The organism is Chryseobacterium sp. PMSZPI (assembly GCF_002835665.1).
In the GTDB taxonomy this organism is placed as follows: Bacteria; Bacteroidota; Bacteroidia; order Flavobacteriales; family Weeksellaceae; genus Chryseobacterium.
In genome coordinates this window covers 1-53,060 of record NZ_PIZV01000059.1, presented here as the reverse complement: position 1 = coordinate 53,060, position 53,060 = coordinate 1, and the positions used below count along the sequence as shown (strand labels likewise).

Below are 53,060 nucleotides of genomic sequence, written 5' to 3'. Positions count from 1 at the left end.
TCATTGTAATATCACAAGGAAGAGTATATTTGTTCAAACAGTTATAATTTTATAATTCGAAAAAAATTATTTCTCTCATTGATTTTATTTGTAAAAATGGTAATACCCTAAAAATACTTGTTCAACAATCACTTGTATTATAGTCCTTTACAACTAAAATTAAATAAAGAGGATACAAATAAAATCTGCACTATCTAAAAGATTAAGACCCATTAAACAAACAGCACCATTGAAAATCAATGGTGCTGTTTGTTTTTTATAAATAGATATTCATATCAATTTAAAGCCAAATTACTTTTCTCAACAAAGCTATTCCACTCCTTATTCAAATAATCAACCGCTTGCTTTTTCTCACTTTCATTCATCGAAGAATAATCAATCGAGTTGAAGACTAATTTTTTCAAGGATTTTACATTAAGTTCCCAATACACAAAAGCGACCCAGAAATCATAGCTCAAACCTTCATATCCGTACACACTCGGATCGTCACTATTAATAGAACACTGTATACCGTTGCTTAATAAAACTCTTGCAGGATGATTTCGTAAATCGCTTACATATCCCAAAATCTGGTTACTGATTGGGCTTACTTCAACCAATCTCCCCTGTTTTCTAACAAGCTCCATCGTTTTTGGAAAATAAATCAGATTCAGGCCATGTCCGATTCTTTCATTGTTCAGTAATGCAATATCCAGAATATTTTTATTAAAAATGGAATTACTTTCTCCTGCGTGAAGGAACAAAGGTAGCTCTACTCCATATTTCTTCTTAAGTTCGTTCAATGTTGCCCAGTTTTTCTGGAAAGAATTAACACTGTTTCCTGCCGCCTCATCTGCCACAAGGTCGAAGCCCGAGATCATGTCCGGGAATTCTTTCTTAAGCTGAAAAGCCATTTCAAGTTGTTTTTCAATAGCATCCGGATCTAAAAATTTAAAACTGGAATAGATTAACTTTAAGCTGAATTGAGGATCCGATTTACGGATTTCTTTAACAATATCCTGCAAATCGGTGATCGAAGTTTTTACAGGATATTTTCCATGCTGAAAATCGTAAAGTTCATCAAAAACATACCTGATTTCTACGTGCTGCACTTTATCTTTAATCAAATCCTGAAACCCTTTCAAATAATATTCTTTAAAAAATGGACGATAAGGCAATAACAAACTGATTCGTTTAAAACGTTTTTCGAATTCAATCCAATAATCGTTATAACTGCAAAGATTATCCCTTTTCAGGGTGAGGGATTCTAACAGCTCTTTTTCAAAATGAGCATCTGAAGCCAATTTCTTATCAAGATTGGCAAAGCCTTTCGGAACTTTTCCCTTTTCAAAAAAAGCTAACTGTCCAAAAATAAAATCCTTATTGTCTTTTTGATCAAAAACATAACATTCTTTATATTTTCTTGCTGTGGCAACCACCCATTTCATATCTGTTACTCCTCCACTATGCGTATGCAACAAACCTCCTTTGGGCATAGTCCGGATAATTTTAAACAATTTGCTGCTTTCTATCAATGGCTTTATTTCATTAAAAGAAAGATTATATACAGGAGTTTTTTGTTTCTCTGCTTCGTCAAGGAATTGTTTTCGTATCTGAAATAGTTTTTTATCTAATCTAAGCTCAGCATCAGACAATTGGATATCGGCATCAAATGCCAATGCTTCATTTTCCTTTTCTAACGACATCCAGTTTTGCTGGTAAGCGGAGGTTTCGCCTACTTTATTTTGAGCTGCCAACAGAGGAGAGCCCAAAAGCGCAACATACATAAAATATTTTCTCATCATAAATAAGGTTTCGTTTAGCATAATCAATTATGCTGTATCATTAAAAAAAACCTTATTTGTACATTTTCTGTTCAAATAAGGATATTCAAAAGTATAATTAATTTTTCTGCTAAAAGAACTTTTGTCTGAAAAACAACAACAAAAACAATAAAAACATTCAGAATCAAATGATAAAATTAAAAATTCATTACATCATCCAAAAGAAAAACTTACCCGGAAACAGCACTTTTTTAATTTTTATCGGTAGCACTGGCTTTGAACTTTAATTACCTTTGTCTTCGGAATGCAGAAAAGATTTTATCACTACCATTTTTTTCTATCACTCCCGTTCTATATTCACTAGGAATTTGTCATCCTGGTAAGGGATCTAAACAGTTAAAAAATAAACATAACTGTGGCTGGATGCCAAAATGGACAAGATTCAACGTTTATTCGAAAGCGAAATAATTACTTATAATTTCCCACAGAATAAACAGATTTGCACAGTTACTTGAGGCATTATAAACTATAACATCAGATAAATTTCTCTATCACTACCATGCTATATCCACTGCAAAATTGTCATCCTGTAAGGATCTAAACGGTTAAAAAAATAAATATATGAATCGGGTTGATTCGCTCTAGCCAAACAGATAGTAAGCTTAGTATTTAGTTCATCACCTTTCATTCACTCTAAATATTCGCTGGGTAATAAAATAATCAAAAAGTCTACAAAAACAATAGACTTTTTATATTAATTTTAATTCACTCCGTAAAGTTAAATAGTTTTATAAAATTTTAACATTTCAAACAAAAACACAACAACCTAAATATCAATTAAATACAAATAAAAATCATCATTTCATTTTATTATCCCACTAATTTAGTAGACTAATATGATTTATCTCATATCCCCTTTTGAGCAGTCTTCATGAATAATTAAATAATTTTGACACAGTTAAAAAAATATAAACTTTATTCTCATGAATAAGAACGACTTTGATTCTTACCAGTTCACAATCATTGCTATTGCAGCTGTTCAGCCTGAGAGTTGTACAGAAAATAGACTTTCACAACACAATATCATTTCTAAAGACATGTGTTTTGAATCTATGATGTGTATGTGTACTATGATGATGTCATAAACTTTTGAAGAAATACACATTACTGTAGGAATTAAAGCCCGCCACATTCAAAACCTGATTTAATCCGGGTATATCTCCTGTAAATTTTAACATTTCCACTCAATTTTAACCTTCTTGAAAAAGGAGGTCGGGAATACTTTATTCTTTAACCGGAGAGATCAACAGTAATACACCTTTCAATTTTAAACTTAAAGATGATATAATATAATGAGAAAAAAACAATGCAAACTTGGTGTATTGGCCTTACTGTTGTTCGCAGAATATGGCTTTGCACAAAGTAAAGACAGCCTTTCAAAAGAAAATGCCATCAAAGAAGTGGTGGTCGTAGCTTTTGGAAAACAGAAAAAAGAAGAAATCACCGGATCGGTACAATCATTAAAGGCAAAAGACCTTTCTAATCTTCAAAACGGAAACGTCCTTCAGGGAATCGGAGGTAAAGTAGCAGGCGTACAGGTTATTTCTTCAGGACAACCCGGCTCCCAGCCTACAATAAGAATGAGAGGAATAGGTTCTATCAATGCCTCCAGCGATCCGTTAATCGTTTTGGATGGGATCCCTTACAGTGGAAACCTGAACAGTATTGCAGGATCAGATATTGAAAGTATTTCTTTCCTTGAAGATGCTTCATCCAATGCCTTATATGGTTCCAGAGGTGCAAATGGAGTTATTATTGTAAATACCAAACGAGGGAAAAATAAAAAATTGAGTGTTGATGTTGATGTAAAAACCGGAGTTAATTTCAGATCCATTGAAGATTATTCGGTGTATACTTCCCCACAAGATTATTATACAGCTTTCTACAATAGAGCGAGAATCGGAGAAGTGGCAAGATTAAAACAACCCGGAGCTGTTCCTTCCGGTCCTACTCCTCATGATGTTGGACTTACCGCATTAAACAGATTGGGGTATAATGTATATAGTGTTCCTTTTAGTCAATTGATCAGACAGGATGGGTCTTTTAATCCTGAAGCTCAATTATTATATCAGGATAACTGGAAAAAACTTCTATTCAAACCGGCTTTGAGAAGAGAAGCGAATGTAGGGATTAACGCAAGCGGTGATCAGGTAAAATCTTATACTTCCTTAAATTATCTGGATGATAAAGGCTATCTTATTTCTTCAGGCTTTGAGAGATTCGGTATCAGATCCAATCTGGATTATACCATTACTCCTAAATTAAAATTAACCACTGCCCTATCCTATACGTATAGCAAACAGGACTTTGGGGAAACGGGAGGTTTTTCCAATCCTTTCCAGTTTGCCAGAAACATTTCACCTTTTTATCCGGTATTCTTAAGGGATGATAATTACCAAAGACTATATGACAGCCATGGAAACGCTCTTTATGATTATGGAGACGGACAAGGTCCGAATGGAGCAACAAGATCTTATGCCGTTTTTGAAAACCCTGTAGGAAACCTTCAAAAGGATAAGTCACAGACGACAAGTAATATTGCCAATGCTAACCTTGGCTTAAATTACGAGATCATCAAAGGGTTGGACTTCACCTATAATTTTGGAGCTTATCTGGAAAATATCAGAACACTTCAGTTCGGAAATACAGAGGGAGGAACTTCTTCTTCAGTAGGTGGTACAATTACCAGAGGTTCTCAATTCAGATATACCCTGAACCACCAGCAATTGCTTACCTACCAGAAAAAATTTGATCAACACAACTTCAATATTCTGATCGGACATGAATTAAATACAATTAAAAACGAGGGAATATCAGGAACAAAACAACAACTTTTATTGCCGGATTCATGGTCTTTTGATAATGCAGTGAAAATAACGGACCTATCCGGAAGTGGCTATGAATATGCTGTAGAAGGCTATTTCTCAAGATTACTCTATAATTATGACGGTAAATATTTCTTTAATGCCAATATCAGAAGAGATGGTTCATCTGTGTTTTCTCCGGAAAGCAGATGGGGAAATTTCTATGGATTGGGTGCGGCATGGAATATAGCAAAAGAAGATTTCCTAAAGGATAATACCGTTATTAATGCTTTAAAATTAAAAGCTTCTTATGGACAACAAGGAAATGATAACATTTTATTGAATAATTCCACAAGAGATTATTATGCTTACCAGGATATCTACGGAATTAATAATTTTGGAGATGGAAAACCTGTTTTATCGCTTAAAAAACAAGGAAATAAAGATTTAAAATGGGAAACGTCCAACAACCTGAATGCCGGTTTTGAACTCTCACTTTTCAACAACAGAATATCCTTAAATGCTGATTATTTTGAACGAAAAGTGTCAGATATGATTTATGCCCTTCCTTTGCCTCCATCCAATGCAGGTTCTTATGTGAAGTATGGAAATATCGGAGATATGACCAACCGGGGAGTACAGGCTAATGTAAATGTAGATATTCTTCGCAATGAAAATGTACAATGGAGCTTCTATGCCAATGCTACTCATTATAAAAATAAAATCACAAGATTACCGGCAGAGCAAAGAGGAACAGGACTCGTTACAGGTTTATTTATCCTTACAGAGGGCGGAGACCGATATACTTATTACCTTAAAGAATTTGCAGGAGTAAACCCTGATAACGGAGACGCTTTATGGTATCGTACTTCCATCAATCCAACAACTCAAAAGGAAGAAAGAACAATAACGAACAATTATAAAGAAGCTACGGATTATAATACAGGAAAGTCTGCCATACCAAAAGTATACGGTGGATTCGGAACAGACATTACTTATAAAAGGCTGAACCTTTCCCTTAATTTTGCCTATCAGTTTGGCGGATATGGTTATGATGATATTTACAGAAGTTTATTCCATTCAGACACCTATGGTTCCAACTACTCTACCGATTTAAATAAAACCTGGACTCCGGAAAATCCGAATGCGGCTTTACCAAGAGTAGATCTTACATCAACCAACCAGAACGGAAATTCAACGCTGTATTTGATAAAATCGGATTACATCAGCCTTCAGGATGTCACTTTATCTTATCAGTTATCTGATGAATTTGCCAAACAGGCTGGCTTATCAGACTTAAAAGTATATCTGACAGGAAATAACCTTTACCTGTGGTCTAAGAGAAAGGGATATGACCCAAGAGCTTCATTAACCGGAGTATCTGATGCATACAAATATTCCCTGTTATCGAGTGTTTCTTTAGGCTTTAAATTAACTTTTTAAAAAAATTTATGAAAACAATAAAATACTTTATAGCAACCATAGCCATTAGCCTTCTTGCTTCAAGCTGTGCCAATGATCTGAATACTTTACCGGACGGAGATATTTCCGGAGAGCAGCTGAATAATGATTCATCAAGTCCCGAAAAAATATTAGGTGGGATCTATCTTGACCTTCGCAGCAATGGAGCCGGAGGAACTACCTCTCATTCCGATTTTGGAATTATGGGAATAAAAGCCGGTGCAGACCTTATGTCTAACGATGTAATACAATCTACCAACCAGCATTTAGGAATGTTTTATAATTATGAAGCTACAAATGCCAGTAATATTGCATCAGAGATTGTATGGACAACTTTTTACTCGAGAATATTTGTCATCAACAAATTACTTGATACTTTACAAAAAGATAACAGTTCAAAAAACAGAGCAATTAAAGGACAATTGCTAGCATTAAGAGCCTACTCCTATTTTTATCTGGTTCGTTTTTATGCTAATGATTACAAAGGGCATCAATCTGATCCGGGACTTCCATTGGTTCTTACCAGCAGTAATCCTAACCAGGGTCTTCCAAGATCATCGGTATCAGAAGTATATGGTCAGATCACCAAAGATATTGAAGAATCTATTCAACTTCTGGACAGCTATGCAAGACCCACCAGAGCCCAGATCGATCAAAGAACTGCCAAGGCCATTGCGGCTGAAGTATATTTACAAACCGGAGACTATATAAAAGCAGGCCAATACGCCTCTGAGAGTAAAGCCGGTATTGCTTTGATGACTGAGGATGACTATACCACAACCGGATTTTCCAATATCAATAATCCTGAAGTGATCTGGGGCTTCCATAATACCATTTCCACCATGAGTATCGGAAATTATTATGCCTCTTTCTTCTCGATGTTTGATAATACCAACGAAGGATATGCCGGAGCTGCGCAAATCCGAAAACTGATAGATAAACGTCTGTATGAAGCTATTCCAACAACGGATTACCGTAAAAAAGTATTCAATGGTAGTCAAAATGCCCAGTACACATTCAATGGAAAGACTAAAAATTATCCTGCCTATGTAAGCTGGAAGTTTAAGGATCCCAGTCTTTTTGAAGGAGATTATATTTACATCAGAGCTTCTTCACTTTATTATATAGAGGCTGAAGCACTAGCCAGACAAGGACGAGAAACTGAAGCTAAACAAATATTATTTGAAATTTCTTCAAAAAGAGACAAAGGTTATACGCTATCTTCAAAATCCGGAAATGAGCTGATCAACGAAATTATCCTTCAAAAAAGAATAGAACTTTGGGGTGAAGGATACGCCTGGTTTGATATGAAGAGGTTAAATGTTCCTTTAGAAAGAGTCTACACCGGAACCAATCACACGTTTGGAAGATTTAACCTGACGCCTGATAAATTCAAATTCCAGATTCCAAATAAAGAGATTAATAATAACCCGCAAATCAAACAGAATGACTAGATAGAACCTTTGCTGAAAAGCCTTTACAATTTTTTTTAATATATTCTATGTAAGACACCATTTACAAGCAAATGGTGTCTTTTTTATTATTTCTTTCATTTCTTTAAAATCCATCCATTACATTACAACTTCACTCCTGTATTTCAATGCATTACACCTTATTATTTTTTTAAAATTTTCAAACCGCCCCTATAGGTAAGTCTACATAAAAAGCCTATAAACAAATGGTTTACATCCCGTTACACGTACAATAAAATTGATAACTCCTACAATTTATAACTCATAGATATTAAAAAAAAGTGTTACTTTTGTTAGAATAGAATTGCTTTTAGCTTTTTTATTACTAAGTTTATGTACCAATTTATAAAACTTTAAAATTCATGAGAAAAATAATTCTACTTATTACATGTATGTTCAGTATTTCAATTTTCTCACAAATTAAAGTGTTGAAAAATGAAAGTCTAGTAGAAATTGGTAGAGATAATTCCGTTGGCTTATATAAAAAGGAAGACAAATTTACAATCAACTATCAAGACCTGAACACCAGTAACCTAAATACCATCAGATCTTTTTCATTTCAAAACCTGAACAGTGATGTATCCGGGCTGTATAAGCTCATTATGGATGGTTTCATATCTGCCCCGAGCGAAAATATCATATTAGAACTTCCTAATGATATCATTGAGCTTCACTATGAAAAAAACTATGGACAGCCGACCGTACAGTTTATCCAAATCATCAATAAAAACAGAAAGTATATTGGAAAATCTCAGTTTTTAACCCAAAAACAGGTTGAAAAGATTTTTGGGAGAACTAATGGTAAATATGCGATGTATGATAAACCTGCTCCTGCCAAATCAGGAACCAATACAGCTTCAACAGCTGCTCCACATTCTGGGGGTAATGGAAAGAAATCAAGAAAATAATTATAATTTGTAAATATTGCGAAACTCATTCAATAGAATGAGTTTTTTTATTTTATTTTTGCAAAAAGACATTAAAAATTATGCCGCTTCAGATAATCAATTTAACCAAAAAATTTGGTGAACAAACTGCCTTAAACAATATCAACATTTCTATTGATAAAAATGAAATCATTGGTCTTCTCGGCCCTAACGGTGCCGGAAAATCTACCCTGATGAAATCTATTGTAGGTGCATTGAAAATTGATCACGGGGAGATTATCTTTAATGGTCAAAATATTGCCGCTCATGAGATCGAAAGCAAGAAAAAAATAGGTTTTCTACCGGAAAACAACCCGCTTTATTTGGAAATGTATGTGAAAGAATACCTTCAGTTCGTAGCCAACATCCACAAAATCGCCGAGTCGAGAGTAGATGAAGTCATCGAGTTGGTAGGAATCACTCCGGAAAAATCTAAAAAAATAGGACAACTTTCCAAAGGATATAAACAACGTGTAGGATTAGCACAAGCGATTATTCATCAGCCAGACCTATTGATTCTTGATGAACCTACCAATGGACTCGATCCCAATCAAATTATCGAAATCAGAAATGTAGTCAGGGAAATTGGCCAGGAGAAAACAGTTTTGTTGTCTACCCACATCATGCAGGAAGTCGAAGCCCTTTGCTCACGCGTAATCCTTATTCACAAAGGAAATATTCTTCAAGATTGTCCGATTGATGAATTCAAAGGCAGGTTTGATAGTTTGGAAGAGGCTTTCGCAAGCTATACAGCTGTTCATGAATAATATTTTTAATAAAAGGTCTAAAAAATAGAGAATAAAATTCTTACAGGATAGCAAAAAGCAATTGGTTTCACTAAATAATATGATACATACAAGTGTTGTCATTCCGCAGGAATCCAAACGCTTTACTTCAGATATGTTCAATTATTTATAGAATAATTTTGCTTAGATTTTTACAGAATGACAAAAAGCAATCGGTTTCATTAAACAATATGATACCTACAAGCATTGTCATAATGGCGTTATATTTGATGCCTTTTTTATGTTAACCAATAACCACTATCATATGATTAAACCATTTTTATTGGGAGCTTTATGTTTAGCTCAATTTTCTTTTGCTTATGCCAAGGAAATTCCAAATGATCTCAACCTTAATAATACTGTTTCCCTCTCTACTTTTCAAAAAGTTCCTAAAACAGTCATTATTAAAACCAAGAAATTTAAAATAAGAATTGATAAACAACCCAATGGCAAATATCTTTATCAATCCTGGAATGCCAATTCCAAAATTACAGCCAAGCCAAGTATGATTATTAGCGATGGAGAATTGGTTCCTGATGGCACAGGCGGTAATTATTACATTGTCTTTAACAATCAGGGACATACTTATCAGGTTTGGAGAAACTACCTGACCGATTCAGCTAAAAAAGCTCCTTATACCCTGACAGTAAATGATAGCAATGATAATGAAATTGTACGTGAAGACGGACAAGTCGTTAAAAATTAAAATAACAAAGAGGTTGTCTCCTACATCTGATTTTACAAACATAGGAGACAGCCTCTTTTTTTATCTTTCATTCCAATGGAATAGAGTATGTTTTGCAGATGGTCATTAAAAATCTGCTTCGTTTTATTAATCTACGATATTTTCAGTAATTTATGTTCCCGATTTTCTTAATGCTGTAAAGAAACTGCTGCTGTCATAGCTTTCTTTAGCTGCTTTATATCCGATGTTGAAAATCTGTTCCAACCTTTCTTTACGCCGTTCAAAAGTTCCAAAAGCAGATAGCTTCTGAGAAGTGATAAACCAATCACAATAGTCAAACTTTCCTTTTTCAACCCTATAGGAAAGAAGATCATAAGAGCGGGAAACAATTGCTTTAATAGAGTTCAGTTCTTCAATTTTAGCTTCATTGGGAGGAGATACAAATACTCCAATGAGCTTGTCGCATTCATCTCTGATAATATCTGCCGGAAAATTATTAAGAACGCCACCATCACAATACATTTCATCACCGATAATGTAAGGCGTTGTTACTCCCGGAATAGAGCAAGAAGCAATAATGGCATCTACAATTTCAAAATTATCATCAAAAATCTTTTGGGTTCCGGAAACTAATTCTGTAGCTACAATTTTAACTTTGATATCCAGATCACCTAATTTCATATCATGAAAAATAGGTTTAAGATAGTTTCTGAAAATAATGGAAGACACCAGTCCCGGTTGATTGAATGTAAAATGTTTCCAGTTGAAAAAATACACGGAATTGAAAAATTCCATAATTTCTGCCGGCGTTTTACCTATAGCATGAAGACATCCTACAATAGATCCCGCACTACAGCAGGATAGAACATCAATTTCTATATTTTTTTCTTTCAAGAATTTTAATACCCCAGCATGGGCGATTCCTTTGGTACCGCCTCCTGATAAAACAAGCCCTACTTTCTCAAAATTCATTGAATAAATGTAAGAAAACAGGTTGATATAATTTGATTTATTTTCATAAATGTGTCAATTTTAAAATTATTTTAAGAAAAATATTTTTAAATGGATCAAAAAGATTAACCTAAAAGCCACAAAAAAGTTAAAATCCCGCATACAATATGCCTCTTACGTTTTATGGTGATTTAAGCTTTTAACAACAAAAGCAGAACAACCATGGATCATTCTCAAAACTTATGAACTAAGCAATAAGTTGGGGTAATCTGAAGAGAAAAATGAATATCACAGAACATGAAAAAGCTCAGATTTCTCTGAGCTTTTATTATATCAATTACTGTATATACCAGATTAGATGTGGATCACTTCACCATAAGCAGCTGCAGCAGCTTCCATAATAGCTTCAGAAACTGTTGGGTGCGGGTGGATAGATTTGATGATCTCATGACCTGTAGTTTCCAGTTTTCTTGCTACAACAGCCTCAGCCACCATATCTGTAACACCTTCACCGATCATATGGCATCCTAACCACTCACCATATTTAGCGTCGAAAATAACTTTGATGAAACCATCTGTATTTCCGTTTGCAGTAGCTTTACCACTTGCAGAAAGAGGGAATTTACCTACTTTGATTTCGTATCCTTTTTCTTTCGCTTGCTTTTCAGTAAGACCTACAGAAGCTACTTCAGGGTGGCAGTATGTACATCCGGGGATATTGCCATAGTCGATTTTTTCAACGTGCATTCCTTTGATTTTTTCAACACAAGTGATTCCTTCTGCAGAAGCAACGTGTGCTAATGCCTGAGTTGGGATGATATCACCGATTGCATAGTATCCGGGTACTGAAGTTTCATACCATTCGTTTACTAAAACTCTGCCTTTATCTGTTTGGATTCCTACTTCTTCTAAACCGATGTTTTCGATGTTGGCAGCAATACCTACAGCAGATAATAAGATATCAGCTTCAAGAGTAATGTTTCCGTTAGCTGTTTTAACGTTAGCTTTTACACCTTCTCCTGTTGTATCTACGCTTTCTACAGAAGCGTTGGTCATAATTTCGATTCCTGATTTTTTCAAAGATTTCTCTAAGTGTTTAGAGATTTCCTCATCTTCTACAGGAACAATATTTGGCATAAATTCTACAATAGTTACTTTTGTTCCCATTGTATTATAGAAGTCAGCAAACTCTACCCCGATAGCTCCTGAACCTACAACGATCATAGATTTTGGTTGCTCAGGAAGAGATAACGCTTGTCTGTATCCGATTACTTTTTTACCGTCTTGTGGTAGGTTTGGTAATTCTCTTGAACGAGCTCCTGTAGCGATGATAATGTGATTTCCGGTATATTCAACTACTTTACCATCTTTATCTGTAACAGAAACTTTTTTACCTTTTTTAACGGTTGCAGTTCCAAGAATTACATCAATCTTATTCTTTTTCATTAAGAATTCGATTCCTTTGCTCATTTTGCTGGCAACACCACGGCTTCTTTGGATCACATTAGGGAACTCAAAACTAGCTTCCACTTTATTCAATCCATAATCTTCAGCATGGTTGATATAATGAAAAACCTGAGCAGATTTCAATAAAGCTTTAGTTGGAATACATCCCCAGTTAAGGCAAATTCCTCCTAAGTTTTCTTTCTCGATAATTGCGGTTTTGAAACCCAATTGTGCTGCTCTGATCGCAGTTACGTATCCACCAGGACCACTTCCAATGACAATAATATCGTAATTCATTACTTTAAAAATTTTTATGCGAATTTAATGAAAAATATTGGATGTATCACGTTTCTATCCTTCCATATTTACATCTATACTTTTTATATTTTCTGAATATCATTATAGATTTTTCAAACTATGAGAAGATAATACGATTATAAATTTTAATTCCAATGGTCAGATAGATGTGGTTAGCATAAAAAACTCCTTTTTATGTTATAAATCATGCAATATTAATTCCGATAGTTAATATCATTTTTTTAATTAAAAAAAATAATTCACTACAAACAAATAACAAAAAATCAAAAAAAACCAAAAATAAGACTCACATATTCAATCAGATACAAGAAAAAAAATAAAAAAAATCACACCAGATATCTTTTGTTTTTCTTACATTTGCCTCTACTTAAAAAAAACAACAAATATGAAAAAATGTATTTGGGCTCTTTCATTAATGAGTCTATCTTTATTCCATGCCCAAACGGGAATTAATACCACAACTCCCAACAGTACTTTAACCGTTAATGGTTCTTTTGAAGCCGATTATAAAGAAATTACTTCTTCTGCCTACAACATTACAAGTAATGATTATTATCTTACTTACAATGGGGCTTCCAATGCAACATTTACGCTTCCTTCAATAGGAACCGGTAATCTTAGTTTTTCCGGACGAATATATAGGATAAAAAATATTTCAGGTTCAAATCTTAGTATACAAGCTTCAAATGGAAATACACTAAGGTCAGATAATGCTCCTGTTTCAACATTTGTAGTTGCTGCCGGAGCTTATGCGGAAATAGTAAACAACAACAATACCAATGGTGGAACATGGGATTTAACTTATACTCCTGCAATTTCAAAGTTTAATAATGCAGAATTATATGTTACTCAATTATTAATCCCTCCACACAGCACCAATAATGCAGCCGATTGGACGAATCATGCCAATACCGGTTATGATACAGGAACAGGAAGTGATGCCTGGTGGGTAATCAGTAAAGCATCTTCGCCCTATACCCATACGGCTACTACATCAAGCCCAAGTAGAATGACTATCGTTTATGAATATCAAGGTTTACCTTTTAACATCAGTAAAATGTATCCTCTTTTAACTGCAGGAAATAATTCAAGCTTTCCGGATGTATACAGTGCTTCTTTTGTAGGTTTGGCCAATAATGGAACAGGAGGAAAAACAAGACTTACAATTTCTGTAGCTCGTATTGACTTTATTGGAGGTACCGGTTCAGGAAGTAGTGATTGGGGAGGAGTTTTCTTACTTAATACCATACTTGCCAAAAAAATGAATTAAAATATTACTCATCATTCAATGTTAAGAGGCTGTTTCAAAAATTAAATAATTTAATTTTTGAAACAGCCTCTTCTTTTATATTTCTATTATTTCACTTCCTGAAGCAATCGTTTCTCGGTTTGAAATCTTTTATTTAAGGCTTTCATCTGATCTCTTTTCATTTGTTTGGTAGCAAGCGGATGGTTCAAGATCAATTTTTTTTCCATATTATATTTCTTAGTCAACTCCTGCATTTTAAGATTAACCAACTCACTTTTTGAAGGATGCGGAGGAGCTGGCGGACGTTTTTGAGCAGAAACATTCATTGATAAACCTAACAGCATTATTGTTGTAATAAATAACTTTCTCATGATATTTATATTTTAAAAATTAATCAAATCAAACATAATTGATTAAATTAATTCAGATTCATGAATAAATGTACATATATCATACCAAGATTTTATGCAAAGTGATCATATAAAATGTAAAATGTTTGAAAGAATAGAATATTATGTAATGGTAAGAAAGGATCTCATTATATTTTTCATAACTTTATACTTGTTGTGCATTTTGATATTTTAACGCCAGCTTGGAGTAAATTGGTTTTGAAGCCGGGAGCTGGAAGTGATGAAGGCCATAAAGAATAATGATTCATCTTTTTTATCGATCTTGAGAAAAAAATTAATGATGTAATAGGCTATCAGTCTTTACAACTGAAAGTAACTTCCAACCCATTTACCTGACTTTCTTGCTCAGAACTAGATGATTTTAGCTCAAAATGCACAACGGGTTAACTTTATTTATCTTTTTAAATTCAACTTATGAAAACATCTGTGAAAAAAAATCCATTGACCAGGGATAAGCTTTGGTTAAAAGAACCTGAAATTCATGATTTCCCCGCTGCGCAGGATTACCTGGAGCTTCTTTATGAACCGGATAAGGCACAAAAAATAGTAGAAAAACTAAAAAAAGCTCCCACCATTACCAAAAAATCCAAGGATATATTGAGAGCCAGTAAACTCGCTCTGCTCCCCGAAACCAATATTCATGTTAAAGAAAACCTTAAAAAAGTAGAAAAAAACAAGAAGCTCTCTCCTATTTTACTGGTAAGAGGACAAAATGAGCTGATTATTGCTGATGGATATCATCGTTTATGTTGTAGTTACTATCTAACTGAAGACCTTGAAGTTCCTTGTAGATTGATATAATAATTGGGATTATATTAAATCACATAAAAGAGATATATTAATTTTTAATGTAAATTTATCAATCTCAATTCCCATGTGTATGATTTTTTTTATAATTTTGCATCAATCGACTTAAAAAAAAATCAAAATGAAAAAATACATTTCAATTCTCTTATTTAGTGCTTTTTCTTTACATGCACAGGTTGGAATTAACACCCCCACACCTAATAGTACATTGGCGGTGAATGGTTCATTAGGAGCCAATTACAAGCAAGTTACGGCTACTTCGTATACTGTTTTACCAACAGATCATTACCTGACCTATAATGGAACGGCTGATGCTACGTTTACCCTTCCCGTTATCGGTACCGGAACGACAAGCTATACAGGAAGAATTTATAAGATTAAAAATATATCCACTTCAAATATTACACTTCAGGCTTCAAGTGGAAATACTTTAAGAATTGATAATACTCCTGTTACCTCATTTGTAATTCCACTGGGAGCATATGCCGAAGTGGTGAACAACAGTAATACCTCCGGTGGAACCTGGGATTTATCTTTCACCGTACTTCCAAAGCCAAATAATGTAGAACTTTATGGTATACAACTTTTGATTCCTCCTCATGCCAATTCATCCGCGCCAGTCGCAGATTGGAGTAATCACACCAATACATCTTATGACACAGGAACAGGAACCAATGCATGGTGGGTAATTAGTAAAGCATCAACAACCTATGCTGCTACAAGTACCTACTCCAATGCAAGTAGAATGATGATTGTATATGAGTATCAAGGGACTCCATTCAATATTAACAATATGTATCCTATCCTTACTGCAGGAAATAACTCCACTTTTCCAGATGTTTTCACAGCATCATTTGTGGGGCTTGCCAATAATGGAACCGGAGGAAGAACAAGACTTACCGTTTCTGTTGCAAGAATCGATTTTATCGGGTCTAATGGAAATAATAGTAACTGGGCAGGCACCTTCTTACTTAATTTATTACTAGCCAGAAAATTATACTAAAAATCACTTGAATAAATATAAAAGAGCCGAATAAAATTCGGCTCTTTTATATTGTACTATTGAGGTTTACCTTTTCATCTGAATGACAAGAGCATATTTTAATTTTGATCTTTCTTCCGGTAATTTAACTTCAATATGGTGTCCCTTTTTCATCCATTGAACCTTTGAAGAGAGCCCCAAGACGATTAATGATTGGGGATCAAATGATTCCGGGACTGTAAAGGTAAGATTTGGAGAGGCTTTATATTCTCTTGAATCATCCATATGAAACACATTTACAATGTTTCCATCTTTGCTTTGAGTATAATAGAAATTTCCATCATGGTAAGGAGCAATTGCTCTCGTACCAAAAACAGCAGATTGATTTTGATCCATCCAATTTGAAATTTCTTTTAATCTTTCATACACAATAGGATCATAGTCTCCGTTAGGACCGGGTGCAATATTCATCAGATAATTTCCTCCTTTTGAAATAATCTTCACTAATGTTTCAATAATCTTCTGAGACGATTTATAATGATCATTCGGAACATAAGAAAAAGAATCGCCCATCGTAATACAACTTTCCCACGGGATAGAAAGTGCATTTTCAGGAACAGCCTGTTCCGGTGTTACATAATTTTCCCACTTTCCCGGAACCGTACGGTCTACAATAATAATTCCGGGTTGATTTTTACGGACCATCGTTCCTATTTTGTCCATGTCAATATCCTGTTCCATTTTAATAGTTCGCTGCCACTCTACTTTTGGATCGATCGTATAAAAAGGACGAACCCAGCCTCCATCCAACCAAAGGATATCTATTTTTCCATATTGAGAAGTAATTTCATTAAGCTGATTAAAGGTGAACTTTTTAAAGTTATTCCATCTTTCGGGATACTTCTTCGGATCGTAATTCACATTCCTGTCTTTGGGAGGAAAATAAGACCACCAATAATCATCGGAATGCCAGTCAGGCTTTGAAAAATAAGCTCCAATTTTAAAACCTTCTTTTCTGAAGGTATTAAATATCTCTTTGGTAACATCCGCTTTTGGATTTTTTGAGAACGGTGTTTTAACAGAAGTGATTTTATAATCAGATTCCTTGGTATCAAACATAGTGAAACCGTCATGATGTTTTGTTGTAAAAACTACATACTTCATTCCGGCTTTCTTTACGGCATCAGCCCATTTTTGAGGATTAAACTGCGTCGGATTGAAAGTGGTTTGAAGATTTTCATAATTCTTTACATATTCATCATAAGATTTTCCATGTTCAGGTTTTCTTTGCGTCCATGATTCATCCTCAGGACACAAACTCCAGCTCTCAACAATTCCCCACTGGCTGTATGTCCCCCAATGCATGAATAACCCAAATTTCAAATCCTGCCATTCTTCAAGATTCTGTACTACAAGAGGATCTGTTGGTTTTTGGTAACCTTCTGATACATTATGTGCTTGTGAAAGCAAAATAGAACTCATTAAAGTTGATGAAAGAACCAGGGATTTTGTTTTGAACTTAATGGACATGTGAGGATAGTTTTTGCTAATTTAAATATCCTTTTACACATTTACAAACATTAGGTTTTCAATAAATTAACAAGAGCAGTATTGATATGAGGATATGTAAATTGAAAACCATCTTTAATCAGCCTTTCAGGATAGACATTACGGCTCTTCAGTAATAATTCTGTTTCTGTTTTTAAAAATATTGAAGCAATTTCCAATTGCCAGACAGGAGCATTAAGCCCAAAAGAAACTTTTAACTCTTTTCTCAATTGTCTCATCAACTCCTCATTAGATAAAGGAATAGGAGCTGTTACATTAACTGCACCTGTAATACTTTCATGATTGATAATCCATTCAACAGCTCTACAAAAATCCTCAATATGAATCCAGCTTACCATTTGATCTCCTCTGCCTTGTTTTCCTCCTAACCCCAGCTTTGTCACCATTCTCAGTTTCGGAAAAGCTCCACCGTTATTTCCCAGTACTATAGAAGTTCTTAAGGCAACTTTTCTGATCCCTTCATTTCTGATTTTAAAAAATTCTTTTTCCCAGCTTTTGCAGATATTCATTGAAAAATCATCTCCTATTACTCCGTTCTCCTCAGTGTTTAAATACTTTTCTGAATGTACATAAATGGTTGCAGAACTTGCATTCAACCAAACCTTAGGCTTATCCACACATTCTTCTATTGCTTCCTGCAAAACTTTTGTACTGTTAATCCTTGAAGAATAGATTTCCTGTTTGTTTTTCTCATGATAACGACAATCTACAGACTTCCCCGTGAGATTAATTAAAACACCTGTATTTTCAAGAGCATTTTTCCACTCTCCTATGGTTTTTGCATCCCAATATATTTCATTGTGGCGAGTAGGTTTACGGGTTAAGATATATACCTGGTTTCCTTTATCCGTAAAATATTTTTCTAAATTTTCGCCGAGAAATCCTCTACCGCCGGCTATAATTATTTTCATTGTTTATAAGTTTAAGGTTGAATTAAGTATTTTATTCCGGACCGAGTAATTTCATTATTTTAAACAATATATTTTTTTGCTTTCACTTTTATTTCTGATCCTTCTGCCAGCATGACGGAAATGGGTTGCTGATGATTTAGGCATTCGAAATCCTCTCCATAAATTGTATTAAAGTCAATATTGAGATGATGATCCTTAACCGGATAACAATTCCATTTAGGATGGCAGACTTCATATTCGGAAGTATTTTTTTCCTTTTTGGTAAAGCCCCAATAATGTTCTGTAATGAATTCAAATTCTGAATCTGCTTCCATTTGCTGAGCCTTATTTTCTGCCGTAATCCGGATAGAATACCAATTTTTATCTTTCCAGGAATATTTAATCAATAATTCATCTTTTTTCTCATGAATCATATTTTTCATCGGCATAGTATGGTAATTTTCATTATATACAGAATTGGCAACAAAACTTAGAGCAGGTTTCGGAACGATTTCTTTGATGAAAACCACTCCTCTTTTCCAGATTCCGTTTTCATTTTTCTTAACATAAAATCTTAGATTGACTTCTTCAAAATTTCTATGAAACGGAATCGGTACTCCTAATAATTTCGTATTTAAAAACATAAATCCTACTAAACTGACATAACATTTTCCTTTATAAAAATCCAGCTCGGTCCCTTCTGGTAAATATTTTGATACGATATCAGGATCAATTTCGTAATTGATGATGGCTAATTTTCGCCATTCGGCTTTTAAAAAATTCATGATGGATTGTGGTTTAAATAATTGATGTTGTTTATGTGATATGGTTTGGTTTGATAGAATTTCATTCTATCCTGGGTTGAATCGCCCCTTTGGGGCTCTTTAAAGTTTCTGCAACTGTTTTTATTAATTCATTTCTTTCTATCAGAAATTTTTTCAGGTAATTAGTGAGGAAAATAATATTAAAAAATTCTCCTATTATTCCTAGTGGTGATTCAAATTCAAAGATGTCGATCATTAATGTACCTCCTTTTGTTTCTTTAAATAAATGTTGGTGATGGAGAGATTTAAAAGCTCCTTTCAACATCACATCGGTAAATTGATATGGCTTTTCCATACTGATGATCTTGGTGGTAAGAGTTTGATAAATTCCCAGATGCTTTGCTCTCCAGGTTACTGTTTCATTTCCTTCAATTAAACCGGATATACGACCTGCTATTGCTTTTTCATTGGTTCTTGAAGTTGATTGCTGGTGTAGGTCAATATCCCGGGCCAGATCAAAAACGTATTGAATATTGGCGTCAATTAATGTTTCTAAATAAATTCGTGACATGTTTAAAAGATTTATTTAATAATCAAAATAATGATAGCCAAAGCTGTTATTCTAAACAATATCCATGAAATGGTAGGCAGATAATTTAACCTGAGTATTTTACACCTTCTCATGTGCTCCAGAAACATGATTAAAACAACGATACCAAAATAAACAACATAGAAAAAAGGAGTAAAATTAGTTAGTAATGCCGGGATTAAAAGCAATGTCCCTATTAAAGAGACGGTCATCATATTTCCAAGGTAATCCCAGATTTTATTTTTTAAATACATTTTCAGAAAAATGGTTTGCCAAAAGATCTGGCCCAGACAAACTGTAAACTCTCTAAAAAAATTCCGATTCAAATCCATTCCTAATTTCCCTGAAAATAAACTTAAAATGCAGGCTGAGAAAATTGCCACAAAAACAATGTAGGCTAGTCTGTATTTTCTATTAAAATCCGGAACACAAGATTCTTCAGTATCGGTTTTTCTTGAAGGAATAATTTGCTTTCGATTGTAGGAAACAAAAGAATATAACTTTTTGAAAAACCAATACAAGGGTTTTATCCTTGCTACTTTCTCCAATAAAGGAAACGAATTTCCAATGATCAGGAGAAGACTGTCCATCCCATAAACGACTTCATTACTGTTATGGTCTACCAAAGCAATTTCATTTTTCGCACGGTTAAAATCGACAAGATTTTTATTTCTTATTGATATTTCCGTAAAAGCTTCCCTTCCATCTTCATCAAGCATTCCACATTGGGTAAAACCTTTAGAATACATGTTACACATTGGGCATTCGTTGTCGTAAATTAATGTGTGGTTTTTTAAAGCTTTCATCGTATGTATTATTAATGGGTTCTTCTTTTTCTGAAATAAATAATCAGGAATATATGAATGATTAAATTTTTCATAATTATTATTTATTTAAAACTTTCAGTAATAATTGAAAATTAAATTGAAATAAAAAAGGATTTTCATCCTCCTCTACTTCAATAAATTGGTAATCTTTCCTACCAGCCAGTGATCATCACTTTTAATCGCGAGATCCATAATATTGTTGATCTTCCCGGTTACTGAGCTAAAATCATTCATCAATTTAATGAACTCTTTCGCTTCTTCAGAATCATTGTCTTCAATATTTTTTAGTTCTTCCAGAAAAGAAATCACAGGCTCTATTTCTCTTTTTCTGCGTTCTTTGGTAATCTGCTTGAATAAATACCAAACATCTTTTTCTGCAACAAAATACTCTTTACGGTCTCCCTTGATAAATTCTTTTCTTACAATTCCCCAATCCATTAAGGCCCGAAGATTCATATTGGCATTTCCTCTTGAAATTTCCAGTTGCTCCATCACCTCGTCTGTAGATAGTGGTTTGCCACTCGCCAAAAGCAAAGCATGTACCTGTGCCATGGTACGATTGATTCCCCAGTTCGTCGCAAAAGTTCCCCAGGTTTGAATGTATTTCTCTTTGGCCTTTGAAAGTTGCATTGGATTTTGTTTTTAAATTTCTAGAACAAATGTAATTATATTTTTTGAATTTTCAATAATTTTTGAAAATTAATTTTAAATACCAAGATCAATAAAACATAAAAACCGTTTCACAAACTGCAAAACGGCTTTTTCTTCTATCAAATAATTGGTCTATTAATTTTTAATCACTTTAAAAGTCTCCCATACTCCACTGGTATGTATTCGAATCAAGTAAATTCCTTGTGGGTATGCAGTAAGATCAATTGTATTTTTACCTTCTGACAGCTTTTCTTTTCTCATAATAATTTTTCCTGCAAGATCATACACCAATAATTCATCAATTTGATGATTTGATTTTACTTGCAATATTCCTTTTGTCGGATTCGGAAATAAGACTGTTTTACTATTGGTTTGACTCTCAATTTCCGTTGCCATTTTTTTATTGATATTCTCGTTGGATATCCCGGAACCACACTCCTGCACGACGACCCTTTGAAGAATTAACCTTAGCAATAAATCATTTAACTTTTCAACTTCATAAGAGTCTGTGGTTGGTTTCATATGATCATTTCCAATACCGCTATCATTTGTAAGGAAAGTATAGGTTCCGTTCGTCAATAAAGCAAAAGTTCTCATCAGATATTCCGTTTCTTTATTGGTATCACTTGCTGCTAAAGGGATGATTGTAATTCCTTTTTTTGCAGCAGTTTTTATTGTACGATAAAGTGCTACGGTATTGAGATCCGATTGATGTGGTGGTGCATCCAGAATTAAAAACATAATTTTGGTAGAATTTTCATTACTCCATTTCAGCTCGTCAATGGAAACCTGTAGAGCTTCCACAACTGCTTCGGGAGTATCTCCTCCTCCTGCAGCTTTTTGTTTTTTAATAAAATCTACCAAGTCTTCTGCTTTATCTGAGAAATCAAACTTTCGGGTCACATATTCATCTCCCTGATCTCTGTAAAAAACAGATCCATATCTTACCTTAGTCTTTTTAAGCTGCCCTTCCATCTTTTTCAAAACATCTAAAAGTTCAGACTGGAGATAAGAAATTTCATCTCCCATAGAACCTGTGGCATCTACAACAAATGCAATATCCAATGCACGCTTTTCCGGACATTGTTTATCCAAAATGATCAGGTTCTGCCCATTTTTAAATTCTCTGATATTGTTACTAATGATTCGGTCAGAACTATCTGATAAATAATATTGGGAGGAATTTGAGTTTTCATTTGTCATTGGAGCAATCCATAATTCTGCGTTTCCCAGATTGTCTGAAACAGCTTCCCAAATAACATTCTTCTTATCATCTAATAATTTTACTTTTTCACCAACTACCGGCTTTTTATCTTTATTCACCAATTGAACGGATACTCTTCTATCCGGAAAAAATTTCCAGGTATTTTTGTATTGATCAAGGGTTGGAACTGCAATATCCTTCCAATACTCCCATTTGGAAAAGTCATTTACTTCTCCTGCAGTCAACTGTCCTGCTTTGGGAAGTTGTTTTTCTTCGGGATCTTTTTTAGAGACTTCAAGTGGATCTGTCGCTATTTCTTTTAATTTTTTTATTTCGGACATGGATAATCCTTTTGTTGTAATAATAATGACTCCGTTGTTCGCCTGACTTCCGTATAAGGCTTCGGCTTCAATACCTTTTATTATTTTTACCTCTTTAATTTTTTCAGCTTCTAAGGTTTTGAAAATTCCGGAACTCTTTCCTATAACAATTCCATCAACTACAAACAGAGGATCAACAGAACCATCTTTTACACTTCTTGTTCCCCTGATCATAATATCGCCTCTTCTTTTAGTACCAGTTGCTATTTCTACTCCTGCAACTTTTCCACTTAAGGAAGAAGCCGGCACAAAAGATGGCATTCGTCCTTTATCTGTAGAAGCAATCAGCATAGTTGATGAAGCTGTATACTCTTTTCTCAATTCTGCCGTTGATCCTGTCATGGCGATGTCTTCTATATAATGTTCTTTTACAGTATCTTTATATTTCTGTAGTACAGGTTCCTCAATCTCATCATGGACTTTCGGTCTCGAAATACCGTTTATCGGTTCCGGCATAGAGCGATTTATTTTCTCTACTGAAGATTTATAAGCAAGATCCGGTAGGAAAACTGATTTCTTTTCAATATTATATTGTATTGTACTGTCAATTTTACGAATATCTCCCTGAGGCAAAGCTTCTTTCTTTTCTGCTATGATAACTTTTTTGGGACTTTCTGATGTGCTTTTTTTATTGATAAAATAGAAAGCTCCTAAGCCAATGATTAAACTGGCAGCTATTCCATAAGGAAGCCAAAGAGGAATGATTTTCTTTTTCTCTTGTTTTTTATCCAGCTTTTTTTCAACCTTATCCCAAACTTTTTCAAAACCCGGAAAAACCGTTGGTTCATCTGAAAGCCTAGATGCTTCATTGAATTTTTGATCTATATTATTATTTTCCATTATTGTAAAAGTTTAAATGTTTTGATTCACCAAAAGTTCCTGTAGTTTCTTTCGTGCAAAATTGAGCTGGGATTTTGATGTACCTTCGCTGATAGAAAGCATGGCTGCAATTTCTTTATGTGGATAGCCTTCAATGGCAAAGAGATTAAAAATGGCTCTACATCCTTCAGGAAGAAAGTTTAAGAGATTCAGAATATCTTTTTCAAAAGAAATATTGTCTGTATTTCCTGACGGAGAATCGATAAAATTTTCGTCTAAGGAGATGAATAATGCTTTATTTGATCTTAATTTTTGTAAACATTCATTGACTGCAATTTTCTTTGCCCAAGCTTCGAAAGTTTCGGGATTCTCAAGTTGATCTATCTTCGTAAAGATTTTATAGAATGTATCTGCCAATACTTCTTCAATATCTTCGTCATTTTTTATATAGCGTTTGCAAACTGAGTACAGCCTACCCGCCATATTCTCGTAAACTTTCCGCTGCGCATTACGGTTGTTACGCTGGCATTCCAATAATAATTCTCGTTCCATAGTCAGGCGTTATACTCATATAGATGCAAAAATTTTTGAATAGGTTGGAAACATTATAAACTTTTTTCAATGAAAGGCAAAGAAAGATGATAAGGCTGAGAAGGCCAAATTGCAGATGAATACTATATTAAATTCCTAAAACCAAGTTAATTCCATTTTTTATTATTTATACCTTAACCTTATCTGCATGCCTTATTTTTTTATCTTTTAACAAAAAACTTTCATTTCAAATTTAACTTTTCTTCATGTAACAAATCTTTATTATTAACGACTATTAATACAAATAATCTTTTTATAGTAATGAAAAATGCCAAATTTGCATCATTACTTTTTGTTTTGTCTGCAGGAAGTATGATGTTTGCCCAAGATGAATTAATCAACAAATTAAAAAACAATCACTCACAAAATGCTAATTTTCAGTTCACAACGCTAAAAGACGTTGGTGCGACTTCTGTAAAGAATCAAGGTTCATCAGGAACTTGTTGGAGCTACTCAGGAAATTCCTTTCTTGAATCTGAAATGCAGAGAATGGGCAAAAAACCTGTAGATCTTGCTGAAATTTTTACAGCCAGAAATTCTTACCATGATAAAGCTAAGTTATATGTTTTAAATAATGGAGCAATCAGTTGGGGTGATGGTGGAGAACTTCACGATGTCATCAACATGTATAAGAAATACGGAGCAGTTCCTCAGGATGTTTATTCAGGGTTAAAACCCGGGCAAACCACGAACAATTTCAAAGAAATGCAAGGGAAATTAAAACCGGTTTTGGATAGCCTTGTACAAGCTTCTTCAAAAGGAAAATTAACCGACAACTGGATGGATTCTGTAGATACTATTCTTGATGAATATTTAGGAAAAGTGCCCGCTAACTTCACCTATGAAGGGAAAAATTATACACCAAAAACTTTTGCTAAAGAGGTTGTAGGTATTAATCCTGATGATTATGTGGAATTATCTTCTTATAAGGATTATCCGTACTATCAAAAATTTGTAGTCCCAATTCCTGATAACTGGAGCCATGATTCTGATTGGAATGTACCTATGAAAGATCTTACTTCTATTATTGATAATGCTGTAACAAAAGGATATTCTGTAGGTTGGGCTACTGACGTTTCTGAGCCTTATTTCTCTTATAAAAATGGGGTGGCTTACGTTCCTGATATGGAATTAGACCAAATCAATGCAGAGAACAAGCAAACTTTATTCACTGAACCTAAAAAAGACAAAACGATTACTGAAGATATGCGTCAGAAAGCTCTTAACAACCTTTCTACAACGGATGATCACGGTATGCACATCGTAGGTTTGGCAAAGGATCAGACCGGTAAAGAATATTATATGGTTAAAAACTCTTGGGGAGTTACCAATGACTTTGCAGGATATCTTTATGTAACAAGACCATACGTTGAGTATAAGTCAACGGCTATTTTGGTTCACAAAAATGCAATCCCAAAAAGCATCTTAAAGCAATTAAAGCCAACTAAAAATATTGGTTTATAGAAAAAAGTCACTTCTGCCATTTTAATATGGTAGTTTTAGATATTTAAATCTGTTAAAAACCCGCTCTAGGATTATCCTGGAGCGGGTTTTGTTTTATTTAAAATTTTAGTTGCCTGAAGAATACAACGTCTTCATTGAGCATATTGTGACATTAGAATCAATTTAACATAAAATATTAATATCTTAAATTTTTAGTTAAAATATTTAATCATTTCAAAAAAATACTATATTTACACCAACATATAAATCACAAAATATAGAAAATTTAAAAAAATTATCAAAATCAGACTTAAAGAAAATCAATGGGGGAAATGCTCCGATATGTGGAGAAAATGAAATCCCATGTCATCACTTCGGTAAACCGGGACATCCAAGCTATTGGACCTGTGAGTTTATCGGGTATGGATGCAGAAACTAAAAAACAAATAGAAATCTGATTTTAGAATTCATAGAAGTCGGATTTAGTGTATCATAATCAAAAACTATTAAACATGAAAAATCTAAGAAAATTAACAAAATCGAATTTAAAGAAAATCAATGGTGGTAATGCTCCGGTATGTGGAGAAGATGAAATCCCATGTCATCACAGTGCTCAGCCAGGAATTCCGGCTTATTGGACTTGTGAATTTGCGGCCTATGGTTGCAGAGACTAAAGACAAATCAAAATCCGATTCTCAAAATACTTAAAAGTCGGACTTAATTTAATAATAACCAAAAAAACGATTAAACATGAAAAATCTACAAAAACTAACAAAATCAGAATTAAAGAAAATTAATGGTGGAGCAGGTCCAAATATTACCTGTCGTCCCGGAACTATTGCATGTCCTTATAAAGAGCCGGGAAAACCTATGTACTGGATCTGTGAATCTATTGAAACATCCTGTGGCTTTGATGGCACAGTATAATAAAAACCGGCTTTCAGGAAATCCTGAAAGCCGATTCTTTAATAAATAGGTGAAAAAATTAAATATAAAATAAAGTGAATTATGATGATTAAAGCGAATAGCTAATTCCTTCTCACTAATGAATAAAATTATGCTGTAATAAAATTGTCAGCGAGCGAATTCACTATTAGTTATAATCATTAAAATAATACGCCCATACTTTCTGCTGAAAAGTCAAGAAGAGCTTCGGTATTACCGTCTTTTATCTTTTGTACCCATTGGTAATCCTGTAAAATAGCACGTCCTACAGCAACAAGATCGAATTCTTCATTGTCAAGTCTTCTGATCAAATCTGTCAAATCTGTTTTTTCTGTTCCCTGACCGGCAAAGGCATTTAAAAAATCGCCATTCAATCCTACAGATCCTACTGTAATGGTAGGCTGTCCTGTAATTTTCTTGGCCCAACCTGCAAAGTTTAAATCAGAACCGTCAAATTCCGGTTCCCAGAAACGACGCTGTGAGCAATGGAAAATATCTACTCCGGCCTCTTTTAATGGCAACAACCAATCTTCCATTTCATTGGAGGTAAGAGCCAATTTACTTTTATAGTCCTGTTGCTTCCATTGAGAAAGGCGAATAATTATTGTAAAGTCCTCTCCTACTGCAGCTCTTATGGCTTTAACAATATCTACAGCGAATTTACTTCTCTCTTTCAGAGTTTTTCCTCCATACTCATCGGTTCTTGTATTGGTTACTTCCCAGAAAAACTGGTCAATCAGATAACCATGGGCTCCATGAATTTCAAGGCAATCAAAACCAAGGTCTTTTGCTGACTTTGCAGAAGCTGCAAACTGTGCAATGGTATCCTGAATGTCTTCAATGGTCATCGTAGAAGCTTTTTCCATAGGAACCAGCGGATATTCCTCGGACATTCTGGTATCGCCTACGTGCCAAATCTGGGGTCCCATTTTACCTCCGTTTTGATGTACGGTATCAATTACGTTTTTCCAGCCGTTTAATGCCTCTTTTCCATAAAAGTCAGGAATATTCTGAAGATTCTTTGATCCCGGTCTATTGATTACGGTTCCTTCAGAAAGAATTAAACCTACTTCAGAAGCGGCTCTCCTACCATAGTAGTCTACTACTTTCTGAGTAGGAACTCCATTGTCAGACTGTGCTCTGGTCATTGGTGCCATTACAATTCTGTTCTTAAGCTGTAATTTTTTATATTGGAACGGTTTAAATAATGATGTTGTGCTCATATTTAAAATCTTGTTTTATAATTGTTACACAAAGTAACTAATAATAGTTCGTTTTTGTATCTTTTATTAAAAAAATAGTGGTAACTTCGCAGTAACTTACATTAGTAACATCAAAGTAACGTATAGAATTTCGATTTTATATAAGCTTAAAAATGAATCTCTTCCTATGAAAAAGAACGAATTAATGCAATACAGCTGTCCTTTAGGTAAAGCAATGGCCGCTTTGGGGAGCAAATGGAAACCGATTATTGTACTGGTTATCAAAGACCGAAAACTTCGTTTTGGAGAACTTGCCGTACGCATTAATGTGATTTCAAGAAAAGTATTGACTGATCAACTGAGAGAAATGGAAAGCGATGGATTAATCATCCGGGAAGAGTTTAAAGAACTTCCGCCAAGGGTTGAATATTCACTGACAGAGAAAGGTTTGGCGCTTCTACCCATCTTATATTTACTGGAAGAATGGGAAGCGAAATATCAGGTAAAAGGATTACAGTCTGAACAATGTTCTGTTTTAGGTAAGGAAGTAGAAAAAGCTATTAAGCTTTAACAGTTCTATTTTTTTAATAATTAAAATACAAAGAGAGCTTTCAAAATTTGAAAGCTCTCTTCTTATATTATTTTAATCCCAATTAGAATATCGCAGGATATTTCTGAGGATTTGCTTCGTTAAACATCGCGTAGATCTTTTCTACCATATCATCTGTAGATGGCTTACTGAAATAGTCTCCATCACTTGCATACGCAGGTCTGTGATCGTTAGCAGAGATCGTCAACGGATCTGAATCCAGATATCTGAATGCTTTTTGTTTTTCTAAAATTTGCTGTAGGATAAATCCGGTAGTTCCTCCTTCCACATCTTCGTCAATTACGACTAATCTATTCGTTTTCTTAACACTTTCAGCAATCTCGTGAGATAAATCAAAAGGAATTAATGATTGAATATCGATTACTTCAGCAGAAATTCCTAATTTTTCTAATTCATTTGCTGCTTCTGTAACGATTCTCCAGGTAGATCCATATGTTACCAAAGTAACATCTGTTCCTTCTTTAGTCACTTCAATTTTACCTACAGGCACAGTGAATTCCCCAAGGTTATCAGGCTGCTTTTCTTTCAATCTGTATCCGTTCAGACATTCTACGATAATGGCAGGTTCATCTGCCTGAAGCATTGTATTATAGAATCCTGCTGCTTTCGTTAAGCTTCTTGGAACAAGGACTAAAATACCTTTTGAAAGGTTTAAAATTCCTGCCATCGGAGAACCTGAATGCCAGATTCCTTCTAATCTGTGACCTCTTGTTCTGATGATTAAAGGAGCTTTCTGACCTCCTTTTGTTCTGTATTGTACTGTTGCCAAATCATCACTCATTCCTTGTAAACAGTAAAGAACATAGTCCAGATATTGGATTTCAGCGATAGGTCTTAATCCTCTCATTGCCATACCAATCCCCTGTCCAAGGATGGTAGCTTCACGGATTCCGGTATCAGCGATACGTAATGCTCCGTATTTTTCCTGCATTCCTTCCAGTCCTTGGTTAACGTCCCCGATATTTCCGGTATCTTCACCAAAGATTAATGTTTCAGGATATTTTGAGAAAATTTTATCGAAGTTATTTCTGATCACTACTCTACCGTCTACATCTTCAGAACTATCGGAATAAACCGGTTTGATCTCTTTGATGTTTTCAGCTTTCCATTGAGATTCTGAATATAAATGAGAAGAATAGTTATCTTTTTCGATTTCAGCTACTTCATTGTATTTCTGCATCAATTGGTTTCTTTCTGCAGAATTTGTACCTCTTGTTGCTAATAAAGCTTTTCTGGCTAAATGGAATACATCTTTTTTAGCCTTAGAAACCAATTTATTGAAATGGGTAATATGAGCTTCCACCTCAGCATTCTGCCCTTTAAGATTTTCTACTAAAGGTAAAACAGACTGAATTAAATCTTTAATGGCATTCTGATAATTATCCCAAGCTGTTTTCTGTCCTGCTTTCGCTGTTTTCTTCGCTTCTTCATCAATAGTATCTAATTCTTCAGCGGTAGCAATTACTTCTTCTTTTCCGTCAATTTCAATAGAATAATTCAAAATCCATTCTTTGAATTTTGCCAATCCGTCATATTCTGCTTCCCAAGCAAGACGCTCTTCATTTTTATATCTTTCGTGAGATCCTGATGTAGAATGCCCTTGAGGTTGTGTAACATCTACCACGTGAACGACCACAGGAACGCTTTCCGTTCTTGCAAAATGTTCCGCTTTGGCATATGCATCCAATAGTGCAGGATAATCCCAAGCTTTAACCTGGATAATCTCACATCCTTGGTTTTCTCCTTCTTTTCTTTGGAAACCGCTTAGCATCTCACTGATATCAGCTTTTGCTCTTTGGTTTTTTGTAGGAACTGAAATTCCATATCCGTCATCCCAGATGGATACAATCATTGGAACCTGAAGTGCACATGCTGCATTCAATGTTTCCCAAAAATGGCCTTCTGCCGTAGAAGCATCACCAATTGTTCCGAAAGCAATCTCCTTTCCTTCTTTTGAGAATTTTTCGGAACCTTCAAATTTTACACTTTTATAAATAGTAGAAGCCTGAGCTAATCCTAATAATCTTGGCATTTGACCTGCTGTAGGTGAAATATCCGAAGAAATATTCTTCTGTGCCGTAAGATCTTTCCAACTTCCGTCTTCATGTAAACTTCTTGTCGCAAAGTGTCCGTTCATCTGTCTTCCTGCTGAAGCCGGCTCTCTTTCTACACTTGTATCGGCATACATCTGTGCAAAAAAGCTTTCCACTGTTAAAGCATCCACTGCTAATGCAAAAGTCTGGTCTCTGTAATATCCTGAACGGAAGTCTCCATTTCTGAAAACCTTCGCCATTGCCAGCTGAGGAAGTTCCTTACCATCCCCAAAAATTCCGAATTTAGCTTTTCCTGTGAGTACTTCTCTTCTTCCAAGATAAGACATTTCACGAGAGATCCTTCCTAACTTGTAGTCTTCAAGTATTTGATTTTTAAAATCTTGAAAGGATATTTGCTGTGTTTCAATATAGGTTGTTTGCATAGCTAAGTATAAAAGTTTTTATTCTTCAAGTATTTTGCTAATATACACTTTTTAAATTAATTTTAATTTTTATTAATCTTTTTTAAAAATTTGATAATAAAAAAAATTGTGCTTTATTTTGAAAAAAATTGTAAGATGGAAAAAAAGTCACCCCATATTTTAAATGCATCTAGCAATCTTTTAGGGTTTTCATTAATTATTATTACGTCTTTGAAAATCGCTAGAATAAGCCATGATACGTATTTAGATGAGTTTGCAGGTTTTGCTTGTATCCTTTTTGCATGCAGCTGCTTCTTTTCATTTCTGGCTATCAGAACTCATAATGAGAAGCGAGAATACTCGTTTGAGACTATTGCGGATTATTTATTTTTAATCGCGTTATTTTGTATAGTCCTAGCCGTTATTATTGTAACCCTAAAAATAATTTAATTTAAAATTTTCGCTCAATTACGTAATCTAGCATACTATGTAAGGATTTTCGTGCTTCAGAATCGGGAAAATCATTCAGAAGATCCTTTGCTTTCTGCTGAAAATCTTTCATAACCGTGATGGCATATTCTAATCCACCTGAACTTTTAACAAATTCAATAAGTTCTTTTACCCTTTTAGGATTATTATTATAACGTTTTATGGTATCGAAATAATATTTTCTATCTTTTTCACCGGCTGTTTTCAAAGTATAAATCAGAGGCAGTGTCATTTTCTGCTCTTTGATGTCAATCCCTACAGGTTTACCAATAACATTAGAGCTCAAATAATCAAAAAGATCATCTTTAATTTGAAAAGCCATTCCGGTGTACGTTCCGAAATCCTGCATCTTTTTAGCAAGGACTTCATCTGTACTATTGGAAAGAACTCCGATTTCACAACATGCTGCTATTAAAGTTGCTGTTTTCTGGCGAATAATTTCATAATAAACATCTTCTGTAATATCCAATTTTCTGGCTTTCTCCAACTGAAGTAGCTCTCCTTCGGACATTTCACGAATTGTTCTTGAAATGACACCAAGAAGATCATAATCTTTATGATCTGTGGATAATAACACTGATTTTGATAAAAGGTAATCTCCTACCAAAACGGCTATTTTATTCTTCCATAAGGCATTAATGGAGAAAAAATTACGACGCTTAAAACTTTCATCCACCACATCATCATGCACTAAAGTAGCCGTGTGAATCAATTCAATCATGGAAGCACCACGATAGGTTTTCTCGGTAACATCTCCTACGAGTTTTGCACAAAGAAATACAAACATTGGACGCATTTGTTTCCCTTTGGTGGTAACAATAAAACGAGTTACTTTATCTAATAAAGGTACTTTACTCTGCATTGATTCATAAAACTTCTGTTCAAAAAGTTTCATTTCCTCATTAATCGGTTGTTTGATTTCTTCTACGATATTTGCCACAATCTGCGAATGCTGGGTGAATAATTATTAATTCTCACAAAGATAATTTTTTTCGGTCAATTTTAAGCCAAAATTAGTCTTTGAGTTTATTTTTTGGGATAAAATAAAATGAAGGTTTTACACTTCCCAGAGGTGATTTAAATTTTTCGCCCGATATATAAATTCCTGTTTCGTCTACAGCAACCCCTTCAATTTGTCCAACAGACAAAGCACTTCCCAAATAATAATGTTCCGGAATTTCTTTGAAAAATACTCCAGGTTCCGTTTCTTTAAAAATATCCAAAAAGACTTCTGTTTTTTTCGTATACCCTACCAAATAAAGCTTTTTATCAAAGTAAGCAGCATCTGTTACCACAAAGTTAGTTCTGTAGGACTCTGTTTTTACAGCATCCTGTTTTTCGTATACTTCCGGATCAATTACATAATGAGTGGTTGCTTTTGACACCCATTCTTTGGTAAAAAGATGCAGTTTTCCATGGGCATATACCATCGCTTCCGCATCAAAATCGGTATTTAGATTGGTAGATTTATATTCAGTCTGTTCAGGGTATTGAAATGAAATCTCTTTAATCTGATCATTTTGTAAACTATCGTTTCGAAAAGGAACTTTATAGATACTAAGGTCCTCTCGTTTTCCAGTGTTATTTCCAAAATCTCCTATATAAAAATAATCACCGTCATTTGTTAAAGCTTCCCAGTCCTTGTTTTTTGCATTCACTTTAAAAGTTTTTACAATCTCTCCTGATATTTTATTGATTTCAAATAACTCGGGATCATTGCCACTATCGTTAAAGGTATATAATTTTCCTTTAAACATATTCAGTCCGGAAGTCTCCTGAATTTTATTGTTCAATTCATTGACTTTATATTTCTTTATTTTTAGAAAATCAACTTGTTGTGCAAATACAGATTGAGCGGCAATAAGAGTTACAATCAGAAATATCTTTTTCATAGGACAAAAATAGGACTTTCAGTTGGAATGGGGTCGGATGCATGAGAGGTTTTGAGGGTTTAAGAGATTCCTCGCTCCGCTCCAAATTCTAGCAAAGAGGTTCAACAAAGTCGATGACAACTACAATTATTCAGCAATAAGTATAAAAAAAGAAAAACGGACTCAAAAGTCCGTTTCTTATATTAAGCAGTTTTCTGCTCTTTTATATTGTTTTGTTGTTCTTTTCTTTTTGCCTGTCTTGCAAAATATTCTTTCTGATATTGTCTTACCGTCTTTCCTGTCCCATCATGCCTCCAGCCCGGCGAATTGAAAATATAATTGATTCTATCAGTAAATTTTAATCCCGGTTGTTTAAGATCTTTCCAAATCTTTCTCCATTCATAGAAAAGAACGGTATCCGGTCTGTTATCCGGCATTTTGGGATAGATACCATATTTTACGGGAACATTAGGATCTTCTTTTTCGAAAGTTCCGAATATTTTATCCCAAATAATCAGGCACATTCCCATGTTCTTATCAAGATATTTAACATTACATGCGTGATGTACACGGTGATGAGAAGGTGTTACTAAAATATGCTCTAAGAATCCCATACTCTTCACAGTTTGTGTATGTACCCAAGTTCCATATACCTGCCCGATTGCGTAAGCCACCATAATATGCCAAGGATTAAATCCTAAGAATGCTAACGGTGAAAAGTATAAATATCTGTAAAGCGGTTGTAATACCGGACTTCTGAATCCTGTAGTAAGGTTAAAAAATTCTGAGCTATGGTGCGTAATATGAACTGCCCAGAATGCTCTCGAACGATGATCCACATAATGCAATACATAGTAGGCAAAGTCAGTAATCACAAAACAAGCCAGCAAATACCAGATACTAAGATCCCAGGAGAAGATTCTGTGGTGGTAGAAGAAAAACATCACCCCCATTGCAAAGGCCTTCATGATCAGGTCAAGACCAAAATTCATCAAAGCAAGATAAATGTTTGTTGCAAGGTCTTTCCCACTATACAATTTAGCTTCGGAAACGTGGCTATAAATCATTTCAGCTAAAATAACCGTAGCATGTAATGGCACTGCCCATGCATATACAGTTTCTAACCCGTCCTCGCTCATAAGAAAATCCATCATCATAAATAATTTTATGCAAAGGTAGGGTTTTAAGCTTTTCTTTAAGAGAAAATTAAGTTTTTTTTAAGGAAATTTTAATCAGTAGTTTTGTTGGCAAGCTGTCCACAAGCAGCATCAATATCTCCTCCTCGGCTTCTTCTGACCATTACTGTAATTCCGGCATTTTCAAGCTGACGAATGTAATTTTCTTCCGCCTGTTTGTTGCATTGGTCATATTTTCCGTCCCCGATTGGATTGTATTGAATCAAGTTTACTTTAGAAGGAACTTGTTTGCAGTATTTGATTAATGCTTTAATATCTTCATCTCCATCATTAATCCCTTTCCATACACAGTATTCAAAAGTGATCACGGATCCGGTCTTTTGATACCAATACTGAAGGGACTCCATAATATCCGTTAGCGGAAATTTGTCGGAGAATGGCATGATTTCATTACGCTTGACTTCGATAGCTGAGTGAAGTGACAATGCCAGTTTCACGCGTAATTCATCATCTGCAAGCATTTTGATCATTTTAGGAATACCTGATGTAGAAACGGTGATTCTTCTTGGAGACATTCCCAATCCTTCTGGCTGGGTAATCTTTTTGATCGCCTCTACTACATTTTTGTAATTCATCATCGGCTCTCCCATTCCCATGAATACGATATTGGAAAGCGGTCTGTCGAAATACATTTTACTTTGGCTGTCAATCAGGGCAACCTGATCCACGATTTCCGCTACTTCAAGATTTCTCATCCTTTTCAGTTTTGCCGTAGCACAGAATTCGCAGTTTAATGAGCAGCCTACCTGTGAAGAAACACAGGCTGTCGTTCTTGTTTCTGTTGGAATAAGAACAGATTCCACCATCAATCCATCATGAAGTTTCACTCCATTTTTGATGGTTCCGTCAGAACTTTTCTGAAGTAAATCTACGGAAACAGGGTTAATGGTATATTCTTCGGAAATTTTTTCACGAAGTGATTTCGAAAGATTCGTCATTTCATCAATCGAATGGAGGTTTTTACTCCATAACCAGTCATAGACCTGTTTCGCACGAAACGGTTTTTCACCTAAAGATTCAAAGTAATCTTTAAGCTGGTCTAATGATAATGTACGGATATCTTTCATTGTAAGGTTGCAGATTTTAGGTTTCAGGAAGCAGGTACTATTACCTGCAACCTTTTACCTAATATCTTTTTTATAGAATTAACATTGCATCACCGTAAGAATAGAATTTATACTTTTCTTTTACGGCTTCTTCATACGCATGCATTACGAAATCTCTTCCTGCAAATGCAGCAATCATCATGATCAATGTAGACTTCGGTGTATGGAAGTTTGTGATCATTGAGTTCGCTACTCCAAAATCGTGAGGAGGATAGATGAATTTATTAGTCCAACCATTGAAAGCAGAGATTTTTTTGTTTGAAGAAACAGAAGTTTCCAAGGCTCTCATTGTTGTAGTTCCTACTGCACAAACTCTTCTGTGAGTGTCAACTGCTTTGTTGATAATAGCAGCATTTTTCTCATCAATGATAATCTCTTCAGATTCCATTTTGTGCTTAGAAAGATCTTCTACTTCAATTGGGTTGAAAGTTCCTAAACCTACGTGAAGGGTAACTTCAGCAAAATTGATTCCTTTGATCTCTAATCTTTTCATCAAATGCTTAGAGAAGTGAAGACCTGCTGTAGGTGCAGCTACCGCTCCTTCTACTTTAGCGTAGATCGTCTGGTATCTTTCTGCATCTTCCGGCTCTACTGCTCTTTTGATATATTTTGGAAGTGGAGTTTCTCCTAATTCCTTAAGTTTCGATCTGAATTCTTCATAAGAACCGTCGAATAAGAATCTTAATGTTCTTCCTCTTGAAGTAGTGTTATCGATAACCTCAGCTACCAAAGACTCATCTTCTGTGAAGAATAATTTGTTACCAATTCTGATTTTTCTTGCAGGGTCTACCAATACATCCCATACTCTGGTTTCCTTATCAAGCTCTCTTAAAAGGAAAACTTCAATTTTAGCACCTGTTTTTTCTTTGTTTCCATAAAGACGCGCAGGGAAAACTTTCGTATTGTTGAAGATAAATAAATCATCCTCATCAAAATAATCCACTACATCTTTAAATAATTTGTGCTCGATAGTTTGTGTTTTTCTATCAAGTACCATTAATCTAGCTTCGTCTCTGTGCTCTGATGGGTGTTCTGCTAATAATTCCGCAGGAAGATCAAAATTAAAATCTGATGTTTTCATTTTTTAAATTACGGTTTAAAAATTATTGAAATTACAAGGTGTAATTTTCGGAGTGCAAATATACGACATTCAATACCCCTTTGTCAAGTATTATTTGTAATCAAATTAAAAACCGTGATTTTACGGGAATTTTAAAAGTTTAAAAAGGTTACTTTTGAGAAAAAATTAAAAATCCAACCCTATGAGTAAGTATTCAATAGAAGCATTCATCAATGAAACTAAAGAAAATCCGCAACAAAGAGACTATTTTGAGCTTGAAACCAAACATCTTTTAGAAATTAATCTTAACAATCAGGCAGTATGGACAAAAAGAGGAAGTATGGTAAGCTATGTGGGTAATATCAATTTTGAAAGACAAGGAATGCTTTCCGGTGGTCTTGGTAATCTTTTAAAGAAAGCCATCAGCGGTGAGGGGTCCAAACTGATGAAAGCTGAAGGAACAGGAAAATTGTATGTAGCAGACTCTGGAAAGAAAGTTCGTATTCTTTATTTGAATAATGAATCGGTTTGTGTAAATGGCAATGATGTATTAGCACACGAACAGAGTGTAAAGAGTGACATCACTATGCTTAAAAGTATCGCAGGAATGATGTCCGGCGGACTTTTCCAGGTTAAACTTTCAGGAACGGGCCATATCGCTATTACAACCCACGGAGACCCTTTAACATTATTGGTAACCCCGGATACTCCTGTTTTCACGGATCCTAATGCAACCGTTGCATGGTCTGGAAATTTAAGTCCCGAACTGAAAACCAATGTTTCTTTTAAAAGCCTTATCGGAAGAGGAAGTGGTGAAGAGTTCCAGATGAAATTCTCAGGACATGGCTGGGTACTCATCCAACCTTATGAGGAGGTATATTATTTAGAAAAGTAATGCACAAATTACTATCTTTAAAGTAAGAACCTGTTTAAATTTTATTAAAATTTATTTGAACCATTAAGATTAATTAAGTTATTGAGATTAATTAAGAAAAAATCAAAGATTTTTATAAGCAAAGTGCCTTAAAGCGGAGCTCAAACTTAATATTCTAAAAATCTTAAGAATCTTAATGGTGAAACTTATTCGTAATAAAAAATGGTAAATCAATTTTTAAAATTTAAACAGACTCTAAGTAATTCAATTCATTATTCTTAAAGTATGAGCCAATGAAAAATACACTGTCGGGGCTATTATTATTGATATCAATTAATCTAGCCTATTCGCAAATACAGAAAGTGAAACAAGTGATTGATTCCTGTGTGAAAAAGGATAACTTCAACGGTTCTGTTTTAATAGCTCGAAATGGGAAAACTGAATTACTTACTTATAAAGGCCAGTCCAACAGGCATTATAACATTCCTTTTTCTGATGAAACAAAATTTCACATCTTCTCCCTTACCAAAACCTTTACAGCAGTATTGATCATGCAGCTTTATGAAAAGGGTAAAATTGATTTAGATGCCACGATTTCTACTTATTATCCCGAATATAAAGGAGAAGCAGCCCGGAAAGTCACCATAAGAAATCTGCTTACGTATAGCAGCGGCAGAGATCATAAAGACATCAGCTCACCGGAACTGATCCATCAGGCCTATGATAATACTCTATGGAATCTGGATGAATTCATTACCACATTCCTCTCTGAAAAACTTATTGATAAACCCGGAACAAAATTCAGTTATAATAATGGTGATTTTATACTCCTCGGAAAGATTATCGAAAAAATATATGATAAACCATTTGAAGAAGTCTTAAAGAAGCAAATACTTATTCCTCTCCATATGCAGAATACAGGATTTCTTCACCATAATGACATCATCAAAAATATTGACGAAGGATATTCGGCTGACCCAAGTGATCCATTTGCACTGCATATGCCTACCAATACCTATATTGATAATTTCTATTCAGCCGGAGCGATGTATTCTACACCAAAGGATTTGCTCATTTTTGATCAAGCCATTTTTAACGCTGCTCTTTTCAATCAAAAAACATTAGAAACCATGCTTACCGCAGATAAACAACTGGAAGATACTGCACTTGGTTTCTGGGTATATCCTAAAAAATTCGGATCTGTTACTACCTTGTTTGCTGAGCGTCAGGGAGAAGGATACGGACATAGTGCCAACTGGGTACACCTGATAGATAAAAACCTCACTATCATTATTCTTTCCAACACCAAAGACATTAAATATCTGAACAAAATGAGAGAAAGATTGATTAAAAGTTATTATGGGCAATGATTTTTGCGAAATTAAACGTGAAATACAGAGATTAAAGACTTAAATGTCAATAGGCAATTTTGCATTGTAAGTGAATGGGTATTTTTTATTATTTCAATATTTTGTTTTTATTTAACCACCCCGTCAAAAATGCTTTGAATCTTTGCCACCCCTCCAGAGGAGAGAAATTGTCACACTTTGAAATGGTAGCCATTGTAGAAATCATAATAGGTTATGCAATGTTTTTTTATATTCACTTCTTAAAACATTAATATTCTCTCCACCATGCATTCTGAACAATCCTTAGCTACTCACCCCAAGCTATCCTGAACTTCACATCTCACACTGAAACTCCAAAACTCTCCCACTCTCAAACCCTACAACTCCGTAACTCCCACCCCATCGCCCCTTTCGCTAAAAAACGTTCACCATTCTATGAAAAAGTTTTAATATATTTAGAAAAAAAATAGATGGACAATAGCACTTCCCGTAGAAACTTTATTAAAACTGCAGCTTTAGCCAGTTTTGGAGCATTGGTTTTACCCAATTCTTTATTTGCATATTCAACTGATTTTAAAACAGATAAAAAAGTCCGTGTTGGCTTTATTGGCGTAGGTCTTAGGGGACAGGAACATGTAAAATTACTGGCAAAACGTAATGATGTAGAGATTGTTGCCTTTGCTGATCCGGATAAAAGAATGCTATCCGCCTCTCAAAAAATACTAAAAGACAACAATAAATCGGCTGCACAGGAATTTTCTAATGGTGAATATGATTATCGAAGTCTTTTAAAATTAAAAAACATAGACGCTGTTGTCATTGCTACACCATGGGAATGGCATCTTACACAAGGGGTTGAAGCGATGCGTGCCAAAAAGATTGTTGGGATGGAAGTTGCAGGAGCTATAAAACTTCAAGACTGTTGGGAATTTGTGAAAGTATATGAGGAAACGAAGGTTCCAATTTTCATGATGGAAAATGTATGCTATCGAAGAGATATCATGGCAATTCTGAATATGGTTCGTAAGGGAATGTTTGGGGAGCTCGTACATGGAAGAGGTGGTTATCAGCATGATTTGCGAGGGGTACTTTTCAATGATGGTGTTACCCCTTACAATTCCGGTGTTGAATTTGGAGAAAAAGGCTTTAGTGAGGCAAAATGGAGAACCGAGCATTATGTAAAACGTAACGGGGAACTTTATCCTACCCACGGATTAGGTCCGGTTGCTATGATGATGGACATCAACAGAGGAAATCGCTTAACAAGACTTTCTTCATTTTCATCTAAATCTGTAGGATTACATAAATACATTGTAGAGCATGCTAAAGGAGGTGAAAATCATCCGAATGCCAAAGTAAAATTCAATCAGGGAGATGTTGTAACAACCCAAATTGCCTGTGCTAATGGTGAAACCATACTTTTAACCCATGACACCAGCTTACAGAGGCCATACGATCTTGGTTTCCGTGTACAGGGAACTGAAGGATTATGGCAGGATTTCGGATGGGGAGAATTTGATCAGGGACAAATTTATTTTGAAAAAACAATGAACCATACCCACCGTTGGGATAATACCGAAAAATGGATGAAAGAATATGATCATCCGATGTGGAAGAAGTTTGAAAGTACTGCTGCCGGTGCCGGACATGGAGGAATGGACTTCTTTGTGATGAATACTTTCATTGAGTGTATCAAACGAAATATTGAGTTTCCAATGGATGTTTATGATCTTGCTTTATGGTATTCGATCACTCCGTTAAGTGAAGAGTCTATTGCCAAAGGTGGCCAGGTTGTTGACATTCCTGATTTCACCAACGGTAAGTGGAAAACCCGTAAACCTGTATTTGGAATGACCGATGAGTTCTAAGAAGACATTACTCATATTAGCAGGTGGATTAGGCACTCGTTATAAAGGTCTTAAGCAAGTGGATGGAATACTCGATAACGGATCTCCGATTTTGGAGTATTCTATCTTTGATGCTCTTGAGACCGGCTTCCAAAAAGTGGTGATTATTGTTAACAAACTGATTCCTCAAAGCTATATTGATCGGCTCAATACCATCTCCGGAATAAAAGGATTTGAATTGCACTGGATCTATCAGGAAATAAAAAGTATCCCGATACATGACCTTGACTACGTTGAACGTGAAAAACCATGGGGAACCGCACATGCCGTTCTCTGTGCTAAATATTCAATACAGGAACCTTTTGTCATGATCAATGCCGATGATTTTTATGGAAAAGAGGCTTACCAACTGGCAGCACACGAAATCGATCATCATCATATTTCGGACTCACACTTAGGCATGATTGCATATCCGGTAAGTACTACACTAAGTGGTAACGGAGCTGTAGCAAGAGGAATCTGTACTTTAGATCCTGAAAATTTTTTGATTAAAGTAGAGGAACAAACTTCTATTCAAAGGATCAACGGTTCAATCATTTATATTGAAAACGGGAAAAATATAGAAATTTCTCCCGACACATTGGTATCCATGAACTTTTTTATTTTCCATCCCAATATTTTCTGTTCATTGGAAGCTTATTTTTATGATTTTATAGAATCGGAACCTACGGCCACCCAGGAATTTTACATTCCTTCCACCGTACAAAGAATGATGGACGAGAAAAAAGTAAAAGTAATGGTAAAAACATCTCCTTCTCAGTGGATGGGTGTTACCTATGCAGACGATAAAAAGAACATTAAGGATTTTCTGACCTCAGAAATTCAAAAAAACAGATATCCCGAAGATCTATGGACCTAAAAGCAGTTGTAAGACAATTTATTGATACAGATCATTACAGTCTCATTCCTATTACAGATGGATTGATCAATACAACTTACCTTTTGGAAGACAGAGACCAAAAGAAAAAGTTTATCCTGCAAAAGATCAATCAAAACGTTTTCCAACGACCGGAAATCGTCATCAACAATCATTTAATGATTAATGAGCTTCTTAGATCGAATAATTATCAATTTCAAATTATCGAACCTATTCCTTGCCTTACCCATCAACTTTTGGTAAGAGATACCAATAATGAGCCATGGCGTATGCTGAGTTTTGTGGAAAATAGTACTACCTTTCTTACCACTCCATCTTTAGAAATAGCTTTTGAAGCAGCTAAAACCTTCAGTTATTTCCTTACCGTTATAAATACTGAACAATTGCCTGCCATCGAAGACACCCTTCCCAATTTCCTCAATTTTGAAAAAAGGCTGGCAGATTATAAAAATGCTCTAAAAGATGCTGCTCCTCATTTAAGAGAAAATGCAAGAACAGAAATAGAAATTACCAACCAGTTTCTATCCTTGCCCGATAAATGGATTCAAATGGAGAGAAGTAATCAACTTCCCAGAAGAATTATCCATGCGGATGTAAAAATCAGCAACATCCTCTTCGATCAGCATCATAATCCGTTAGCTGTAATTGATTTGGATACCATGATGATTTCTACCATTTTATATGATTTTGGAACGATGATCCAATCCTATACCAATACAACTCATGAAGATGATGGAAGTGCCCAAAACAATTTTAACCCTGAAATGTATAAAGTTGTAAAAGAAGGTTTTCTCTTTCACCTAAAGGAAAAGTTGACTTCGGAAGAATCTGATCATCTTGATTATGCCGCACAAGTCGCTATTTATATCCAGGAGCTTCGTTTTCTAACCGATTATCTGAATGGAAGCACTTACTATTCTATCACTTATCCGGAACATAATTTGGATCGAACGAAGAATCAGCTAGAGCTATTAAAAGGACTGAGAATGTATTTGTCAAAGAGTAAAGAAAGCTTGGAAAATCAATAGCTATCAACAATGTTTTATTAATTCTAAAATAGAAGCACTTGTCATTCCGAGCATAACGAGGAATCTCAACAAAGTATATTATATCAAAATATGATGATCATTGTTGAGATTCCTGCGGGAATGATAAACAGCGCGCTTAGATTGTTCTTACACTTTGTCATTCCATAGAAATCTATATCTTCATTTATCAAGTGTCATTATTGAATAAATTAAAAGTTCACCCACACTCTAAAACTCTAATACTCTCTCACCCTAAAAACTCCAAAACCTTCTTCCATCCTTCCAGTTTCTTTTCAAAAGAGATAGTGTGAAGCGGACTTGTGGATGGCATTAGAAAAATAGGGAGTCTGTAGTTTTTCCCTAAAAGCTTTTGTAAATTCTTATAAGACTTCCCTCCGTTGCAAAAAATCGCTTTAATATTTTGATACTCTTCCAAAAGTTCAGCAATTTGATTGGCTTCCTCATTTCTGATCTCGGAATCAAGGCTTCCTTTTCTTTCACAAGAATCGATGACATCCCAAAGAGCAATATGGTATTTCTTTAAGGTATTAATTCTTTGGTCATAGTCTTCCGTGAATTCCTCATGCAACAATTCAAAGATAATTTTCCAAAACTTATTCTGTGGATGGGCATAATATTGTTGTTTTTCCAATGATTTTACTCCCGGAATGGATCCTAAAATCAGAATTTCAGATTGATCATCAATAAATGGTGGAAAGGAAGAAATACGATTTTGCATCTTCAAATATATCAATTTTGGCTAAAATCTTTTCGCTTTTCATGATGAAATAGCGCTGGCTGGATCCCTGCTGGATGACAAAATTAGTTGGTAAATTAAATGACCACGATAGGAACTACTAAAGGTCATTGTGAAAATTTGTGAAATATTCGCGTCATTTGTGTGTTTTGGCTTAAAACCGTTTGATTTTTTATCATAAAAAAAGCGGACTAAAGTCCGCTCCTATTGATGTTTATTACAAAGTTTCTTTCAACCAATCGAAGAATTCTCTCTGCCATACCAATCCGTTTTGAGGATGAAGTACCCAGTGATTTTCGTTCGGGAAGTAAACCAATTTAGATTTTAATCCTCTTAATTTTGCAGCCTGGAAAGCTTCCTGCCCCTGTTCGTAAGGTACACGGAAATCAATTCCTCCCTGAACAATCATGATTGGCTTATTCCATTTTTCTACAAAATTGCTTGGATTGAATTCTGTATATGCTTTTGGAAGTGGCTTTTCCCATGGAGAACCAAGATCCCAATTAGCAAACCAAAGTTCTTCTGTCGTCAGATACCAAGACTTCATATCGAATAATCCGTCGTGAGCGATAAATGTTTTGAATCTGTTTTCATGGATTCCGGCTAACATAAATACACTGTATCCTCCATAACTTGCTCCCACTGCTGCGACTCTGTCACCATCTACATAGGGTAATGTCTTCGCATAATCGGTAGCTGCAAGATAATCTCTCATCGGCTGTCCACCCCAATCTCTGGAAATATCTTCATTCCATTTTGTTCCCCAGCCCGGCATACCTCTTCTGTTTGGAGCTACCACGATATAATCGTTTGCAGTCATTAAGGCAAAGTTCCATCTTACACTGAAATATTGTGTCAATGCAGATTGTGGTCCTCCCTGACAATATACCAGCGTAGGATATTTTTTATTCGGATCAAAGTTTGGTGGATAGTGGAACCATACTCCCATTTCTTTACCGTCTGAAGTTTTTACCATTTTAAGTTCAGATTTACCTTGAGCCAGCTTAGCATAGGTATCTTTATTTGCTTCAGTAACTTGTTTCATTTCTCCATTTTTCAGATTTACAGAGAAAATTTCCGTTGCATGGTTTACGTCTGTTCTTCCTACTAAAAGTGAAGTTTTGTTGTCAGTGAAAATTTCGTTAACATCAAAATCTCCTTTAGTGATCTGTTGTACTTTTGCAGATTTAGAATCCAGAGAGAAAAGTTGTTTTGTTCCTCTGTAAGCTGCCGTGAAGTAAATAGTTTTTGAATCTGCCCCCCAAAGAACATCTCCGGAAACACTATCATCCCATCCTGCGGTAAGATTAGTTGTTTTTCCTGTTTTCCAATCCAGGATTTTCACATCATTCTTATCTGCTTCATAACCATCTCTGGCCATACTTTGCCAGATCAAAGATTTACCATCCGGGCTGAATTTAGGATTGATATCATATCCTTTATTAGACTCAGTCAGGTTTTTTGTAGTTCCTGAAGCTAAATCATAAGCGAAAATATCGGTATTGGTACTTGTTGAATATTCTTTACCACTCTTAGGCTTAGTTACATATAAAAGCTGGGCAGAATCCGGGCTCCAGATAAAATCTTCAGCACCACCGAAAGGTCTTTGAGGAGAATCCCAGGTTTTCCCGTCCAATAGATCTTTTGCAGAATCTACTTTATCAGAAGCATTCACAACAAATATGTGGTTGTATTTTCCTTCATTAAAGTAATCCCAATGTCTGTGGTTTAGGTCTGTATACACCTGAGCCGTAGTTTTAGGAGTATCATTGTATTTATCTTTCCCCATTACCTTTTCCACTAAAACTTGTTTGCTGAAAGCAATTTTCTTACCGTCGGGAGAGATTACAATATTATCTGCATCACCGATAGTATAAAATTCCGTCCATGTTTTTCCGGCATCCTTAGAAAGATAAATTTTGTCTCCTTCCTGTGCATAAATACCGTTTTTATCCCATTGAATCAAAGACTTTTTACCAAAATCTATTTTGGAAGACTGATTATTAAGAACATTCAGGAAGTAGTTCTCATTTTTTGTTTTTTCTGTTTTCAGATCTACTTGCCCTACTTTATAAATAAGAGAAGCTTGATCCGGTGAAACTGCCTGCACTCCTACTTTTTTCAAAGTCCAAAGAATTTCAGGCGTCATTACTTGTTGTGCATTCATTAAAAGCGGAGCTGCTAAAGCCAGCAGGCTGTACTTAAGTTTCATATGTTAATATTCATTTTTAGCAGGACGATGAAATTTTATCGATTTCATTCATTCCTTTTAATTAAATTCAAAGATTGCCAAAGTTAATATTTAAAATAAAAACGAACGAAAGAATTAACATTAAAGTTGATATTATAAGGTGAAATAGCCAACAAAGTGAAGAAAACTCAAGTCAATAAAAAAGTCCGTCGATACTGAACCAACGGACTTTTTATATATTATTTTAAAATCAATTAATCTCCATCTGAGAACATTGAGTTTGCTAAAGAAGTAACAATTGACAACAGTATACTGAAGATAAATGCCCACCAGAAGCCATCTACAACCATACTATCTATAAAATAGTCTGCAATCATAATGATTCCGGCATTGATGACCAAGGCAAAAAAACCTAATGTCAAAATCGTAAGCGGAAGTCCGAAAAGGCTTAAAATGGGTTTCACAAATATGTTTAAAACTCCCAGTACAATAGCGAAGATTATTGCTGAAGAAAAGCTTTCAAAATGTACTCCCGGCAAAATTTTAGTTAAAAGATAAGCAACTATCGCTGTTACAAACAATCGGATAATTAAATTCATTGAGTTATTTTTTATGTTTATGGGAATTATGGAGCAAAAGCCATTCCATTTCGGCAAAAAGAATTTCACGAAACCCTTTATTTAAGGAATATTTTTTCATTATTCTTCATCAATCATTATTTTATTTTCATCATTGTAACCAATGAAGTGGCAACATGGCTCTCTGAACCGGAATTTTCATCCTGAACATATATTTCAGTTCTTATCACACTGATTTTAGCTCCTCCTTTAATTACATAAGATTTAGAAACCAAAGCATCTCCCATTGCAGGTCGCAAATAGTTTACTTTTAATTCGACCGTTACTACATAACAGTCTTCCGGATAATGGCTCACCGCTGCATATCCTGAGGATACATCCACCAGAGAAGCGATCATGGCTCCGTTAAACATTCCTGCTTTTCTGGTCATCATTTCCATTTTCGGAATTTTAATGGAAACAAAATCAGTTTCCACTTCCAGTAATTCTGCTCTGTAAAATTTTAATGTTTCTGAGCGATCAAAACTATCTGTAATAAGTTTCTTTTTTTCTGCGGTCATTATTTTCAATTTGAATGTAAATGTAATGGATTGATTTAAAAAATAAATAATTCTTCAAAAATATTTGGGGAAGAACGTAAAATGAATTTGCATTGCACAAAATCTAGGTTTCTCATTTCAAAAGGTTAGCTTTGTAATAAAGGTTTTTCCATGATGAGTACAAAAAAAAATTTCTGGTTTTTAAGTCTTCTGGTTTGCTCTATTTTTCAGGCTCAAACACTGAATTTATATGGAGGCGCCGATCAGGATCAGTACTTGGGATGTCTCAACTGTGATACCTTTGATAGGAATTCTATTTGGAATAAATTCGGTGATTATGGAAATATTCTCAGTTCCAAATCAATATGGAACAGTAATGGAAATTATGGAAGTACACTCAGTACATATTCTCCCTGGAGTGATTATGCTTCTTACCCTCCTGTCATCATTGATCAGGATGGAAACTTCTATGGATTTCTTACTTTGAATACATATAAGTCTGACAGATCCAATCTGGAATTGGCAATGATATTATGTAAATACCATGAAGACATTAAAAAAGATCTTAGTGGGTGGTATGATAGGTTATTCAGACAATATCCTTACTGACCTTCTATAAAACAATCCATACATTTTATTCTCTCACTGATTAAGCAGATTTTACAGATCTTTGCATATTGTTTTTTGCTCGCAGATGAAACTGATACAGAAGATCTACATAAAAATCTTTGATTTTTAAAGCTTAAGTGCTCTTCTCAACGCAATGTTTTTAACTTCAAAAAAAACTTAAGTGCTTAATTCTTTTGCGACTTTTGTGGTTTAATTTTTCCACACAGATAACACAAATTTACACAGATAAATACTTTTTTCTGAAATTAATTGGAGATTCTTTCGTATTCAAGGAGATTGGGATCAAACTAAGTATTAGCTTAGCTGTACAAGAAAATCATTAGTCAAAGCTAACACACCTTCTGTAAGTCCTTCCGGATGTGTACTGAAGCCTTTTAATTTTGAAGTTTTCCCCTTTAAAACAAGATCCATCAATTGTTTATCTGAAAGTTTCTTTCCGAAAATTTCAAACGTAATTTTAAAGCCACAGTTTTTAAAATCGGAACATCCAACAGCTGTTTTCCCTTTGATCAGGTTATGTTCTTTACATTTTGGACACTTCGTATCTTCCCAGGACTGAAGCTCTTTTTTCTGAGCAGGTTCCCTCTTTTTCTTTTCTTTTACTTCTTTTTCTTCTTCTTCCAACGTTATGACCTTTCCTTTTCCATAAACTACCTTATCGGTAAGCTCTGTTACCATCTGAATCAATTCTTCCTTAAAATGATTGGCTTCATACTCTCCTTTTTCAATTTTACGGAGCTTCAATTCCCATTCACCGGTAAGCTCGGGACTTTTTAAAAGTTCATCTTCAATTGTGTCAATCAATTGAATTCCGGTTTGAGTGGCAATCAGGTTCTTTCTTTTCTTCTCGATGTATTTTCTTTTGAAAAGGGTTTCGATAATGTTAGCACGGGTAGATGGTCTTCCGATTCCGTTATTTTTCAATAATTCACGTAATTCTTCATCTTCTACTTGTTTTCCGGCAGTTTCCATAGCTCTTAGCAAAGTTGCTTCGGTATAAGGCTTTGGCGGTGAAGTTTTTCCCTGGTGAATCATTGGATCGTGTGGCCCTGTTTCTCCCACAACAAATTCGGGAATGGTTTGTTCCTCTTCTTTATCTTTTTCCTTATCGGTAGATTCTTCTTTTGGCTCTTTGGCATAAACAGTCCTCCATCCCGGTTCCAATACCTGTCTTCCACTGGTTTTGAAAGGAATGGTTCCAACTTTTCCTTCTACTAATGTGTTGGAAATCTTACATTCGGGATAGAACACAGCAATAAAACGCTTAGCTATCAAATCATAAATCAGTTTCTCTTCCCTGCTCAGATTTTGAGAAGGGGGAACTTCTGTAGGAATGATGGCATGGTGATCGGTTACTTTCGAATCATCAAAAACAGCTTTTGATTTTGGAATCGGAGCCTCCAGCAGCGGTGCAATCAAATCCTGATACGGATACATTTTTTGAAGGATACCTTCTATTTTCGGATATAAACTTTCGGATAGATAGGTAGTATCAACACGTGGATAAGTCACGTGTTTCTTTTCATAAAGACTCTGGATGTAATTCAATGTATTTTCTGCAGAGTACCCATATTTTTTATTGGCTTCCACCTGAAGTCCGGTCAGGTCAAAAAGTCTTGGATTCTTTTCCTTTCCTTCTTTAATTTCGAAAGAAACGATCTCAAAAATATTTTCTTTAAGGTATTCCAATCCTTTCTCTGCACGTTCCAATGTTTTCAATCTATCAATCGCAGCATTGAAAATCACATCACGATATTTGGTTTTCAGTTCCCAATATTCTTCAACAGTAAAAGCATCGATTTCTTTCTGACGCTGAACAAGCATTGCCAGCGTAGGCGTTTGTACTCTTCCAATAGATAGGACAGCCTTATTACCTCCAAATTTTTTGGTAAAAAGCCTGGTTGCATTGATTCCCAATAGCCAATCTCCGATAGCTCTCGCATTTCCTGCCAGGTAAAGATTTTTATAATCTTCAGCCGGTTTCAAAGAGGCAAATCCTTCTTTAATTGCTTCTTCTGTTAAGGATGAAATCCAAAGACGCTGGATGGGTTTGTTGCATTTTGCCTTTTGCAATACCCAACGCTGGATCAATTCTCCTTCTTGCCCGGCATCCCCACAGTTAATGACCTCATCACATTCTTCTACTAGCCTTTCAATTACTTTAAACTGAGTTTCCACCCCTTTATTCGGAATCAGTTTTATTCCAAAGCTGCTGGGAATGATCGGTAATGAAAAAAGATTCCAGGATTTGAATTGTGGGCCGTAATCGTGAGGTTCTTTCAGGGTACAAAGATGTCCGAACGTCCATGTTACACAATAGCCGTTTCCTTCCATATAGCCTTGTTTAGATGTGGTAGCACCTAATACTTTGGCGATATCTCTGGCAACACTAGGTTTTTCGGCAATACATAATTTCATGAACTCGGATTTATTGAAAGATTGCAAAAATCGGGATTTTTTTTGACTTTTCAAATTGAATGAATCATAGAGGGTTAAAGATATCATCTTCAAACGGTTTTTATTCCTGAGATACTTACAAACTCTTTGTCAAAAGACGGATATGTACTTCTTTCTTGATCTGTATATTGAACTGTTTTATTTTTTAATCCAAATCAAAAAAATATTACACAATTCATAAAAATTTTAATTTATTTTATCTTTTTAACAACAGCAAAAAGACAACATTTCAATAACAAATGAATTAAAATTATCAAAATTCAACAATAAAAATTTCAACAAACAACAAGACAACAAACACAAAATACTACTAAACAACAACTTACACTATTAACGATAAATTAATATTTAAAATCCCTACTTTTTTAGTGGACTAATAGAAATTATATTATATATTTGCATCGTATTCAAGAAAAAAAATAAAATGAAGGCAGAATTAAATAATAATTCAATTAAAAAACATAGCATCAAAAAAATGATGGATATGTGTATGCCTATGCATCAGGAATACTGTGGGTGACCTTACTTTTATATGACATATTTTAAAGGCCCTACCAAGTTGTAGGGCCTTTTTTATTGAAAATTAACAACATTAAAAAAATAAAAATGAGCAATTCTAAAAACAAATGGCTGGTTCCATTGGCATTTACAAACATCTATGTAATATGGGGGATTACGTTTTTAGCTATTTCATTTGGCTTGAAAGGTTTTCCACCGTTCATTCTTTCCGGATTGAGATTTTTGGTAGCAGGAATCCTGATGATTGGATATCTCTTATCTAAAGGAGAAAAAGCAAATTCATTGATCAACTGGAAAAAAAATGCAATCACCGGGATCCTTATTTTAACAGGAGGAACAGGTCTTGTCGCCTGGGGAGAACAATATGTAACAGCTTCAGAAGCTGCCATCTCAATAGCTACCGGACCATTTTGGTTCATTGCTATTGACAGAAAAAATTGGAAATATTATTTTTCAGATAAATTCATTCCTATAGGATTAGTCATTGGATTTGTAGGATTAGTACTATTTTTGAAAGGAAGTGTGCAACCTTCCAATGCGGTACACGCAGCAGTTGATGGAAATCTCAGAATCACGGCATTCATAGTATTAGGTTTGAGCTCTGTGGCCTGGGTATTGGGTTCTTTATATTCTAAGAAAAATCCGGCATCTCAATCTACATTCATGAATATTGCTCAACAACTTATTGTAGCAGGTATAGCGGCCTTTTTCATCGCTTTTTTAAGAAAAGAATGGACCGGTTTTTCTGTTTCCGCTATTCCAACATCTGCATGGTTGGGAGTTCTATTTTTGATTTTCTTTGGATCTATAGTCGCTTATTTGTCGTACATTTGGCTCTTGTCCGTGAAACCCGCTGCCCTGGTAAGCACCCATACCTATATAAATCCTATTGTTACAGTGATTGCAGGCTGGATTGTAGCCAACCAGAGCATCAATGGTGGCCAGCTATATGGTTTGGCAATCATATTGTTGGGAGTACTTTTGACTAATGTCACTAAGTATTTCAAACTTTCAAAACGGTCAAAGGTTAAATTAAGAAGAGTAAGAAGATTTTTTAATAGGACAAATAAGCGATATCAGCCTATTTAAATAGTATAAAAACATCAGAATGATAGAAATCAGAAACATTTCAAAAACATTTCATCAGAAAAAGCAGTCTTTTAAAGCGCTGGATCAAGTGAGCCTTAGTATAGAAAAAGGTGATATCGTAGGAATTATCGGATTTTCCGGCGCAGGTAAAAGTACTCTGATCCGTACAGTCAATCTACTGGAAAGACCGGATGAAGGACAGATTATCATTAATGGCAAAGATTTTACCCGATTAAGCTCTAAACAGCTGGCTGAAGAGCGTAAAAAAATAGGAATGATCTTTCAACATTTTAACCTGCTTTCTTCAAGAACTGTTTTTGACAATGTAGCACTTCCTTTGGAACTGGATCATATTAGTAAAGATCAAATCAATAAAAAGGTTAGTGAACTATTAAAAATTGTCGGCCTGGAAGATAAAGCAAACGACTACCCTAAAAGCCTTTCAGGAGGGCAAAAACAAAGGGTAGCAATTGCGAGAGCATTAGCAAATGACCCTTATCTCCTACTTTGCGATGAAGCAACAAGTGCCCTGGATCCTGCTACAACACAATCTATTCTACAGCTGTTAAGAGACATCAATCAAAGACTGGGAATTACCATTCTTTTGATCACCCACGAAATGGATGTCATCAAAGCTGTTTGTAATCATGTTGCGGTAATAGATAAAGGGAAATTATTAACAAAAGGAACCTTGAGTGATATTATTTCGGATAAAGAAAATCCGATTATCCGACAATTTATAAATTCAGATATTATGACCCTGCCACAGGAAATCAATAATAGACTACAAAAAGAGCCCAAAGAAGGTTTATTCCCTTTGGTAGAAATAATACTTAACGAAAATGTCAGTGTTGAACAACTTCTTTCAACGTTAAATACGCAATATAAAATTGGTTACAAACTGTTGAAAGCTGATGTAGAATATTTAGGAAATTCCAACTTTGGAAAACTATTGCTGTTGCTTCAGGGAGAAGCAGATGAAAATCAGCAGGCCATTTATTATTTAAATCAAAATAAAATTCAAAATACGGTAAAAGGATATGCTTAGTGATACAGTAATTGCCCTTTTGGCAAAAGGAACCTGGGAAACAGTTTATATGACATTTGTGTCCGGATTTTTTGGATTTGTTTTGGGACTTCCTGTAGGAATTATGTTATTCTTAACAAGAAAAGGACAACTTCTGGAAAATAGTTTTTATCATAGATCTCTATCTATTTTGGTTAATATTTTCCGTGCCATCCCTTTCATCATTCTGATTGTATGGATGATTCCTTTTACAAGGATTTTGGCAGGAACTTCAATTGGTGTGAACGCGGCATTGGTTCCGTTAAGTGTAGGGGCCGCTCCATTTATTGCAAGATTGGTAGAGAACAGCCTTATTGACGTTCCTCATGGTTTAATAGAAACAGCCAGAGCATTGGGAGCTTCACCGCTTCAGATTATTAAAAAAGTTTTGTTACCTGAAGCTTTGCCATCATTAATTA

General features: G+C 34.9%; 47 protein-coding genes. 23 read left to right on the top strand and 24 right to left on the bottom strand.

Going from position 1 to position 53,060, the window contains the following annotated elements; genetic code table 11:
- Positions 1-275 precede the first annotated feature (275 nt).
- Complete coding sequence (locus tag CW752_RS11940) at positions 276-1,784, bottom strand: adenosine kinase (RefSeq protein WP_101239943.1); 1,509 nt, start codon at positions 1,782-1,784, stop codon at positions 276-278.
- A gap of 962 nt (positions 1,785-2,746) precedes the next feature.
- Here CW752_RS11940 and CW752_RS16925 point away from each other — a divergent pair.
- From CW752_RS16925 to CW752_RS11915, 6 genes are all read left to right on the top strand, one after another.
- Positions 2,747-2,908 carry a hypothetical protein gene (locus CW752_RS16925; protein WP_185117622.1) on the top strand — a complete coding sequence of 54 codons (162 nt, stop codon included), beginning with the start codon at positions 2,747-2,749 and terminating at the stop codon, positions 2,906-2,908.
- 207 nt (positions 2,909-3,115) lie between these two features.
- A complete protein-coding gene (locus CW752_RS11935) occupies positions 3,116-6,070 on the top strand; it encodes a SusC/RagA family TonB-linked outer membrane protein (RefSeq protein WP_101239939.1) in 2,955 nt (984 codons plus the stop codon).
- Between the two features lie 8 nt (positions 6,071-6,078).
- The gene (locus CW752_RS11930; protein ID WP_101239938.1) at positions 6,079-7,542 is read left to right on the top strand and encodes a RagB/SusD family nutrient uptake outer membrane protein; all 1,464 of its coding nucleotides are present in this window, start codon (positions 6,079-6,081) and stop codon (positions 7,540-7,542) included.
- Positions 7,543-7,922: 380 nt separating this feature from the next.
- Entirely contained in the window at positions 7,923-8,468 is a 546-nt protein-coding gene (locus tag CW752_RS11925) for a hypothetical protein (protein WP_101239937.1), read from the top strand.
- A gap of 80 nt (positions 8,469-8,548) precedes the next feature.
- Positions 8,549-9,253, top strand: a complete 705-nt coding sequence (locus tag CW752_RS11920) for an ABC transporter ATP-binding protein (protein WP_101239936.1) — start codon at positions 8,549-8,551, stop codon at positions 9,251-9,253.
- A 283-nt stretch (positions 9,254-9,536) separates the two neighbouring features.
- On the top strand, positions 9,537-9,977 hold the full coding sequence (locus tag CW752_RS11915) for a hypothetical protein (RefSeq protein ID WP_101239935.1): 441 nt from the start codon (positions 9,537-9,539) through the stop codon (positions 9,975-9,977).
- Between the two features lie 150 nt (positions 9,978-10,127).
- Here CW752_RS11915 and CW752_RS11910 read toward each other — a convergent pair whose 3' ends face one another.
- Complete coding sequence (locus CW752_RS11910; RefSeq protein ID WP_101239934.1) at positions 10,128-10,928, bottom strand: patatin-like phospholipase family protein; 801 nt, start codon at positions 10,926-10,928, stop codon at positions 10,128-10,130.
- A 333-nt stretch (positions 10,929-11,261) separates the two neighbouring features.
- Complete coding sequence (gene lpdA / locus CW752_RS11905) at positions 11,262-12,650, bottom strand: dihydrolipoyl dehydrogenase (RefSeq protein WP_101239933.1); 1,389 nt, start codon at positions 12,648-12,650, stop codon at positions 11,262-11,264.
- A gap of 406 nt (positions 12,651-13,056) precedes the next feature.
- On the opposite strand from lpdA, the gene CW752_RS11900 reads away from it, so the two are divergent.
- Positions 13,057-13,941: a hypothetical protein gene (locus CW752_RS11900; protein WP_101239932.1), complete on the top strand. Its 885-nt coding sequence runs from the start codon at positions 13,057-13,059 to the stop codon at positions 13,939-13,941.
- An 86-nt stretch (positions 13,942-14,027) separates the two neighbouring features.
- Here the strand turns inward: CW752_RS11900 and CW752_RS11895 are convergent, their stop codons facing one another.
- The gene (locus tag CW752_RS11895) at positions 14,028-14,291 is read right to left on the bottom strand and encodes a hypothetical protein (RefSeq protein WP_228401727.1); all 264 of its coding nucleotides are present in this window, start codon (positions 14,289-14,291) and stop codon (positions 14,028-14,030) included.
- Positions 14,292-14,744: 453 nt separating this feature from the next.
- Between CW752_RS11895 and CW752_RS11890 the strand changes: the two genes are divergently transcribed.
- Complete coding sequence (locus CW752_RS11890) at positions 14,745-15,131, top strand: hypothetical protein (RefSeq protein WP_101239930.1); 387 nt, start codon at positions 14,745-14,747, stop codon at positions 15,129-15,131.
- Between the two features lie 127 nt (positions 15,132-15,258).
- Positions 15,259-16,140, top strand: coding sequence for a hypothetical protein (locus CW752_RS11885; protein WP_101239929.1), 882 nt, complete (start codon positions 15,259-15,261; stop codon positions 16,138-16,140).
- 66 nt (positions 16,141-16,206) lie between these two features.
- On the opposite strand, the gene CW752_RS11880 is transcribed toward CW752_RS11885, so the two are convergent.
- The 8 genes from CW752_RS11880 to CW752_RS11845 all read right to left on the bottom strand — a co-directional run bounded on the left by CW752_RS11880 (position 16,207) and on the right by CW752_RS11845 (position 24,364).
- Positions 16,207-17,649: an alpha-L-fucosidase gene (locus tag CW752_RS11880; protein WP_101239928.1), complete on the bottom strand. Its 1,443-nt coding sequence runs from the start codon at positions 17,647-17,649 to the stop codon at positions 16,207-16,209.
- 50 nt (positions 17,650-17,699) lie between these two features.
- A complete protein-coding gene (locus CW752_RS11875; RefSeq protein ID WP_101239927.1) occupies positions 17,700-18,599 on the bottom strand; it encodes a TIGR01777 family oxidoreductase in 900 nt (299 codons plus the stop codon).
- Between the two features lie 59 nt (positions 18,600-18,658).
- Positions 18,659-19,363 carry a YqjF family protein gene (locus CW752_RS11870; protein ID WP_101239926.1) on the bottom strand — a complete coding sequence of 235 codons (705 nt, stop codon included), beginning with the start codon at positions 19,361-19,363 and terminating at the stop codon, positions 18,659-18,661.
- A gap of 61 nt (positions 19,364-19,424) precedes the next feature.
- Positions 19,425-19,913 carry an SRPBCC family protein gene (locus CW752_RS11865; protein ID WP_101239925.1) on the bottom strand — a complete coding sequence of 163 codons (489 nt, stop codon included), beginning with the start codon at positions 19,911-19,913 and terminating at the stop codon, positions 19,425-19,427.
- 11 nt (positions 19,914-19,924) lie between these two features.
- Entirely contained in the window at positions 19,925-20,737 is an 813-nt protein-coding gene (locus CW752_RS11860; RefSeq protein ID WP_133121685.1) for a DCC1-like thiol-disulfide oxidoreductase family protein, read from the bottom strand.
- A 147-nt stretch (positions 20,738-20,884) separates the two neighbouring features.
- Positions 20,885-21,388 carry a GbsR/MarR family transcriptional regulator gene (locus CW752_RS11855; RefSeq protein WP_101239923.1) on the bottom strand — a complete coding sequence of 168 codons (504 nt, stop codon included), beginning with the start codon at positions 21,386-21,388 and terminating at the stop codon, positions 20,885-20,887.
- A 156-nt stretch (positions 21,389-21,544) separates the two neighbouring features.
- Positions 21,545-23,833 (bottom strand): VWA domain-containing protein, encoded by a 2,289-nt coding sequence (locus tag CW752_RS11850; RefSeq protein WP_101239922.1) that lies wholly within the window; start codon positions 23,831-23,833, stop codon positions 21,545-21,547.
- Positions 23,834-23,845: 12 nt separating this feature from the next.
- Complete coding sequence (locus tag CW752_RS11845) at positions 23,846-24,364, bottom strand: RNA polymerase sigma factor (RefSeq protein WP_101239921.1); 519 nt, start codon at positions 24,362-24,364, stop codon at positions 23,846-23,848.
- A 300-nt stretch (positions 24,365-24,664) separates the two neighbouring features.
- Here CW752_RS11845 and CW752_RS11840 point away from each other — a divergent pair, with 300 nt between their 5' ends.
- The 4 genes from CW752_RS11840 to CW752_RS16915 all read left to right on the top strand — a co-directional run bounded on the left by CW752_RS11840 (position 24,665) and on the right by CW752_RS16915 (position 26,773).
- Entirely contained in the window at positions 24,665-25,867 is a 1,203-nt protein-coding gene (locus tag CW752_RS11840) for an aminopeptidase C (RefSeq protein ID WP_101239920.1), read from the top strand.
- 226 nt (positions 25,868-26,093) lie between these two features.
- Positions 26,094-26,285, top strand: coding sequence for a bacteriocin-like protein (locus CW752_RS17135; protein ID WP_410493646.1), 192 nt, complete (start codon positions 26,094-26,096; stop codon positions 26,283-26,285).
- 73 nt (positions 26,286-26,358) lie between these two features.
- Positions 26,359-26,520 carry a bacteriocin-like protein gene (locus CW752_RS16920; RefSeq protein WP_185117621.1) on the top strand — a complete coding sequence of 54 codons (162 nt, stop codon included), beginning with the start codon at positions 26,359-26,361 and terminating at the stop codon, positions 26,518-26,520.
- 76 nt (positions 26,521-26,596) lie between these two features.
- On the top strand, positions 26,597-26,773 hold the full coding sequence (locus CW752_RS16915; RefSeq protein ID WP_185117620.1) for a bacteriocin-like protein: 177 nt from the start codon (positions 26,597-26,599) through the stop codon (positions 26,771-26,773).
- A gap of 179 nt (positions 26,774-26,952) precedes the next feature.
- Here CW752_RS16915 and CW752_RS11835 read toward each other — a convergent pair whose 3' ends face one another.
- Positions 26,953-28,014, bottom strand: coding sequence for an NADH:flavin oxidoreductase (locus tag CW752_RS11835; protein ID WP_101239919.1), 1,062 nt, complete (start codon positions 28,012-28,014; stop codon positions 26,953-26,955).
- A 166-nt stretch (positions 28,015-28,180) separates the two neighbouring features.
- On the opposite strand from CW752_RS11835, the gene CW752_RS11830 reads away from it, so the two are divergent.
- Positions 28,181-28,564: a winged helix-turn-helix transcriptional regulator gene (locus CW752_RS11830; protein WP_101239918.1), complete on the top strand. Its 384-nt coding sequence runs from the start codon at positions 28,181-28,183 to the stop codon at positions 28,562-28,564.
- An 82-nt stretch (positions 28,565-28,646) separates the two neighbouring features.
- Here the strand turns inward: CW752_RS11830 and CW752_RS11825 are convergent, their stop codons facing one another.
- The 6 genes from CW752_RS11825 to queA form a co-directional block, all read right to left on the bottom strand.
- Entirely contained in the window at positions 28,647-31,079 is a 2,433-nt protein-coding gene (locus tag CW752_RS11825) for a thiamine pyrophosphate-dependent enzyme (RefSeq protein WP_101239917.1), read from the bottom strand.
- Between the two features lie 430 nt (positions 31,080-31,509).
- A complete protein-coding gene (locus CW752_RS11815; RefSeq protein WP_101239915.1) occupies positions 31,510-32,487 on the bottom strand; it encodes a polyprenyl synthetase family protein in 978 nt (325 codons plus the stop codon).
- A gap of 73 nt (positions 32,488-32,560) precedes the next feature.
- A complete protein-coding gene (locus CW752_RS11810; protein WP_101239914.1) occupies positions 32,561-33,439 on the bottom strand; it encodes a hypothetical protein in 879 nt (292 codons plus the stop codon).
- Positions 33,440-33,621: 182 nt separating this feature from the next.
- Complete coding sequence (locus CW752_RS11805) at positions 33,622-34,572, bottom strand: sterol desaturase family protein (protein WP_101239942.1); 951 nt, start codon at positions 34,570-34,572, stop codon at positions 33,622-33,624.
- Positions 34,573-34,646: 74 nt separating this feature from the next.
- Complete coding sequence (gene rlmN / locus CW752_RS11800) at positions 34,647-35,681, bottom strand: 23S rRNA (adenine(2503)-C(2))-methyltransferase RlmN (RefSeq protein ID WP_101239913.1); 1,035 nt, start codon at positions 35,679-35,681, stop codon at positions 34,647-34,649.
- 70 nt (positions 35,682-35,751) lie between these two features.
- Positions 35,752-36,801 (bottom strand): tRNA preQ1(34) S-adenosylmethionine ribosyltransferase-isomerase QueA, encoded by a 1,050-nt coding sequence (queA, locus tag CW752_RS11795; protein ID WP_101239912.1) that lies wholly within the window; start codon positions 36,799-36,801, stop codon positions 35,752-35,754.
- A gap of 181 nt (positions 36,802-36,982) precedes the next feature.
- Here queA and CW752_RS11790 point away from each other — a divergent pair, with 181 nt between their 5' ends.
- From CW752_RS11790 to CW752_RS11770, 5 genes are all read left to right on the top strand, one after another.
- The gene (locus CW752_RS11790) at positions 36,983-37,675 is read left to right on the top strand and encodes an AIM24 family protein (RefSeq protein WP_101239911.1); all 693 of its coding nucleotides are present in this window, start codon (positions 36,983-36,985) and stop codon (positions 37,673-37,675) included.
- 272 nt (positions 37,676-37,947) lie between these two features.
- A complete protein-coding gene (locus CW752_RS11785; RefSeq protein WP_185117619.1) occupies positions 37,948-39,024 on the top strand; it encodes a serine hydrolase domain-containing protein in 1,077 nt (358 codons plus the stop codon).
- Positions 39,025-39,473: 449 nt separating this feature from the next.
- Entirely contained in the window at positions 39,474-40,871 is a 1,398-nt protein-coding gene (locus tag CW752_RS11780) for a Gfo/Idh/MocA family protein (RefSeq protein ID WP_101239910.1), read from the top strand.
- Complete coding sequence (locus tag CW752_RS11775; protein WP_101239909.1) at positions 40,861-41,769, top strand: NDP-sugar synthase; 909 nt, start codon at positions 40,861-40,863, stop codon at positions 41,767-41,769. Before CW752_RS11780 ends, CW752_RS11775 begins: the two co-directional genes overlap by 11 nt.
- Positions 41,760-42,815, top strand: a complete 1,056-nt coding sequence (locus CW752_RS11770; RefSeq protein WP_101239908.1) for a phosphotransferase enzyme family protein — start codon at positions 41,760-41,762, stop codon at positions 42,813-42,815. The genes CW752_RS11775 and CW752_RS11770 overlap by 10 nt, the downstream gene beginning before the upstream one ends.
- Before the next feature lie 247 nt (positions 42,816-43,062).
- Here the strand turns inward: CW752_RS11770 and CW752_RS11765 are convergent, their stop codons facing one another.
- From CW752_RS11765 to CW752_RS11750, 4 genes are all read right to left on the bottom strand, one after another.
- Complete coding sequence (locus tag CW752_RS11765) at positions 43,063-43,554, bottom strand: DNA-deoxyinosine glycosylase (protein WP_101239907.1); 492 nt, start codon at positions 43,552-43,554, stop codon at positions 43,063-43,065.
- Between the two features lie 235 nt (positions 43,555-43,789).
- The gene (locus CW752_RS11760; RefSeq protein WP_101239906.1) at positions 43,790-45,784 is read right to left on the bottom strand and encodes a S9 family peptidase; all 1,995 of its coding nucleotides are present in this window, start codon (positions 45,782-45,784) and stop codon (positions 43,790-43,792) included.
- Between the two features lie 233 nt (positions 45,785-46,017).
- Positions 46,018-46,362 (bottom strand): phage holin family protein, encoded by a 345-nt coding sequence (locus CW752_RS11755; RefSeq protein ID WP_101239905.1) that lies wholly within the window; start codon positions 46,360-46,362, stop codon positions 46,018-46,020.
- A gap of 116 nt (positions 46,363-46,478) precedes the next feature.
- Positions 46,479-46,901 (bottom strand): PaaI family thioesterase, encoded by a 423-nt coding sequence (locus CW752_RS11750; RefSeq protein ID WP_101239904.1) that lies wholly within the window; start codon positions 46,899-46,901, stop codon positions 46,479-46,481.
- A 150-nt stretch (positions 46,902-47,051) separates the two neighbouring features.
- Here CW752_RS11750 and CW752_RS11745 point away from each other — a divergent pair, with 150 nt between their 5' ends.
- A complete protein-coding gene (locus tag CW752_RS11745; protein ID WP_228401724.1) occupies positions 47,052-47,489 on the top strand; it encodes a hypothetical protein in 438 nt (145 codons plus the stop codon).
- 315 nt (positions 47,490-47,804) lie between these two features.
- On the opposite strand, the gene CW752_RS11740 is transcribed toward CW752_RS11745, so the two are convergent.
- Positions 47,805-49,928, bottom strand: a complete 2,124-nt coding sequence (locus tag CW752_RS11740; RefSeq protein WP_101239940.1) for a type IA DNA topoisomerase — start codon at positions 49,926-49,928, stop codon at positions 47,805-47,807.
- Positions 49,929-50,573: 645 nt separating this feature from the next.
- On the opposite strand from CW752_RS11740, the gene CW752_RS11735 reads away from it, so the two are divergent.
- The 3 genes from CW752_RS11735 to CW752_RS11725 form a co-directional block, all read left to right on the top strand.
- Positions 50,574-51,575 (top strand): EamA family transporter, encoded by a 1,002-nt coding sequence (locus tag CW752_RS11735; RefSeq protein WP_101239902.1) that lies wholly within the window; start codon positions 50,574-50,576, stop codon positions 51,573-51,575.
- A 19-nt stretch (positions 51,576-51,594) separates the two neighbouring features.
- Positions 51,595-52,623, top strand: coding sequence for a methionine ABC transporter ATP-binding protein (locus CW752_RS11730; protein WP_101239901.1), 1,029 nt, complete (start codon positions 51,595-51,597; stop codon positions 52,621-52,623).
- Positions 52,616-53,060: methionine ABC transporter permease (locus tag CW752_RS11725; RefSeq protein ID WP_101239900.1), on the top strand; the 445-nt coding region annotated here is incomplete at its 3' end. The genes CW752_RS11730 and CW752_RS11725, both read left to right, overlap by 8 nt.

What these genes read in the sequence shown, in the direction of transcription:
- CW752_RS11750 (WP_101239904.1), bottom strand. Translation starts at nt 46,901, where the DNA reads ATGACCGCAGAAAAAAAGAAACTTATTACAGATAGTTTTGATCGCTCA.
- CW752_RS11735 (WP_101239902.1), top strand. Translation starts at nt 50,574, where the DNA reads ATGAGCAATTCTAAAAACAAATGGCTGGTTCCATTGGCATTTACAAAC.
- CW752_RS11865 (WP_101239925.1), bottom strand. Translation starts at nt 19,913, where the DNA reads ATGTCACGAATTTATTTAGAAACATTAATTGACGCCAATATTCAATAC.
- CW752_RS11760 (WP_101239906.1), bottom strand. Translation starts at nt 45,784, where the DNA reads ATGAAACTTAAGTACAGCCTGCTGGCTTTAGCAGCTCCGCTTTTAATG.
- CW752_RS11780 (WP_101239910.1), top strand. Translation starts at nt 39,474, where the DNA reads ATGGACAATAGCACTTCCCGTAGAAACTTTATTAAAACTGCAGCTTTA.
- CW752_RS11745 (WP_228401724.1), top strand. Translation starts at nt 47,052, where the DNA reads ATGATGAGTACAAAAAAAAATTTCTGGTTTTTAAGTCTTCTGGTTTGC.
- CW752_RS11885 (WP_101239929.1), top strand. Translation starts at nt 15,259, where the DNA reads ATGAAAAAATACATTTCAATTCTCTTATTTAGTGCTTTTTCTTTACAT.
- CW752_RS11935 (WP_101239939.1), top strand. Translation starts at nt 3,116, where the DNA reads ATGAGAAAAAAACAATGCAAACTTGGTGTATTGGCCTTACTGTTGTTC.
- CW752_RS11830 (WP_101239918.1), top strand. Translation starts at nt 28,181, where the DNA reads ATGAAAAAGAACGAATTAATGCAATACAGCTGTCCTTTAGGTAAAGCA.
- CW752_RS11920 (WP_101239936.1), top strand. Translation starts at nt 8,549, where the DNA reads ATGCCGCTTCAGATAATCAATTTAACCAAAAAATTTGGTGAACAAACT.
- CW752_RS11940 (WP_101239943.1), bottom strand. Translation starts at nt 1,784, where the DNA reads ATGATGAGAAAATATTTTATGTATGTTGCGCTTTTGGGCTCTCCTCTG.
- CW752_RS11790 (WP_101239911.1), top strand. Translation starts at nt 36,983, where the DNA reads ATGAGTAAGTATTCAATAGAAGCATTCATCAATGAAACTAAAGAAAAT.
- CW752_RS11890 (WP_101239930.1), top strand. Translation starts at nt 14,745, where the DNA reads ATGAAAACATCTGTGAAAAAAAATCCATTGACCAGGGATAAGCTTTGG.
- CW752_RS16915 (WP_185117620.1), top strand. Translation starts at nt 26,597, where the DNA reads ATGAAAAATCTACAAAAACTAACAAAATCAGAATTAAAGAAAATTAAT.
- CW752_RS11775 (WP_101239909.1), top strand. Translation starts at nt 40,861, where the DNA reads ATGAGTTCTAAGAAGACATTACTCATATTAGCAGGTGGATTAGGCACT.
- CW752_RS11810 (WP_101239914.1), bottom strand. Translation starts at nt 33,439, where the DNA reads ATGAAAAAGATATTTCTGATTGTAACTCTTATTGCCGCTCAATCTGTA.
- CW752_RS11840 (WP_101239920.1), top strand. Translation starts at nt 24,665, where the DNA reads ATGAAAAATGCCAAATTTGCATCATTACTTTTTGTTTTGTCTGCAGGA.
- rlmN (WP_101239913.1), bottom strand. Translation starts at nt 35,681, where the DNA reads ATGAAAGATATCCGTACATTATCATTAGACCAGCTTAAAGATTACTTT.
- CW752_RS11770 (WP_101239908.1), top strand. Translation starts at nt 41,760, where the DNA reads ATGGACCTAAAAGCAGTTGTAAGACAATTTATTGATACAGATCATTAC.
- CW752_RS11925 (WP_101239937.1), top strand. Translation starts at nt 7,923, where the DNA reads ATGAGAAAAATAATTCTACTTATTACATGTATGTTCAGTATTTCAATT.
- CW752_RS16920 (WP_185117621.1), top strand. Translation starts at nt 26,359, where the DNA reads ATGAAAAATCTAAGAAAATTAACAAAATCGAATTTAAAGAAAATCAAT.
- CW752_RS11880 (WP_101239928.1), bottom strand. Translation starts at nt 17,649, where the DNA reads ATGTCCATTAAGTTCAAAACAAAATCCCTGGTTCTTTCATCAACTTTA.
- CW752_RS11895 (WP_228401727.1), bottom strand. Translation starts at nt 14,291, where the DNA reads ATGAGAAAGTTATTTATTACAACAATAATGCTGTTAGGTTTATCAATG.
- CW752_RS11915 (WP_101239935.1), top strand. Translation starts at nt 9,537, where the DNA reads ATGATTAAACCATTTTTATTGGGAGCTTTATGTTTAGCTCAATTTTCT.
- CW752_RS16925 (WP_185117622.1), top strand. Translation starts at nt 2,747, where the DNA reads ATGAATAAGAACGACTTTGATTCTTACCAGTTCACAATCATTGCTATT.
- CW752_RS11765 (WP_101239907.1), bottom strand. Translation starts at nt 43,554, where the DNA reads ATGCAAAATCGTATTTCTTCCTTTCCACCATTTATTGATGATCAATCT.
- CW752_RS11825 (WP_101239917.1), bottom strand. Translation starts at nt 31,079, where the DNA reads ATGCAAACAACCTATATTGAAACACAGCAAATATCCTTTCAAGATTTT.
- CW752_RS11845 (WP_101239921.1), bottom strand. Translation starts at nt 24,364, where the DNA reads ATGGAACGAGAATTATTATTGGAATGCCAGCGTAACAACCGTAATGCG.
- CW752_RS11835 (WP_101239919.1), bottom strand. Translation starts at nt 28,014, where the DNA reads ATGAGCACAACATCATTATTTAAACCGTTCCAATATAAAAAATTACAG.
- CW752_RS11755 (WP_101239905.1), bottom strand. Translation starts at nt 46,362, where the DNA reads ATGAATTTAATTATCCGATTGTTTGTAACAGCGATAGTTGCTTATCTT.
- CW752_RS11850 (WP_101239922.1), bottom strand. Translation starts at nt 23,833, where the DNA reads ATGGAAAATAATAATATAGATCAAAAATTCAATGAAGCATCTAGGCTT.
- CW752_RS11855 (WP_101239923.1), bottom strand. Translation starts at nt 21,388, where the DNA reads ATGCAACTTTCAAAGGCCAAAGAGAAATACATTCAAACCTGGGGAACT.
- CW752_RS11740 (WP_101239940.1), bottom strand. Translation starts at nt 49,928, where the DNA reads ATGAAATTATGTATTGCCGAAAAACCTAGTGTTGCCAGAGATATCGCC.
- CW752_RS11785 (WP_185117619.1), top strand. Translation starts at nt 37,948, where the DNA reads ATGAAAAATACACTGTCGGGGCTATTATTATTGATATCAATTAATCTA.
- CW752_RS11910 (WP_101239934.1), bottom strand. Translation starts at nt 10,928, where the DNA reads ATGAATTTTGAGAAAGTAGGGCTTGTTTTATCAGGAGGCGGTACCAAA.
- CW752_RS11860 (WP_133121685.1), bottom strand. Translation starts at nt 20,737, where the DNA reads ATGAAAGCTTTAAAAAACCACACATTAATTTACGACAACGAATGCCCA.
- lpdA (WP_101239933.1), bottom strand. Translation starts at nt 12,650, where the DNA reads ATGAATTACGATATTATTGTCATTGGAAGTGGTCCTGGTGGATACGTA.
- CW752_RS11900 (WP_101239932.1), top strand. Translation starts at nt 13,057, where the DNA reads ATGAAAAAATGTATTTGGGCTCTTTCATTAATGAGTCTATCTTTATTC.
- CW752_RS11870 (WP_101239926.1), bottom strand. Translation starts at nt 19,363, where the DNA reads ATGAATTTTTTAAAAGCCGAATGGCGAAAATTAGCCATCATCAATTAC.
- queA (WP_101239912.1), bottom strand. Translation starts at nt 36,801, where the DNA reads ATGAAAACATCAGATTTTAATTTTGATCTTCCTGCGGAATTATTAGCA.
- CW752_RS11730 (WP_101239901.1), top strand. Translation starts at nt 51,595, where the DNA reads ATGATAGAAATCAGAAACATTTCAAAAACATTTCATCAGAAAAAGCAG.
- CW752_RS11805 (WP_101239942.1), bottom strand. Translation starts at nt 34,572, where the DNA reads ATGATGGATTTTCTTATGAGCGAGGACGGGTTAGAAACTGTATATGCA.
- CW752_RS11875 (WP_101239927.1), bottom strand. Translation starts at nt 18,599, where the DNA reads ATGAAAATAATTATAGCCGGCGGTAGAGGATTTCTCGGCGAAAATTTA.
- CW752_RS11930 (WP_101239938.1), top strand. Translation starts at nt 6,079, where the DNA reads ATGAAAACAATAAAATACTTTATAGCAACCATAGCCATTAGCCTTCTT.